Annotated in this window: 51 protein-coding genes and 1 tRNA gene (2 of these 52 running past the window's edge); 18 read left to right on the top strand and 34 right to left on the bottom strand. The window is 33.3% G+C overall.

Going from position 1 to position 57,671, the window contains the following annotated elements; all coding sequences use genetic code 11:
* Positions 1 to 769, bottom strand: partial view of a class 1 fructose-bisphosphatase gene (gene fbp, locus BMZ09_RS05420; protein WP_090838237.1) — the 5' portion only. 239 nt of this gene lie to the left of the window's left edge; 769 of the gene's 1,008 nt are visible here — the first part of the coding sequence; the start codon lies at positions 767 to 769; its stop codon lies off the left edge, out of view.
* Between the two features lie 119 nt (positions 770 to 888).
* On the opposite strand from fbp, the gene BMZ09_RS05415 reads away from it, so the two are divergent.
* The 4 genes from BMZ09_RS05415 to BMZ09_RS05400 are packed head-to-tail and all read left to right on the top strand — an operon-like array spanning position 889 to position 5,511.
* Positions 889 to 1,368, top strand: a complete 480-nt coding sequence (locus BMZ09_RS05415; protein ID WP_090838234.1) for a GNAT family N-acetyltransferase — start codon at positions 889 to 891, stop codon at positions 1,366 to 1,368.
* Positions 1,369 to 2,619 carry an aspartate kinase gene (locus BMZ09_RS05410; protein ID WP_090838232.1) on the top strand — a complete coding sequence of 417 codons (1,251 nt, stop codon included), beginning with the start codon at positions 1,369 to 1,371 and terminating at the stop codon, positions 2,617 to 2,619. It abuts the gene before it with no gap.
* A gap of 44 nt (positions 2,620 to 2,663) precedes the next feature.
* The gene (locus tag BMZ09_RS05405; protein ID WP_090838229.1) at positions 2,664 to 4,481 is read left to right on the top strand and encodes a GNAT family N-acyltransferase; all 1,818 of its coding nucleotides are present in this window, start codon (positions 2,664 to 2,666) and stop codon (positions 4,479 to 4,481) included.
* Positions 4,474 to 5,511, top strand: coding sequence for a carboxypeptidase-like regulatory domain-containing protein (locus tag BMZ09_RS05400; protein WP_090838227.1), 1,038 nt, complete (start codon positions 4,474 to 4,476; stop codon positions 5,509 to 5,511). Before BMZ09_RS05405 ends, BMZ09_RS05400 begins: the two co-directional genes overlap by 8 nt.
* A 3-nt stretch (positions 5,512 to 5,514) precedes the next feature.
* Here the strand turns inward: BMZ09_RS05400 and BMZ09_RS05395 are convergent, their stop codons facing one another.
* From BMZ09_RS05395 to BMZ09_RS05325, 15 genes are all read right to left on the bottom strand, one after another.
* Entirely contained in the window at positions 5,515 to 5,841 is a 327-nt protein-coding gene (locus BMZ09_RS05395) for an ArsR/SmtB family transcription factor (RefSeq protein WP_090838225.1), read from the bottom strand.
* 114 nt (positions 5,842 to 5,955) lie between these two features.
* Positions 5,956 to 6,498 carry a hypothetical protein gene (locus tag BMZ09_RS05390; RefSeq protein ID WP_090838223.1) on the bottom strand — a complete coding sequence of 181 codons (543 nt, stop codon included), beginning with the start codon at positions 6,496 to 6,498 and terminating at the stop codon, positions 5,956 to 5,958.
* A 49-nt stretch (positions 6,499 to 6,547) separates the two neighbouring features.
* Complete coding sequence (locus tag BMZ09_RS05385; RefSeq protein WP_090838221.1) at positions 6,548 to 6,937, bottom strand: VOC family protein; 390 nt, start codon at positions 6,935 to 6,937, stop codon at positions 6,548 to 6,550.
* On the bottom strand, positions 6,934 to 7,395 hold the full coding sequence (locus BMZ09_RS05380) for a DUF1801 domain-containing protein (RefSeq protein WP_090838219.1): 462 nt from the start codon (positions 7,393 to 7,395) through the stop codon (positions 6,934 to 6,936). The genes BMZ09_RS05385 and BMZ09_RS05380 overlap by 4 nt, the downstream gene beginning before the upstream one ends.
* A 25-nt stretch (positions 7,396 to 7,420) precedes the next feature.
* A complete protein-coding gene (locus BMZ09_RS05375) occupies positions 7,421 to 8,359 on the bottom strand; it encodes a 2-hydroxyacid dehydrogenase (RefSeq protein ID WP_090838217.1) in 939 nt (312 codons plus the stop codon).
* A 19-nt stretch (positions 8,360 to 8,378) separates the two neighbouring features.
* Complete coding sequence (locus tag BMZ09_RS05370; protein ID WP_090838215.1) at positions 8,379 to 8,744, bottom strand: cupin domain-containing protein; 366 nt, start codon at positions 8,742 to 8,744, stop codon at positions 8,379 to 8,381.
* 120 nt (positions 8,745 to 8,864) lie between these two features.
* Entirely contained in the window at positions 8,865 to 10,238 is a 1,374-nt protein-coding gene (mgtE, locus tag BMZ09_RS05365; RefSeq protein ID WP_090838213.1) for a magnesium transporter, read from the bottom strand.
* A gap of 4 nt (positions 10,239 to 10,242) precedes the next feature.
* Complete coding sequence (gene rsmA, locus BMZ09_RS05360; protein ID WP_090838212.1) at positions 10,243 to 11,040, bottom strand: 16S rRNA (adenine(1518)-N(6)/adenine(1519)-N(6))-dimethyltransferase RsmA; 798 nt, start codon at positions 11,038 to 11,040, stop codon at positions 10,243 to 10,245.
* 30 nt (positions 11,041 to 11,070) lie between these two features.
* On the bottom strand, positions 11,071 to 11,394 hold the full coding sequence (locus tag BMZ09_RS05355) for a DUF4286 family protein (RefSeq protein ID WP_090838210.1): 324 nt from the start codon (positions 11,392 to 11,394) through the stop codon (positions 11,071 to 11,073).
* Between the two features lie 41 nt (positions 11,395 to 11,435).
* Entirely contained in the window at positions 11,436 to 11,951 is a 516-nt protein-coding gene (locus tag BMZ09_RS05350; RefSeq protein ID WP_090838209.1) for a GNAT family N-acetyltransferase, read from the bottom strand.
* 8 nt (positions 11,952 to 11,959) lie between these two features.
* On the bottom strand, positions 11,960 to 13,744 hold the full coding sequence (locus BMZ09_RS05345; RefSeq protein ID WP_090838208.1) for a tetratricopeptide repeat protein: 1,785 nt from the start codon (positions 13,742 to 13,744) through the stop codon (positions 11,960 to 11,962).
* Between the two features lie 331 nt (positions 13,745 to 14,075).
* The gene (gene serS, locus BMZ09_RS05340) at positions 14,076 to 15,353 is read right to left on the bottom strand and encodes a serine--tRNA ligase (protein WP_090838206.1); all 1,278 of its coding nucleotides are present in this window, start codon (positions 15,351 to 15,353) and stop codon (positions 14,076 to 14,078) included.
* A 165-nt stretch (positions 15,354 to 15,518) separates the two neighbouring features.
* Entirely contained in the window at positions 15,519 to 16,838 is a 1,320-nt protein-coding gene (locus BMZ09_RS05335; RefSeq protein WP_090838204.1) for an HTTM domain-containing protein, read from the bottom strand.
* Positions 16,828 to 17,742 (bottom strand): bifunctional riboflavin kinase/FAD synthetase, encoded by a 915-nt coding sequence (locus tag BMZ09_RS05330; RefSeq protein ID WP_090838202.1) that lies wholly within the window; start codon positions 17,740 to 17,742, stop codon positions 16,828 to 16,830. The genes BMZ09_RS05335 and BMZ09_RS05330 overlap by 11 nt, the downstream gene beginning before the upstream one ends.
* 79 nt (positions 17,743 to 17,821) lie before the next feature.
* Complete coding sequence (locus BMZ09_RS05325; protein ID WP_090838199.1) at positions 17,822 to 20,626, bottom strand: T9SS-dependent choice-of-anchor J family protein; 2,805 nt, start codon at positions 20,624 to 20,626, stop codon at positions 17,822 to 17,824.
* Positions 20,627 to 21,141: 515 nt separating this feature from the next.
* Between BMZ09_RS05325 and BMZ09_RS05320 the strand changes: the two genes are divergently transcribed.
* Positions 21,142 to 24,480 carry a zinc-dependent metalloprotease gene (locus tag BMZ09_RS05320; protein WP_090838197.1) on the top strand — a complete coding sequence of 1,113 codons (3,339 nt, stop codon included), beginning with the start codon at positions 21,142 to 21,144 and terminating at the stop codon, positions 24,478 to 24,480.
* Between the two features lie 52 nt (positions 24,481 to 24,532).
* On the opposite strand, the gene pth is transcribed toward BMZ09_RS05320, so the two are convergent.
* From pth to BMZ09_RS05305, 3 genes are all read right to left on the bottom strand, one after another.
* Positions 24,533 to 25,099, bottom strand: coding sequence for an aminoacyl-tRNA hydrolase (gene pth, locus BMZ09_RS05315; RefSeq protein ID WP_245741091.1), 567 nt, complete (start codon positions 25,097 to 25,099; stop codon positions 24,533 to 24,535).
* Positions 25,100 to 25,242: 143 nt separating this feature from the next.
* Positions 25,243 to 25,863, bottom strand: a complete 621-nt coding sequence (locus BMZ09_RS05310; RefSeq protein WP_090838194.1) for a 50S ribosomal protein L25/general stress protein Ctc — start codon at positions 25,861 to 25,863, stop codon at positions 25,243 to 25,245.
* A gap of 50 nt (positions 25,864 to 25,913) precedes the next feature.
* On the bottom strand, positions 25,914 to 26,855 hold the full coding sequence (locus BMZ09_RS05305) for a ribose-phosphate pyrophosphokinase (RefSeq protein WP_090838193.1): 942 nt from the start codon (positions 26,853 to 26,855) through the stop codon (positions 25,914 to 25,916).
* Between the two features lie 150 nt (positions 26,856 to 27,005).
* On the opposite strand from BMZ09_RS05305, the gene BMZ09_RS05300 reads away from it, so the two are divergent.
* Positions 27,006 to 27,085: transfer RNA gene (locus BMZ09_RS05300), tRNA-Leu, on the top strand.
* Between the two features lie 53 nt (positions 27,086 to 27,138).
* On the opposite strand, the gene BMZ09_RS05295 is transcribed toward BMZ09_RS05300, so the two are convergent.
* Complete coding sequence (locus tag BMZ09_RS05295; RefSeq protein WP_090838344.1) at positions 27,139 to 28,149, bottom strand: LacI family DNA-binding transcriptional regulator; 1,011 nt, start codon at positions 28,147 to 28,149, stop codon at positions 27,139 to 27,141.
* Between the two features lie 8 nt (positions 28,150 to 28,157).
* On the bottom strand, positions 28,158 to 29,129 hold the full coding sequence (locus BMZ09_RS05290) for a type I phosphomannose isomerase catalytic subunit (RefSeq protein WP_090838192.1): 972 nt from the start codon (positions 29,127 to 29,129) through the stop codon (positions 28,158 to 28,160).
* Between the two features lie 153 nt (positions 29,130 to 29,282).
* Here BMZ09_RS05290 and BMZ09_RS05285 point away from each other — a divergent pair, with 153 nt between their 5' ends.
* From BMZ09_RS05285 to BMZ09_RS05275, 3 genes are all read left to right on the top strand, one after another.
* Entirely contained in the window at positions 29,283 to 29,873 is a 591-nt protein-coding gene (locus BMZ09_RS05285; RefSeq protein WP_090838342.1) for a HupE/UreJ family protein, read from the top strand.
* Positions 29,874 to 29,993: 120 nt separating this feature from the next.
* Positions 29,994 to 30,425 (top strand): deoxycytidylate deaminase, encoded by a 432-nt coding sequence (locus tag BMZ09_RS05280; protein WP_090838190.1) that lies wholly within the window; start codon positions 29,994 to 29,996, stop codon positions 30,423 to 30,425.
* Positions 30,425 to 32,020, top strand: coding sequence for a S41 family peptidase (locus BMZ09_RS05275; RefSeq protein WP_090838188.1), 1,596 nt, complete (start codon positions 30,425 to 30,427; stop codon positions 32,018 to 32,020). Before BMZ09_RS05280 ends, BMZ09_RS05275 begins: the two co-directional genes overlap by 1 nt.
* Here the strand turns inward: BMZ09_RS05275 and BMZ09_RS05270 are convergent.
* Genes BMZ09_RS05270 through BMZ09_RS05260 form a run of 3 tightly spaced genes read right to left on the bottom strand, consistent with a single transcriptional unit; the run spans position 32,017 to position 33,436 of the window.
* Complete coding sequence (locus tag BMZ09_RS05270; protein WP_090838186.1) at positions 32,017 to 32,622, bottom strand: FAD-dependent oxidoreductase; 606 nt, start codon at positions 32,620 to 32,622, stop codon at positions 32,017 to 32,019. The two genes, BMZ09_RS05275 and BMZ09_RS05270, sit on opposite strands and share 4 nt — an antisense overlap.
* Positions 32,622 to 32,819, bottom strand: a complete 198-nt coding sequence (locus tag BMZ09_RS05265; protein ID WP_090838184.1) for a hypothetical protein — start codon at positions 32,817 to 32,819, stop codon at positions 32,622 to 32,624. The genes BMZ09_RS05270 and BMZ09_RS05265 overlap by 1 nt, the downstream gene beginning before the upstream one ends.
* 35 nt (positions 32,820 to 32,854) lie before the next feature.
* Positions 32,855 to 33,436 (bottom strand): MarC family protein, encoded by a 582-nt coding sequence (locus BMZ09_RS05260; RefSeq protein WP_090838182.1) that lies wholly within the window; start codon positions 33,434 to 33,436, stop codon positions 32,855 to 32,857.
* A 158-nt stretch (positions 33,437 to 33,594) separates the two neighbouring features.
* Here BMZ09_RS05260 and BMZ09_RS05255 point away from each other — a divergent pair, with 158 nt between their 5' ends.
* From BMZ09_RS05255 to BMZ09_RS05235, 5 genes are all read left to right on the top strand, one after another.
* On the top strand, positions 33,595 to 34,164 hold the full coding sequence (locus tag BMZ09_RS05255; RefSeq protein ID WP_090838180.1) for a DUF3109 family protein: 570 nt from the start codon (positions 33,595 to 33,597) through the stop codon (positions 34,162 to 34,164).
* A 611-nt stretch (positions 34,165 to 34,775) separates the two neighbouring features.
* Complete coding sequence (locus tag BMZ09_RS05250; protein ID WP_090838178.1) at positions 34,776 to 35,756, top strand: ribonucleotide-diphosphate reductase subunit beta; 981 nt, start codon at positions 34,776 to 34,778, stop codon at positions 35,754 to 35,756.
* Positions 35,757 to 35,972: 216 nt separating this feature from the next.
* Positions 35,973 to 38,453 (top strand): ribonucleoside-diphosphate reductase subunit alpha, encoded by a 2,481-nt coding sequence (locus BMZ09_RS05245; protein ID WP_090838176.1) that lies wholly within the window; start codon positions 35,973 to 35,975, stop codon positions 38,451 to 38,453.
* Between the two features lie 132 nt (positions 38,454 to 38,585).
* Positions 38,586 to 39,092, top strand: a complete 507-nt coding sequence (locus BMZ09_RS05240; protein WP_090838174.1) for a zinc ribbon domain-containing protein — start codon at positions 38,586 to 38,588, stop codon at positions 39,090 to 39,092.
* Positions 39,092 to 39,838, top strand: a complete 747-nt coding sequence (locus BMZ09_RS05235) for a CPBP family intramembrane glutamic endopeptidase (RefSeq protein WP_090838172.1) — start codon at positions 39,092 to 39,094, stop codon at positions 39,836 to 39,838. Before BMZ09_RS05240 ends, BMZ09_RS05235 begins: the two co-directional genes overlap by 1 nt.
* Before the next feature lie 57 nt (positions 39,839 to 39,895).
* On the opposite strand, the gene BMZ09_RS05230 is transcribed toward BMZ09_RS05235, so the two are convergent.
* A complete protein-coding gene (locus tag BMZ09_RS05230) occupies positions 39,896 to 40,747 on the bottom strand; it encodes an OmpA/MotB family protein (RefSeq protein WP_090838170.1) in 852 nt (283 codons plus the stop codon).
* 64 nt (positions 40,748 to 40,811) lie between these two features.
* Entirely contained in the window at positions 40,812 to 41,540 is a 729-nt protein-coding gene (locus BMZ09_RS05225) for a DUF6503 family protein (RefSeq protein WP_090838168.1), read from the bottom strand.
* 118 nt (positions 41,541 to 41,658) lie between these two features.
* Between BMZ09_RS05225 and chrA the strand changes: the two genes are divergently transcribed.
* Positions 41,659 to 42,783 carry a chromate efflux transporter gene (chrA, locus tag BMZ09_RS05220; RefSeq protein WP_090838166.1) on the top strand — a complete coding sequence of 375 codons (1,125 nt, stop codon included), beginning with the start codon at positions 41,659 to 41,661 and terminating at the stop codon, positions 42,781 to 42,783.
* Positions 42,784 to 42,839: 56 nt separating this feature from the next.
* Here chrA and BMZ09_RS05215 read toward each other — a convergent pair whose 3' ends face one another.
* The gene (locus tag BMZ09_RS05215) at positions 42,840 to 45,125 is read right to left on the bottom strand and encodes an inorganic phosphate transporter (protein ID WP_090838164.1); all 2,286 of its coding nucleotides are present in this window, start codon (positions 45,123 to 45,125) and stop codon (positions 42,840 to 42,842) included.
* A 77-nt stretch (positions 45,126 to 45,202) separates the two neighbouring features.
* A complete protein-coding gene (locus BMZ09_RS05210; protein WP_090838162.1) occupies positions 45,203 to 46,405 on the bottom strand; it encodes a porin in 1,203 nt (400 codons plus the stop codon).
* A gap of 396 nt (positions 46,406 to 46,801) precedes the next feature.
* On the opposite strand from BMZ09_RS05210, the gene BMZ09_RS05205 reads away from it, so the two are divergent.
* A complete protein-coding gene (locus BMZ09_RS05205) occupies positions 46,802 to 47,161 on the top strand; it encodes a toxin-antitoxin system YwqK family antitoxin (protein WP_090838160.1) in 360 nt (119 codons plus the stop codon).
* A gap of 60 nt (positions 47,162 to 47,221) precedes the next feature.
* Here BMZ09_RS05205 and BMZ09_RS05200 read toward each other — a convergent pair whose 3' ends face one another.
* Together BMZ09_RS05200 and BMZ09_RS05195 are read right to left on the bottom strand one after the other, a co-directional pair.
* The gene (locus tag BMZ09_RS05200; RefSeq protein WP_090838158.1) at positions 47,222 to 48,394 is read right to left on the bottom strand and encodes a multidrug transporter; all 1,173 of its coding nucleotides are present in this window, start codon (positions 48,392 to 48,394) and stop codon (positions 47,222 to 47,224) included.
* 42 nt (positions 48,395 to 48,436) lie between these two features.
* The gene (locus BMZ09_RS05195) at positions 48,437 to 51,241 is read right to left on the bottom strand and encodes a TonB-dependent receptor (protein ID WP_090838156.1); all 2,805 of its coding nucleotides are present in this window, start codon (positions 51,239 to 51,241) and stop codon (positions 48,437 to 48,439) included.
* Positions 51,242 to 51,442: 201 nt separating this feature from the next.
* Here BMZ09_RS05195 and dgt point away from each other — a divergent pair, with 201 nt between their 5' ends.
* Complete coding sequence (gene dgt / locus BMZ09_RS05190; RefSeq protein ID WP_090838153.1) at positions 51,443 to 52,786, top strand: dGTP triphosphohydrolase; 1,344 nt, start codon at positions 51,443 to 51,445, stop codon at positions 52,784 to 52,786.
* On the opposite strand, the gene dxs is transcribed toward dgt, so the two are convergent.
* Together dxs and BMZ09_RS05180 are read right to left on the bottom strand one after the other, a co-directional pair.
* Entirely contained in the window at positions 52,783 to 54,552 is a 1,770-nt protein-coding gene (gene dxs / locus BMZ09_RS05185; protein ID WP_090838151.1) for a 1-deoxy-D-xylulose-5-phosphate synthase, read from the bottom strand. The genes dgt and dxs overlap by 4 nt on opposite strands.
* 22 nt (positions 54,553 to 54,574) lie before the next feature.
* Complete coding sequence (locus BMZ09_RS05180) at positions 54,575 to 55,570, bottom strand: energy transducer TonB (RefSeq protein WP_090838150.1); 996 nt, start codon at positions 55,568 to 55,570, stop codon at positions 54,575 to 54,577.
* A gap of 79 nt (positions 55,571 to 55,649) precedes the next feature.
* On the opposite strand from BMZ09_RS05180, the gene BMZ09_RS05175 reads away from it, so the two are divergent.
* Positions 55,650 to 56,099 (top strand): nucleoside deaminase, encoded by a 450-nt coding sequence (locus BMZ09_RS05175; RefSeq protein WP_090838148.1) that lies wholly within the window; start codon positions 55,650 to 55,652, stop codon positions 56,097 to 56,099.
* A gap of 140 nt (positions 56,100 to 56,239) precedes the next feature.
* Here the strand turns inward: BMZ09_RS05175 and BMZ09_RS05170 are convergent, their stop codons facing one another.
* On the bottom strand, positions 56,240 to 56,479 hold the full coding sequence (locus BMZ09_RS05170; protein ID WP_090838146.1) for a hypothetical protein: 240 nt from the start codon (positions 56,477 to 56,479) through the stop codon (positions 56,240 to 56,242).
* A gap of 43 nt (positions 56,480 to 56,522) precedes the next feature.
* Positions 56,523 to 57,671, bottom strand: partial view of a chloride channel protein gene (locus tag BMZ09_RS05165; RefSeq protein WP_090838144.1) — the 3' portion only. Its footprint extends 633 nt past the window's final position; 1,149 of the gene's 1,782 nt are visible here — the last part of the coding sequence; the start codon falls outside the window, past its right edge; the stop codon is at positions 56,523 to 56,525.

The following is a 57,671-nucleotide window of genomic DNA, read 5'->3' as shown; positions in this document are numbered from 1 at the left end:
TCATATTTCTATGAAAATCTGAAACTAGAGATCCAATATACCTTGAAGTATATGGCCTGTCATTTTCTTCCATTTGGCAATATTTGATGTAATTTTTTACGCCTTGAGGAAAATGTGTGTAGTTACCTTCGTTTACAGAGTAAATGTTTCCGTCTTCTGGAAACTCCATGTCTGGATGTGATAAGTAAAATGTACCAATTGCTGGGTTTAGTGTAAATCCATTAACGCCATGTCCAGTAGTATAAACTAACATTGTTGATGTTCCGTACACAACATAACCTGCTGCTACTTGTTGGTTACCTGGTTGTAAAAAGTCTTCGATAGTTACAGGTGTTCCTACTGGAGTAACACGTCTATAAATAGAAAAAATTGTACCAACTGAAACGTTTACATCAATATTAGAAGACCCATCTAGTGGATCAATTAATACAATATATTTATTTTGGTTGTTGTCATCTTGACTGTTAATTGTAATAAAATCATCCTCTTCTTCACTTGCAATACCACAAACAATGTTACGATTTGTAAGTGTTTGTATAAATTTATCGTTGGCATAAACATCCAGTTTTTGTTGGTCTTCACCTTGGATGTTTGTGTCTCCTGCTGCACCAATTATATCAACTAGACCAGCTTTGTTAACTTCATGGTTTACAACCTTGGCAGCTAAACGAATAGAATTTATTAAACGAGATAATTCTCCAGAAGTAAATTTGAAAGACGCTTGGTTTTCAATAATAAATTCTCCTAAAGTTTGATTTTTCTTAGACATGGGTAGTAGTTGTGTTTATTTGTACAAATATCGCATTTTTTAACAATTATAACGTTGTAGTCTATCAAATTTTGGTTTAAGAAATTTTCTTAAAGTATATTTGAGTAAATTAATGATTTATGGAGTATACTATTCGTTTTGCAGAAAAAAGAGATGTCAGTGCTATTTTAGGCTTAATACAAGAGCTTGCTGTTTTTGAAAAAGAGCCTGATGCGGTTATTGTAACAGAAGCAGATTTGTTAAAATATGGTTTTGGAGACAAGCCATTATTCACTTGTTTTGTGGCAGAAAAAGAAAGTGAAATAGTTGCAATAGCATTAATTTATATTCGTTTTTCTACATGGAAAGGTCAAACGGTGCATTTAGAAGATTTAATTGTTAGTGATGCACACAGAGGTAGTGGATTAGGTACGCTGTTATTAAACGAAGTTATTAAATATGGTTACAGTTTGGGTGTTAAACGTATTTGTTGGGAAGTTTTAGATTGGAATGCCCCAGCAATAAAATTTTACGAAAGTAAAGGCGCAACACTATTAAAAGATTGGTATTTAGTCCAAATGGATGAAACAAGTATAAAAAACTACATCGATAACATATAAATGAGGGTATTTAAATTTGGTGGAGCTTCTGTAAAAGATGCTAATGGGGTTAAAAATCTAATAGCTGTATTAGAGCAAGTTGGTCATGCTAACACGATTATTGTAGTATCTGCAATGGGTAAAACAACAAACGCATTAGAGCTTGTTGTTGGTTGTTATTTTAATGATAAAAGAGAAGTGCAAAGTGCTATTCAGGACGTGGTAGATTATCATAACACCATTATGTTTGCCCTTTTTGAAAACACAAATCATCCTGTTTTTAAAGTTACAAGTGATTTAATTGACGAACTTAAAAACTTTTTGAATACTAATAAGTCTCCTGATTATAACTTTGTTTACGATCAAGTTATTGGATTTGGAGAATTGTTGTCAACAACCATTATTAGTCAGTATTTGTCTTTAATAGAAATAGATAATAATTGGGTAGATGTACGCCAAGTTATTAAAACAGATGATTATTATAGAAATGCCAATGTAAATTGGGAAACCACACAACAATTGGTCTCTAAAAACATAGATTCTAAAAAGTTAAATGTGACGCAAGGGTTTTTAGGAAGCGATAAAAATAATTTTACAACAACTTTAGGAAGAGAAGGTAGTGATTATACTGCAGCGATTTTAGCATACTGTTTAAATGCAAATGATGTTACTATCTGGAAAGATGTGCCTGGTGTTTTAAATGCTGACCCAAGACATTTTAAGCAGACCCAGCTGCTTAATTCTATATCCTATACGGAAGCGATTGAGTTAGCCTTTTATGGCGCATCAGTCATACATCCTAAAACTTTACAACCATTACAACGTAAAGAAATACCATTATATGTTAAGTCGTTTTTAAATCCAAAAGCGCCAGGAACAGTAGTTAATAAAACGGAAGGGGTTATACCTTTAGTACCGTGTTTTATTGTCAAGCAAAACCAAGTGCTACTATCGCTTTCAACATTAGATTTTTCCTACATAGTAGAGGATAATATTAGTGAAATTTTTAACCTTTTATCCAAATATAAAATGAAGGTTAGCGTTATTCAGAACTCGGCAATTAGTTTTTCTGTCTGTTTTGATAATAATTACAATAATTTAGAGCATTTATTATTGCATTTAAAAGCAAAATTTAAAGTGACGTGTAATACGGGTGTATCTCTATATACCATAAGACATTACAATGAAAAATCGGTTATTGATTTAGAGGCAGGAAAGACTGTTTTATTAAAACAAATGTTCCAAGAGACATTACAAATAGTAACAAAATAAATCTAATGAATTACATTTGTAAATTCAAATATGATAAAAATTAAATGGGATTAGTCACAGCAAAAGAAGTTTCGAGCGCTATAAACCTTAGTAAATACGGGTTTTTAGGGACATTTGTTGGTTGGATACTAATGAAAGTATTGAAAATTTCCAGCTTAAATAATGTCTATAATCGCAACAAGCATTTGTCAGATATAGAGTTTTTGGATGGTATTTTGGATGAGTTTCAAATTAAATTCGAAATTCCTGAAGAAGATTTAAAACGTTTACCAAAAGATGGTGCTTATATTACTGTTTCTAATCATCCATTAGGTGGGATTGATGGTATTTTGCTTTTAAAATTAATGCTTGAACAAAGGGAAGATTTTAAAATTATTGCTAATTTCTTATTACATCGTATAGAGCCGATGAAGCCATATATAATGCCTGTTAACCCTTTTGAAGATAGAAAAGACGTTAAATCAAGTTTGGCTGGATTTAAAAGTGCTATTTCTCATTTAAGAGATGGACATCCTTTAGGTATTTTTCCTGCAGGTGAAGTATCTACTTACAGAGATGGTAAATTAGTTGTCGATAAACCTTGGGAAGAAGCGGCTATGAAATTGGTAAAAAAAGCTAATGTACCGGTTGTACCTATATATTTTCACGCTCAGAATAGTAAGTTATTTTATAAATTATCTAAGATTAGTGACATTTTTAGAACTGCCAAATTACCATCAGAATTATTTACTCAAAAACGTAGGGTCATTAAGGTTAGAATAGGGAAACCTATTTCTATTAAAGACCAAGCAGAACATGAATCGTTATCTGATTTTTCAGAATTTATTAGAAGAAAAACATACATGTTGTCAAATGCTTTTCAACCTAAAGAAAAGATTATAGATACTATTTCTTCCAGTTTAAAAGCGCCAAAATCTGTAAAAGCGCCAAAGCAAATTGTAACTCCGGTTAGTCAGGAAGCCATTATTAAAGAAGTGGATGCATTGCGTGAACAAGACTGTAAATTATTGACTAGTAAAAATTACGAAGTCTTTTTATCTACAGCTGCAGCTATGCCTAATCTTTTACGTGAGATTGGACGTTTGAGAGAAATCACATTTAGAGAGGTTGGAGAAGGAACTAATGAACCAATAGATTTAGACGAATTTGATAATTATTACCATCATTTATTTTTATGGGATAGTGAAGCTAATGTTTTAGCTGGAGCCTATAGAATGGGATTAGGTTCTCAAATATTTGCTAATTATGGCATAAACGGGTTTTATTTACAAGATTTATTTGGTTTTGAACCTGAGTTATATAAAATGATGAGCGAGTCTATTGAGATGGGTCGTGCATTTATTATCAAAGAATACCAACAAAAACCAATGCCTTTATTTTTACTTTGGAAAGGTATTGTGCATACAACATTACGCCATCCCGAGCATAAGTATTTAATTGGTGGGGTAAGTATTAGTAATCAATTTTCAGAATTCTCTAAGTCATTAATGATTGAGTTTATGAAATCTCATTACTACGATCCTTATGTTGCACAGTATGTACATCCTAAAAAAGAATTTAAGGTTAAGCTTAAGGATGCCGATAAAGACTTTGTTTTTGATGCAACTGAGGCTGATTTAAATAAATTTGATAAGATTATTGATGAGATTGAACCGGGTGCTTTAAGATTGCCAGTGTTGCTTAAAAAATATATCAAACAAAATGCACGTCTAGTTGCTTTTAATGTAGATCCATTATTTAATAATGCGGTTGACGGTTTAATGTATATCAAAATTGAAGACCTTCCAGAAAGTACAGTAAGACCTGTTATGGAAGAGTTTCAAGCAGAGTTAGAGCGTAAGATTTCTGATCAGAATGAGTAACAAATTAGTAATTGTATTTGCTTTTTTTGTAAATTCAATTGGATTTGCGCAGACTTTTACTGGTACAATATTAGCTGCGGATAGTAATCTTCCTTTGCCTAACGTAACGGTTTATTTTGATGGTACTACAATAGGCGTCATTACAGACATGGACGGTTTATTTAGTATAACCTCTAATCAAAACATTAACGTTCCTTTAGTAGCTAGTTTTATAGGGTATGAAAGTCAAATTATAAACAAGGACATCCTTCAAGCCAATCCAATTATTAAATTAAAACCTCAAACTACTAATTTAGAAGAGGTTATTCTGTCTGATGATGATTGGTCAAGATCAAAAAAACTAGGGTATTTTACGCGTGAGTTTTTAGGGCATTCAGTCTATAGTAAAGATTGTAAAATAACTAACCTTGATAATGTTAGGTTTAGATATAGTAAAGTAGATCAAACTATGTACGCCATGGCTGATCAACCAATAATTATAATCAATAAGTATTTGGGATATAAGGTGGAGTATAATCTTATAGATTTTGAAATAGAATTCAAAAGTCCACCTTCTGGTTTAAACTATGTTAGTAAAGTGCTTTATAGCGGTACAAGTGTTTTTTCTGAATTGAGTAAAAAGAAGACTAAAAAACGCTATATCCAAAACCGAAACGTTGTTTATAAAACCTCTTTATTATATTTTATGCGAAGCTTGGCTAAAAACACACTTAAGCAAAATGGTTTTAGATTATTTAAAAGGGAAAGCGCGGATGACTCTGACCCATTGTTTGAAACAACGCAGACTTCTGTTTTTAGAGTGGTTAAATCAGAAAGCGATTTAAAAGAAGTGTCTTTTTTTGATTCAAATAAAGTAGTGGTTAGTTTTGATAATTTGGAACAAGCTTTTCTGTTACCAAATGCGGAAGACAACATATTTTATATAGACGCTTTTGGTATACATTCGCCTGTAAACAGTGTCTTATTTGGCGGTGTTTTTGGTAGTAATAGAATAGTCTCCATGTTACCAATTAATTATAATCTAGAGTAAAGATTATTTATTACAATTTACCTGGGTCTTTACAAAAAAGTCATTGACTACACGTCTGCATTCGTTTAATTGGTCTAAATCTATCGAGTAAAAAAGATTTTTACCTTTTACCTTTTGTTTTAATAACCCTATTTTTCTAATCTCACCTAAATGTTGAGATATGGTTGGTTGCGATAACCCGGTTTTTTCTACTAGTGCATTACAATTACAATCTTTGTTTTCGCTAATATGCTGTATCATTGCTATTCTAGCAGGATGCCCTAAAACTTTAGTGAAACTTGCGACTTGATTTTGAGAAGCATTAAACAATTGTCTTTTTGAAAACCCCATAGTAATATGTATAATTAAATATTATTAAAACGTGATATTGCAATATCACAATGATAAAAATACATAAAAAACCAAAATCAATACCGATTTTGGTTTTAAATTTTTGATTTAAAATTATTTACCAAATAATCTTTGAAAAAAGTTTTTAGTCTTTTTAGTTGTTTCTTCAATCACTTCTTTAGCATCTTCTGCTAAGTCTTCTAATTTATCTCCCGCTTCATCAGCAAACTTAGAGGCTTTATCCTTGGCATCATCTAAAAGCTCTTTTGCGTCTTCATTTATAAACTCAGTCGCTTTTGCTTTTACTTTATCGTAAGTCTCTTTGGCATCATCAGACAGCTCGTCAAATTTATCTCCTGCTTCTTTAGCCATTTTGCTTGCTTTGTCTTTAGCATCGTCCATAAACTCTTTAGCATCTTCATTAATAAACTCTGTCGCCTTAGCTTTTGCTTTTTCAAAAGTTTCTTTTGCTTCCGATTTGATATCGTCAAATTTTGCTTCAGCTTTGTCTAATACTTCAGACGTTTTTTCTTTTGCAGCGTCTAATGTTTCATTACTAGCTTCTTTAGCATTGTTAGCTGTATCTTCCACAGTGTTTTCTATATCTTTAATAGTCTCTTCTGCTTCGCTTTCGATGTTTTTATGGTCTTCGCTCATGTTTATTATGTTAGTTTTCTGATGGCTAATATATTACAATAATAAATGATTATTCTAAAAATGTTTTATCTATGGGCTCCCAAAGTTCTATTTTATTACCATCGTTGTCTAGTATCCAGCCAAATTTTCCATAGCTGTATTCTTCAATTTCTCCTAGAACGGTAACACCTTCTTCTTTTAAGACTTTTATTAACTCTTGTAAATTCTCTACACGATAGTTAAACATGAACTCTTTTTTTGAAGGTTCAAAATGCTTAGTATCCTCTTTAAACGGACTCCATTGTGTAGAACAGTCGTTTCCTTCTTTATCTTTCCACCAAAAGGTAGATCCGTAATCGTCTGTATTAAACCCTAAGTGTTTTTTATACCAATCTTTTGAGGCTTTAGGATCTTTTGTTTTAAAAAATAGACCTCCTATTCCTGTGACGCGTTTTTTCATTTTTTTAAATTTAATGTAGATTCATAAATTGTGATCCACTCTTTAATAGTCATTTTACCTAGTAATTGAGTAATCAAATCATAAGGGATATCATCTATCTTTTTAAACCTGATACAACTTTTGCCCATATCTATTTTGTATTTGCAGTGTTTTGGATATTCTGATACAAACCAGCTATATAGTTCTTTGTTTGCATATAAACCAGAGTGATAAATAGCAATAAAGTTTTTTTGAGAGGCAACGTTTATAAACGGTAAAGGCGGAAATGGTTTACAATGGTAACCTGCCGGGTAAATAGATTTTGGTACAAAATACGCCAGCATACCATAACCCATACCTGATTCAAGCCCTTTTGGCATGTGTTTTAGTATTAGATTATGTAGTTTGCTAATAGCAGTTTTTCTTTCTTCTGGTAGTTGTGCTATATAGTCTTCCGGAGTATTTATTTGAGTACTCATTTTAGTTAGTTGTGGTGGTATAAAACTAAGAAAATTTTGCTTTGATTTTGTCTACAATAGTTTGTGCTAATTTTTCTTTGCTTTCTATGGTCCAACCTGCCACGTGGGGTGATAGTATTACTTGGTCTGATTGAATAAGATATTTAAATGCTTCTGGCATATTGTTGTCACTAAATAAGTTTTCGAAAGATGATTTTTCGTATTCTAAAACGTCTAATCCAGCTCCTAATATTTGTCCTGATTTTAAAGCAGAAACTAAGTCTGAGGTTACTACACTTTTACCACGTGCGGTATTGATAAGCCAGAAAGGTTTTGCAAATCCTTTTATTAAATCTGAATTGATCATTTTTATTGTAGATGGTGTTTCTGGTGTATGTAAGCTTAAAACATCTGCTTTTTCTTGAAGCTCTGCTAAGCTAACTTGAGTAGCATTTTTGTCTCCCATATTTGGTTTAAGATCGTAACACAAAACAGTGACATCAAAACCGCGTAGTTTTTTAGCAAATGCTTTTCCCATGTTACCATAACCAATTAGCCCAACGGTTTTACCGTCTAGTTCTAGACCTCTATTGTCTTCGCGTAGCCATTTGCCTTCTCTAACTTCTTTATCTGCTTTATTTAGCTTGTTAAATAGCGATAGGAGCATGGCTAAGCTGTGTTCTCCAACTGCATTACGATTACCTTCCGGTGCAGCTATTAGTGTTACACCTTTGCGCTCTGCATAGTCGCAGTCAATATTTTCTAATCCTGCACCTACACGTCCTATAAATTTTAGATTTGTTGCAGCATCTAAAAATGAAGCATCTATACTAAATCGGCTTCTGATTATAAAACCATCGTATTGATTTATTTTTTGCTGAATAACGTCTTTAGACGATGTAAAATCTTCATGATTAGTATAACCTAATGCGTTAAGTTGCTCTATAAGTAATGGGTGATTGGCGTCTAGATGAAGTATTTTCATTTTGAAATATAAGTGTTGTTTAAATTTTAGGGTAAGTGGTTTGTGTTAATTCGTGTTTTACTGTTCCGGTATGTGCGGTACTTAGTTTTTCGAATAGTAAGACGTGAACCTCTTCGTTATTTTTTGTACACGGGTTATGTTCTACTCCTTTTGGTACCACAATAATTTGACCAGGATGGACTACTTCTGTACGGTCTCTAAATTGCATGTATAATGTGCCTTTAATTACTTGAAAAAGTTCGTCTTCATTATCATGACTATGCCATACAAATTCGCCTTTAAGTTTAGCTAGTAAGACTTGCATATTATCTACTATAGCAATTTGATGTGGTTGCCAGTTATCTGTAAACTTAGATAGTTTTTGATTAATGTCTAATGTTTTCATAGCTTAAAAGTAGTGTTTTTAAGCGTTAGTGGTAGAAATGGCATCCTTTTTTTTGCTGCCATAAATGGCAAAAAAAAGATATAATGGATGGCACGACCTTTAGGTAACGCCCAAATGATATTAAAACCCTAAGATGGATTTTGCAATTAGAAAGTATAATAATATTCCAAAAACATCATTACTTGTTGTAATAAATGGCCCTGTTGCTACTGCTGGATCGATACCTCTTTTATCTAAAAATATAGGGATAAAAGTACCAATTAAAGCAGCCATTATTATTACCGCAATTAAAGCTATTGCTATAGTTATGGATATTAAATAGGGTGTTTTAAATACAAAATGAGTCACTACTATTGCAACAAGTGCTATAGCTACACCGTTTACCAATCCTAATATAGCCTCTTTAAAAAGACGTTTTATAATGTTGCCATCTATACTGTTATTTGCAAGTCCTTGTACTACAATTGCAGAGGATTGTACCCCTACGTTACCTGCTGTTGCTTGTATTAATGGTACAAAGCTTAAAAGTATAATAAACTCGCCCATGGAGCCATTAAAACCTTCAATAATACTTGCAGCACCAAGTCCACCAAACATACCAATAAGTAACCATGGTAGTCTTGCTTTTGTAAGTTTTAAGATGCTATCATCCGCCTCTACATCCTGAGATATACCTGCTGCCATTTGGTAATCTTTGTCAGCTTCTTCACGGATAACATCTACAATATCATCAATGGTAATACGTCCTAATAGGGTCTTGTTTTGATCTACTACTGGAATGGCTTCTAAATCATACTTTTGCATGATTTTAGCGACCTCTTCAGCGTCTTCTTCTACGTAAACATAGTCTACGTTGGAGTTAGATAGTTCTGCTATTTTTTGTTCGCTTTTTGCAGTTAGTAAATCTTTTAAGGATAGACGTCCTAATAATTTTTCTTGCTTGTCTACGACGTAAATAGAGTGTACGCGACTAACGTGCTGTGCTTGTCCACGTATACGACGTAAACAACCAGCAACGGTCCAAGTCTCGTATACTTTTACTAGTTCTTTTGCCATCAATCCACCAGCGGTATCCTCGTCATAGGCTAGTAATTCTTGAATTTCGGCTTTGTGTTCTTGATCTTCTATTTGAGATATAACCTCCGCTTGACGCGCTTCTGGAAGCTCCGCAATAATATCTGCAGCATCATCGGTATCAAGTTCTTCAATTTCTTCTGCAATCTCTTTAGCAGAAAGATTTTTTAAAACCTTTTCACGATTATCCTCATCCAATTCCATTAGGACATCGGACGTGGTCTCAGAGTCTAGAAGTTTTATAACATACATTGCTTCTTCTAGATTTACTTCGTCTAAAATTTCGGCAATATCGGCGTAGTGAAACTCTTCTAAAAGTAGTTTAAGTGCTATATCGTCTTTTTGTTCGATAAGCAACTCTACCTGCTCTATAAGGGCATCTGTAAGCTGAAATTGTATGTTTTGATTGTCTTCCACCAACTAATTATTTGTCGTTTTCGATAAGGCTTGTTAACTCTAAAAATTGTGCAACGCTAATTTGTTCTGGTCGCTTGTCAAAGATAGGGTTTGCTTTTAGACTATCAGACAATTCCATTGTTTTTAAACTGTTACGCATGGTTTTACGACGTTGTTGAAATGCTTGTTTTACAACTCTGAAAAATAGTTTTTCGTCACATGGTAAACTGTAATCCGCTTTTCTAATTAAACGCAGTACGCCAGACTCTACTCTTGGCGGTGGATTAAATACGGTTGGAGGTACAGTAAATAAATACTCTGCATCATAAAAGGCTTGGGTTAACACGGATAAAATACCGTAAACCTTACTACCTTCTTTAGAGCAAATACGTTGTGCAACTTCTTTTTGAAACATTCCTGAAAATTCTGGAATTTGGTCGCGAAGCTCTAATGTTTTAAATACAATTTGTGTCGAGATATTGTATGGAAAATTTCCAATTATAGCTAATGGCTCTTCACTAAAAGTTGTGCTTAAATCGTATTTTAAAAAATCTTGTTCTATAATTCTAGGCGCTAAATTAAGATAGTTGTTTTGTAGGTATTCTACACTGTCTCTATCTATCTCAATAACGTAAGTTGTAATTGGTTTTTTTAGTAAGTATTTGGTTAAAACACCCATTCCTGGTCCAATCTCTAAGACGTTTTTATAACCATTTAAAGTTAAGGAATCCGCAATAGCCTCTGCAATACTTTCGTCTTCCAAAAAGTGTTGCCCTAAGAATTTTTTTGCTTTAACTTGATGATTGTTATGTTTTTGATGTGCCATAAAATAGGTTGTTTTTCAGCTTAAGCTGAATTATTTAAACGTTACCGAATACTCGTCCACAATTTGAAGCTCTGTTCTAAAGGCTAACATTTTGTCTGCAAACTTTTTTAATCCTTCATTTCTAAGCGCATCTGCGTCTTCTTTATAATACGCATCTAAAGCTTCTCTAGAATATGATTTATACTGAATAGAATAGGTTTGTCCACCCATTTCCTCGTCCACAAGTACTTTTGTTAAGGTTGCTTTTTCAAACTTACCAGTTGCTAAAACTGTTGGAATGTGTTGTTTGATCCAGATTAACCACTCGTCATGAGCGCTATCATCTATATTTACTGTGACGTTGTATATGTACATTTTTTAGATTTAAAGGATTTCTGCTTAAGCAGAAATAGCTATTAGCGTAAAGTTTTTGCAAATAACATAAGTTCTTGGTCGTCCTCAAAGGGTTTTACCTTTTTTTCGTAGGTTAAACCTAATTTTTCTATCAGTTTTATGGATGCAGCGTTATTTGGAGCCGTTATTGCGCCAATTTTTTTGATTTTAAATGTTTCCGTTGCTAATTTTAAAATGGCTTTAGAGGATTCTAACCCAAACCCTTTACCTTCAAATTCCGGTAGCATTGCAAATCCAAGATCAGGTAGCTCTAAATGTTCTCTTTTAGTTAGTCCGCATGTTCCAATAGGTATGTTGTTTTCTGATTTTAGTAACAGTTTGTAAAATCCATAGCCTAACTCGGCATAATTTTTTAAATGCCCTTCTTTTATACGTTGTTGTGCTTTTTGTATTGTGTTAATTTTACGATCGCCAATAAATTTTTTAAACTTTGGGGTGTTAATTAAGTCCATAAAAAACGGTGCATCGTCTACTGTAAATTTAGTTATAATAAGACGTTCTGTTTCTGCTACTATCATAATAGTGGTTAGTTTATAGCATCGCCGCGTAGTGCTCTAAATTTTTTTCTAGCCTCAACAGCATAAATACTATCTGCGTGTTCAAACAATATGGTTTCGTATAATTTTTTAGCTTCCTCTGGTTGTGCTAAATGATTAACTAATAGTTCCGCTAGATTATATAAGGCGTTATCCATTAAAATACTGTCCTTAAAATCTGCAATTATGCGTTGGTAGTTTGTTTTTGCTTTTTGATAGTCCTTTTTTGCCTCAAACAAGGCTGCTTGTTTTAGCAAGGTCTGTGGTATGATAACTTCCGTTTTATGTGCTTCTAGAATAGTGTCTAGTACATTAATAGCGTCGTCGTTTTTATTTTGATAAGCCAGTAAGTCTGCTTTAGCATATTTGGTTAAAGCAATTTGTAAAGAATCCTCCGCTCTGTTATCACTAATTAGTAGTTTTAAATCTAAAGCATCATTAGCTGTTAGTTGAGAGGTAGACGATTTTAGTATTTTTAGCTGAGATTCTGCCCATTTAAAGTCACCTTTATAATAACTAGCTTTTGCTATTCTAAATCTTGCTTCTTGTGCAACTGTACTATTTTTTAAGTTACGCTCAATCTGTGTGTAATATATTAAAGCTTGGTTAAATTTTTCTTCTAATACTAAGATGTCACCTAGTTCTAGTTTTACTGATGCTAAGTCTAATTCTGAAATATTGTATTTTAAAGTGTCTTTTAATAATTTAATAGCGTCTTCCTTTTGATTTAAATAAAAGGCTAAAAAATGAGCATAATTAATCTGTAGTTCTAAGGTTTGTGGTGTTTTGCCATAAGTCTCTAAGATTAAAACATAGCTGTCTTTAATTGCTGGATAATCTTTAGAAACCGCAATTTGTGTTTGTATGTCTAGGACTTTTAAGTGTCCCGCTAACTTCATACTATTGTTTTGTGTGCTTTCAATAATAAAATTGAAGACGTCCAAAGCGACATCATATTGTTTTTGCGTTTGCGCAATTAGACCTAATTCTACCAAACGGCTTAAGCTTTCTAATTCTCTTTTATAAATGGCTTTTTCTTGGACAAAAGCTTTATTGTAGTCTTTTTGTTGAATAAATAACCAACTTAGCATCTCATTCCAGATTAGATCTTGAGATTGCTGACTTTTTTTTAATAGAATTTTTCTTAGAAAAATGTTATTCTCACTGTTACCATCCTCGGATATAAACTCGCTAACATTCCGTTTTATCGTGTTTTGATAGTTGTCACTATCCTCAATAAGATTAATGTAACTAGTAAACATTTTCTGAACATCACCTTGCTCTCCATAAATACGCGCTAATTGCATATTAAAGTTTAATGTTGGTTTTAATTCTGAAGCTTTGTTGTATGCTGTAATAGCATTATCTAAAAGAGATAGTTTCTGGAAAGTAGGTCCTACGCGGTACACATTATTTGGGTTTTCATCCAAAGTTGCTAAGGCTTGTTTGTAATAGATGTTAGCATTTATAGTATCGTTTTGTAATTGATAGTTATATCCTAAATGCACTATTAGGTCAGGCTGAGCTTTGGTTTGAATGGCGTCAATTAATCTGTTTTCAACATCTTTATACAGCTCTAATTGTTGCTCTATTTTTATTATCTGTATTAGGTAATTGGTGTTTCTATTGTTTTTAGAGTATAATTTTTTATAGCTGATTAAAGCTTTTTCAAATTCACCAGTATTAAAATACTCACGCGCAACAAGGTCTTCCTGAGCGTTAACTGCAAAGGATAGTGTTAATAGTAATAGTATTAGTACGCGTTTAATAATCATGATTGTAAATATAACAAATACCAAAGTCAGTCATTGTAAATATTATGCAAAAAAAATGCCCGAACAGTGTTCAGGCATTAAGCCAATCTCATAAATGTGCTATTAATCATATATATTCAATATAAGATTCAATTACTTTGATTGGTATTTATCTATGTAATTTAATTTTTTTATTGTTTTCTAGTTGTGTTAACTAGTCTCATGTCAATCAAAGAAAAGTTATTTTTAGCTAAAGACAAAAGAAAAAAGGTTAAAACTAACGTAACAACGCTTGTTTTAACCTTTCGTCGATTTTTTTTAACACAAAAGTAATCTTAATCTTACTTTGTTTTTAGTTAATGTATTCAAAACCAGTGTACGGGATTAATACTTCAGGGATTTTTATTCCATCTTCGGTTTGATAGTTTTCTAAGATTCCAGCTAATACTCTAGGTAACGCAAGAGAACTTCCGTTTAAAGTGTGTGCCAGTTCGTTTTTACCATCACTGTTTTTAAATCGCAGTTTTAAACGGTTAGCTTGGAAGGTTTCAAAATTTGAAACACTTGAGATTTCTAACCAACGGTCTTGCGCAGTAGAAAATACTTCAAAGTCAAAAGTTAAAGCAGACGTAAACCCAGTATCACCACCACAAAGTCTTAATATTCTGAAAGGTAATTTTAGTTCGTTAAGTATTGCTTTAACATGATCAACCATACCGTCTAATGCTTTGTAAGAATTGTCAGGATGTTCTACGCGTAAAATTTCTACTTTATCAAATTGATGTAAACGATTTAATCCACGCACGTGTGCACCATAACTACCAGCTTCTACTCTAAAGCACGGTGTGTATGTTGTCAAACACTTAGGTAGGTCTTTTTCGTCTATTAAGTCATTTCTAAAAATGTTTGTAGCCGGTACTTCTCCTGTCGGAATTAAATATAAACTAGGCGTAACATTAGTTGCGTGATACATTTGTCCATCTTTATCTGGTAATTGACCAGTAGCAAAAGCTGATGCTTCATTAACTAAATGTGGTACTTGTACCTCTTGGTAACCCGCAGCGGTATTTTTGTCTAAAAAGTAAGCAATTAAAGCACGTTGTAGTCTAGCGCCTTTACCTTTGTAAACAGGAAAACCTGCACCAGCAATTTTGGTACCTAACTCAAAATCTATAATGTCATATTTTTTAGCCAATTCCCAGTGTGGTAATGCGCCATCATGTAATTTAGGGATCTCACCTTCAGAAAACACTTCTTCGTTATCTTCTTCGCTGTTACCCTTAGGTACAGACGCATGTGGGATATTTGGTATTTTGTAAAGTGCTTGGTTTAAAGCTTCGGCAGTCGTTGTTAACTGGTCGTTTAATTCCTTAGATTCTTCCTTAAAATCAGCTGTTTTACTTTTTAAAGCATTTGCTTTTTCGGCTTGACCGGATTTATATAAAATACCAATTTCTTTAGAGATAGCATTGGATTCTGCTAGTATTGCATCCAATTTAGTTTGCAAAGCACGACGGGCTTCATCTAAATTTATCACCTCTTCAATCATTGCAGTAGCATCAATATTTCTGACTGCAAGTCTATTGATTACTAAGTCTTTGTTTTCTCTAATAAATGGTACTTGTAACATGTTTTTTTGTTTTTTGGCGTTACCTAAAGGTCAGGCTTTCCGTTATATCTTTTTTTTGCCATTTATGGCAGCAAAAAAAAGGATGCCACTTCAATCCTTAACGCAGTCTATTGACTACAACTTTAAGCTGTAAAAGTAATAAGATTTTGGTTGCTTTAAAATAAATTATTTATCTAATTGAGACGGTAATATCCAATTGTTGTGTTTAAAGACTTCCCAACGGGCATTTGCCATGTCAACCTTAGGATTAATTAGTGTTTTAAACGGTCTGCCATTTACACTAGTTTTGGCAGTTACATAAACCTCAATATCTTGACCTTTGCTTTTATAATCCTGTTTTAAATGCTGTGCAAATTGCCAGATAACATCGGGTTTGGTGGCAATCATACGTTTTTGCTTTTTAGAAAGGTAGTTGTTTAGGTTTACAATGGTTGTTTTTTTTGTGTCTTTATCCACCACTTTAAAATTAGCATAGCCAGATTTTGATCTTAGCATCATGCGCCAAGATAATCTATGTCCTTCCTCTGTCCATAACACGTTATCTTCAATAAAATGATGTCTTATAGGTAGTACAATTTGAATCACAAAGTAAATAGTTGCTAATGTAACTAAATACGGTTTGTAGTTTAGTATTTTGATTTCTGCTTGATTGTAGTATTGTTTTCTTTTTAAAAAGATATTTTTGATTGTCTCTGAGTTAAAAAAGAACAATGAAAAGGCCAGTGCTAAGTATGGAAAAATACCAACGCCAAAGACTATTGAGTTAAATAAATGAAAAAATATTGAACCCCAAAAAGCAAATTTTCGTGTAGGTTTATAAAGTAGTAGCGGGATAATTAAACCATCATATAATATACCTCCGTAACCAACTAGATAAGTGAAAAATTGGTGTTGTAAAAGACTGCCAATAATTGGGTAGTCCATTTTACCTTTCATTAATTGTGCTGGCACGGTTAAATTAAGCCAGTCTGGATATAGCTTAGCAATAGCAGCGTAAGTGTACATTATAAAAAGCTGTATCACAAAAATCCATTTGCACCAACTAGGCATACTTATTTGTTTTATGCTAGGCTTTAGTTTGACATCTATAGACGCGTATTTGTTAGCAGGAAGACAGCACATTATAATGCTTAATAGGCATAGTAAATAATAATGATTGTTATAAGATGCTTTTTGCATTAGATAGGTGCTTGTCCACATAAGTGTAAAAGCAATTATACTAAGTCTGTATTTGTAACCTACCATTATTAGTAGTCCAAAAACACCCATTATAAAGTAGTAGGCATACATCCAATTACCCGGTAATGGCTGTAAAATATCTAAACCTATAAAGTTAAACGTGAATTTTGGATCTATTAAAGTGTATTTGACCCAGCCCGTAAATATGGCACCAACAGATTCTAGAAAACAAAGTAGTCCAAAAATAATTCTGAAAACTATTAATGCACTATTATCAATTTGTTTAAAAAGAAATCTATTTAGCATATTGGCTTAAAAAGGCTTTTGCCTTAATCTTATCTAAATCTAATTGTTTGGTTAATTCTTCTAAATTTTCGAATTTTTGTTCGTCTCTAAGACGCTCCAATAATTCGATGCTTATTTTTTTGCCATAAAGCGATTGGTCATAATTAAAAAAGTGTGTCTCGATAGTTTCTGACTGACCATTTACTGTTGGATTATTACCAATATTCATCATACCAAATTCAGTTTTGTCGTCAATTAAAGCTTTGACGACATAAACACCTTGTTTTGGTATTAGTTTGTAGGACTCTTCTATATTTAAATTAGCAGTAGGGTAGTGGATTGTTTTTCCTAAACCTTTACCTTTTATTATGGTTCCGGTTAGCATAAAATTATACCCTAAGTAAGTGTTGGCTGTTTTTATATCTCCTTCGAGTAATGCGCTTCTAATTTTTGTAGAGGATATGGCAACATCATTAATGTCTTGCATTGAAATTTCTTCAACTTCAAAGTTAAATTGCGTTCCAAATTGTTTTAAATCTTCAATATTTGCATTTCTGTTACGACCAAAATGATGGTCATAACCAATAATTACATATTTAGATTTTAGTTGATTTACCAATATATCTTCTACATAAACTTCAGCGGTTAATCTAGAGAAGTCTTTTGTAAACTTTTTAACCACTAGGTTAGTAATACCAAAACGTTTTAAAAGTTGCTCTTTTTCGCTTATTGTATTAATTAACTTAATGTTAGCGTCTTTTTGTAGCACCATTCTAGGATGCGGAAAAAACGTTAGTAGTGAGGGTTGTAAATCTTTTATGTTAGCAACTTCAACTAATCTTTTAATGATCTTTTGATGGCCTATATGTACACCGTCAAATGTGCCAATAGTTAGTACTGTATGTTGCTTTTGATTTGTTTTCAATGTGTAATTGTTATTCTACAAAAGTAAAAAAGCCAATTGAATAAAATCAATTGGCTTTTAAGTTATTTAAAATTAGTTTTTATTTTTTAATAAAAGGTAATGTAATAGTGTTACCTGCTTTAGATATTTTAATAAAGTACATTCCATTACTAAACGGAGTAGTATCGATAGTTAAGTCTTGAGCATTGTTAATTTGACTTTTAGTAATTAACTGTCCTAACATGTTGTATACCTGGTAAGCAGTAGGTAAATCACTGTTGTTTACCTTAATAGTTAAGGCAGAAACTGTAGGATTAGGATAAATTGAAATAGTACTTGCTAATTCAAAATCTCCGACAGATAAAGTAGATGAAAGACCAAAGTAATACGTTCCGGTTAATCCACTTGTAAATGTTGCAGTTAATTTAGAATCTGATCCAAAAGCAGTGATTGTTACTGGTTGTACTTCACTTGTTGTATCATTTTTAGCACTTATTGATGCTCTGTCTTGTCCAGTCATAGTTTCCCAGTTAGCAAGTTCTGCTTCTGTAAAATAGAAGCTTACAGTTGCTGTTCCAGTTACTGCATTTGTTGCTGTTACGTCAAACGTTTTAGCGGTTACAAATCCTGTAGCGTCAGTAGCACCGTTATAGCCTACTGCTGCAGCTCCTGCAGTTATAGCATCTCTTGATACAGCCACTGTAGTACAACCATAGTCATCACCACCTGTGTTATCAATATCTAACATGATGTTATTTGTAGTAGCATCTGTTGCGTAAGATTGTCCAACTCCAGTAAGATTAATTTGGTCTGCTGAAGTTGTATTTACTTCCGTTTGAACTAATGTCGTTACATCTGCTGTTACTGAGATATCATCTAAGAAAAAGACAAACTCATCGGCAGATATTACATGAATAGCCACGTATATATCTTGCCCATCATAACTTGATAGGTCATACGTATATTCTGTCCAAGTTAAAGGCGGTACAGTGTATGGCGCAGGGCTTATAGTTGTAAAACTTGAAGCGTTTGTGTTTGTAGTTGAAATTTCTACTTTAAAACGTTCTCCACCATTATAATTATCTGTTAGTGATTTTGCCCAAAATTTTAACTCACTATTCGTTCCGTTTAATGCAATTTGAGGAGTAATAGCGTAATCATCATTTACAGGTGTCCCGCTTACAGATCCTGTCGCGTTAAAGCAATAGTATCCTTTGCTTCCTGAGTGTGCATCCCAACCTGCGTTTGATACAGGTGTTGTTGCAGATGGATTAAAAACGATAAAAGACCCAGTATAAGATTCATTTGGAAAGTCAGATGCATCAGAAGAGTATGTTGAGTCTCCATCATTATCAATTAAAGTCCAACCTCCAACAGGTGTTATTGTAAAATCAGGATAAGTTTCAAACCCATCGCTAAAAAGTACTGCGTTACCTTCGTCTACTAAAACATTATCATCGTTTTCAATAGTGTAGGCATATATGTCATTTTCGGCTAATGCATCTCCTGTCGTGTTTACGTTAATTGATAATGTAATTGTTTCGTCATTTTCAATACTACTATCATTAAAAACTCTTAACGTTATTGGGTTACTTGGTGTAGTTGATCCAGTTGTAAATGTTACCGCGTTATTTAATAATGTAAAATCTACGTTTTCTGTTGCTGTACCAGAATTAGTCAATGAAGCTGTAGCATTAGCATTTGCAGGAATGTTCATACTTAGATCAATCATATAGTCTGTATAATTACAATCACTACCTTCTGCTACTTGACCAGGAGATATTGATCCTGGAGCAAAATTAATATACGGAGTTGTTGGCGAGTTACATGCATTTGAAGAGGTTAAAGAAGCTCTATTAGTTGCTGTAGCCAAAACTGCTTGGACTCTTGCTTTTTGATCTAAAGTAAAGGTATCCATACATGCATCTGTACTGTAGTCCATATAGTTTTCAACCATATCTAAACCAGGGTCTGATGGGCATGAGTCATTTCCAGTATTACAAATACTACCATTTGATGTGTCGCTTGCTACCGCAGGAGTGTCTGCGCAAAAATCTCCAGCATTGGCACCTGTGCCAGTACATCCCCCTTGAAAAGTATGTAGTAACCCTAAAAAGTGTCCCACTTCATGAGTCATTGTTCTTCCTAAATTAAAGTCTCCAGATATATTAACACCGGTAGCATCATTACTTCCAAAAGAATCGTGTCTAGATACTACTCCGTCGGTATTTGCAGCTCCTCCTGGAAATTGTGCATAACCCAAAAGACCTCCATTATTAAACTTTACTGACCACATATTCATATAAAGTGAAGCATCCCAAATACTACTTGGCTTTAAAGCTTCAACTTGGTTTACTAAATCATTAGTTATTTCGTTGGCAGTAGTCCCAGAACCTGTTAGTCCATTTTGACCAATGTTAATTCTGTTAATTCCACTTGTTGGGCTACCGTCAGGAGCCGTTTGAGCCATGCAGAATTGAACTTCTACATCGGCACCAATAGGGTTGGTGTTGTAACCTCTAGTTCCTAACATTCTTCTAAAATCTTCGTTTAACACTTCAATTTGAGATAAAACTTGTGCATCAGAGATGTTAGAGTTTACACCGATAGCTTCTCCGTTATTAAGGACGTGGACCACTACAGGGATTGTTAAAACAACCATTTGTTCAGCACTTCTTTGCTGACTTAATTCGTGTATTTTTGCTTTTAGTTTGTCTTCAAAAGCATCACTACCCATCATATTAGGGTTGCTTTTTAAATTTTCGGCATTTATTTCATCGGCATGACATCTAATAATGTCATCGGTATTAGACGAGATGTCTATTATTTTTTTTGATGTTTGAGCAGTGGATGTAAATGCGCACGCAAATAAAACAGTAAAAAAATAAAATGTAATTTTTTTCATTAAACGGGATTTTTGAATTTATGCGATGAAATTATGTAAATTTTTAGAAGTAGTCTGTTAAAATTGGTAAGTTATCTGTATTTTTTTAAAATTTTAACAGTAATTTTCTTGTTTTAGTAGGAAATTTTACACGCTGAGATTCTGAAATTGTATAATTCTAGTTTATTCTTGAAGAATTATAAAAAACAAAAATTATGGTATTGTATTTTTAGTTTGTTTTCCTTTAAAATTTAAAATAATCCTTACCAGCAGTTTTTTGCAAAATGGATATAAATAAGTTTGTTGTTAGGTCTTGTTTTTTAGTAGTTTGTATTTTTTTTTTGATGCATTTTCATCTGTATTTTTATCTAAGCATTTGCGATTGCAATTGGTTGATTTAAAAAGGAGCAATGGTTTATTTAAACTTTTTTTAGTAAAAGCGGCTATTTAATTATGCATGCATTAAAGTTGTTGTTAAATTTTTATTAATTAAACAATAGTTTCTTTAGATTTGAGTATTCAAAAATCTCTCACTTATGAAAACAAAAATACATTATGTTTTTTTACTAACTTTTTTGCTCTTTGCTAATATTGTTTTAGCTCAAGATGGAGTATGGTCAAAAACAACATTTAATGAGAATGCCACTGGTATTTCTCTAAAAAATTTAGACAAGGATAACTCTGAAATTTTTCAATTTAATATTCAAAATTTTAGACAACAATTATTAGGAGCGCCATTAAGAAGAACATCTCATGGAAAATCTAATACTATAGTTAGTTTTCCAAGTATTAATGGACAAAAGCAGGAATTTAGAGTTGTAGAAACTCAAATTTTCTCGTCCAATGATAATATTGCACAGCATCCTAATATTAAAACATATCTAGGTTCAAGAACTGATAATTCAGGAACTAGAGTAAGATTTAGTGTAACACCTTTGGGTTTGAAAGGGATGATTTCAGAGCCAGGTAAAGAAACTGTTTACATTCAACCTATTACTAAAGTGTCTAATGGGCAGTATATTATTTATAATAGAACGGCTCAATTAAATTCTTCTGAAACATTTGAGTGTTTAACAGAGGATGTCGATATTTCTAAAAGAATTATTAGCAGCGAGGTGTCTCGCGATGCTAATGACCAATTATTAAGGACTTTTAGAATGGCAATGTCAGTAACTCAGGAGTATACTTCTTTTTGGGATGATGGAAATGCAGCAAATGGAGATGCTAGAGCAGATGCATTGGCCCAAATGATTTCTACTTTAGATAGAAATAATGAAGTTTTTGAAGTTGACATGGCTATTACATTTGTTTTAGTTGATACTGCGGATGACCCTGCGTTGGATTTAATTTATTCTACAGCAGTTCCAGATCCTTATGGGAGTAACTTAAACTCAGATTTACAATCTAATTTAACAGCAACTGTAGGAGAAACTGATTATGATATAGGTCATCTTTTGACTTTTGCAGCAAATAATGGTAATGCAGGATGTATAGGTTGTGTTTGTCAGAGTGGTAAGGGGAGTGGTTTTTCAGCTCACCAATTTACGGATAATGATGGAGGCCCTTTTATGGCTGATTTTTTTGATATTGACTATGTACCGCATGAAATTGGTCACCAAATGGGAGCAAATCATACATGGTCAAATAGTTCTGAAGGAACAGGAGTAAATGCAGAACCAGGTAGTGGAACAACTATTATGGGGTATGCAGGTATTACCGGAGGTAATGATGTGCAGGATCATAGTGATCCTTATTTTCACTATTACAGTATTACTCAAATTTTGGATAATGTAACGACTGCTCCTAATAATTGTGCAGTAACTACTGCTATTACTAATAATCCTCCAGTTGCAGATGCTGGTGCAGATTATACGATCCCAATGGGTACAGCTTTTATTTTAAAAGGAGCTGCTACAGATGCTGATGCTACTGATACTTTAACGTATACTTGGGAGCAAACAGATGACGGGGTAACATCGTTTACAAATTTTGCGCCTACAAAAACAACAGGAGCAGTTTGGAGGTCAAGACCGCCAAGTACATCTCCTAACAGATATATGCCAATTTTAAGCAGAGTTTTAGATGGACAGTTGACTGAGTCTAATCCAGTAGAAACTGTAGATAATACTTCTTGGGAAACTGTTTCAACCGTAGGAAGAAATTTAAATTTTGCATTAACTGTAAGGGATCGATCTGAAGGTGGTGGTGTTGGCCAAATGCCTCAAACAGATTTTGATGAAATGTTAGTAACAGTCGATGGTGCCTCTGGGCCTTTTGCTGTCACTTCTCAAACTACAAATGTTACTTGGGATGCAGGTTCGACTCAAATAGTAAATTGGGATGTTTCGGGAACAGATGGAGGAGCTGTAAATACGCCTACAGTTAATATTTTATTATCTACGGATGGTGGATTAACATTTCCTTTGACTATTGCATCCAATGTGCCTAATGATGGATCTCATGATGTTGTTGTGCCAATTGGAGCAGTGACTTCTATGGCAAGAGTAATAGTAGAAGGGAATAATAATATATTTTATGCTGTTAACTCAACTAATTTTACAATTCAAGAGTCTGAGTTTGTTGTTAGTGTAACAAATCCAGAAATGGATGTTTGTGAACCGGCAAATGCAGTTTATAACTTTACATACAATACATTTTTAGGTTTTACTGGTACTACTAATTTTTCAGTATTAGGTTTGCCTGCAGGAGCATCTGCAGTTATTAGTCCTGCATCTGCTACTGCTGATGGAACAACAGGTACTGTAACGGTATCTGGGACAGGATCATTACTTATTGGTTCTTATCCTTTTTCTTTAGAAGCTGTATCTGGTACGATTACTAAATCAGTGCCATTAACGCTTAATGTGTATAATGGTACTTTAGCAAGTGTTGTTTTGGCATCACCTTTAGATGGAGCTATAGATGTTGCTTCTGATGTAGAATTGTCTTGGGATTTAGATCCTAATGCAGTAGATTATTTAGTTGAAATAGCAACAGATGCTAGTTTTGGAACTATTTTAGAGTCTGCAACAATACAAACAAATATGTATACAGCGTCAATGTTAGATGTAAATACTGATTATTTTTGGAGAGTAACTAGTTCTAATCAGTGTGCTTCTTCCAATCCATCAGCGGTATTTACTTTTAAAACTGCTAATTTGACTTGTGGAATATATACGGATAATGTAGCACAAAATATCTCTGCAAGTGGAGCAGGAAATACGGTTGTTTCTACTGTCAATATCCCTGAAGATTTTCCAATTACAGATGTTAATGTAACTGTTGATATTACACATACGTGGTCTGCTGATTTAGATATAACTTTAACTAGTCCAAATGGGACAGTGGTTGAGTTAACGTCGGATAATGGAAGTAGTGGAGATAACTATACAGGTACTATTTTTGATCAAGAGGGAACTGATGGATTAATTACAGCAGGTGCTGCTCCGTTTACAGGTAGTTTTATTCCGGAAGGAGATTTATCTACTTTATATGGTGAGATGTCTGCTGGAGACTGGGTGTTAACTATTGTTGATGATGCTAATTTTGACGGAGGTACTTTCAATAGTTTTGATTTAGAAGTTTGTGTAATGCGTACGTTATCAGCATCAGATTTTAATACTTCAATCTCAGATTTTACAGTATATCCTAACCCAAACAATGGGTCCTTTAATGTTAAGTTAAATAGCATTTCATCTAAAAATGTTGTTTTAGCGGTTTATGATATTAGAGGAAGAAGTGTATTTTATAAAACATACGAAAGTTCTCCTACTTTTAACGAAACAGTTAACTTAGAAAATGTACAATCAGGAATGTACATGCTACAAGTTAGTGATGGGGTTAATAAACAAACTAAAAAAGTTATTGTCAAGTAGTAGTAATACAATTATTAAATAAAAAAAAGGAAGCTATTTAGCTTCCTTTTTTTTATTTACCATTATATGTATTCATGGTATTATTTATTCCTGCTGTTCCAAATGATTTTACAACCTCTGCTGATTTTTCTAAGCGTTCTGGTAGTTTTTTGTTTTCTTCATCCTCCCATTCGCCTAAAACATAATCAACTTGTCTTCCTGTGCTAAAGGCATCACTAATTCCGAATCTAAACCTATTGTATTTACTAGTGTTTAATTTTTCTTGTGTGTCTTTTAGTCCATTGTGACCACCATCACTTCCTTTGGTCTTTATTCTTAAACTTCCAAAAGGTAGATTTAAATCGTCGGTAATGACTAATAAGTTTTCTAAAGGAATCTTTTCTTTAGTCATCCAGTATAGGATTGATTTCCCGCTTAAATTCATGTATGTGCTAGGCTTAAGGAGTATAAACGTACGTCCTTTAAATCTAAAAGTAGCAACATCACCTAGTTTTTGAGTTTCAAAGGTTGTGCTTTCTTTTTCAGCTAAAAAATCTAAGACCTTAAAACCAATATTGTGACGCGTATTTTCGTACTTAGCACCAATATTTCCTAGGCCAACAATTAAGAATTTTTTCATAGGATCTTGTTCTTCAATGGTGTTTGATATTTTTTTTGTTTTAAAGCGTGTAATAATCCAATCAAACATGATACTTTTTTTGTAAAAATAAAAAAGCATCCTGAATTAACAGAATGCTTTTTTTAAATATTTAACTAAAGATGTTATTCTTGAGTCGCTTCTGGTGCATCTGCTCCTTCTGCTTCTCCTTCATCATCATCTTCGTCTACTGTAATAGCAGCTCTAGAACGTCTTACTAAACATACAACAGTGTTGTCTGGGTGCATGAAAGTGTAGTCTTCGTTTACTAAAGAAGTAATATAAAGTTTATTACCAATTTTAAGATCTTCGATGTTTGCATCGATAAAATCAGGTAAATTTCCTGGTACCGCTTTAACTCTTAAGCTACGTTTGTTTTTACGTAAAACACCACCATTTCTAACTCCACGAGGGTTTCCAATGTAGTTAAGTGGAATGTCCATTGTTACTTCTTTATCTGCAAATGTTTGGTAGAAATCTACGTGTAAGATTCTATCTGTTACAGGGTGAAATTGGATATCTTGTAAGATAGCGTCAAATTTCTCACCACTTTCTAACTCAATAACAACTGTATGCGCATTTGGTGTGTATACAAGTTTTGAGAAGGCTAATTCTGGTGCAGAGAAATGCACTTGGTTGTCTCCTCCGTATAATACGCAAGGAACCTGACCAGCATTACGTAAGGCTTTTGTTACTTTCTTGCCCACGCTTTCTCTTTTGGATCCGTTGATTGTAATTGATTTCATTTGTGTTTATTTATATTTAATTATTTGTATTCTTTTTTTTGAGCTCGTTTTTACATTAAAAACTTAGAGCTAATAGACTTATTATAATGTACATTTTGCATTACTTCAGCAAATAAATCTGCACAACTTAATACTTTTATTTTTTTACTTTCTTGTCTAAGTGGAATGGAATCCGTTACTATCAGTTCTTCTAATTTTGAATTTTCTATACGATTGTATGCATCCCCTGATAAAATTGGATGTGTACAGATTGCTCTTACGCTAAGGGCGCCACGTTCCATCATTAAATCGGCAGCTTTTGTCAATGTTCCGGCTGTATCTACCATATCATCAACTAATACCACGTTTTTCCCTGTTACATCTCCAATTAACTCCATGTGAGAAATAACATTAGCTTTAGCACGTTGCTTGTAGCATATTACAACATCACTTTGTAGCGCTTTTGAATAAGCATAAGCACGTTTTGATCCTCCCATATCTGGAGAAGCAATGGTTAAGTTGTCAAGATTTAACTCTTTTAAATAGGGTAAGAAAATTGTTGAAGCAAATAAATGGTCTACTGGTTTCTCGAAAAAACCTTGTATTTGATCAGCATGTAAATCCATTGTTACAATTCTAGTTGCACCAGCTGTTTCCAACATTTTAGCTACTAATTTAGCAGCAATTGGTACTCTAGGTTTGTCTTTACGATCTTGTCTAGCCCAACCAAAATAAGGTAATACTGCAGTGATGTGTCTTGCTGACGCACGTTTTGCAGCATCAATCATTAACAACATTTCCATCAAATTTTCAGAACTAGGATTTGTTGATCCTATAATAAAAATACGTGTTCCTCTAATAGATTCTTCGTAAGATGGTTGAAATTCACCATCGCTATAAGTAGAGGTAATTACTTTACCTAAATCAGTTCCGTAAGCAGCTGCAATTTTCTCTGCTAAAGCTTTACTTTGCGTAATTGAAAATATTTTAGCTTCGGGCTTTGTATTCGGCATTGTTAATCTGTTGTTGTGTAGGTTTTTAGCCTGCGTGATTTTTAATAAGGTGCAAATTTACTATAATTTTTCAGCTTTAAAAGATATTAGACGCTATTTTTAAAGGATTTGTCTAAAATATATTTATTTTTGCCAAATCAAATTCAGATTGCTCAAGTGGCGGAATTGGTAGACGCGTCGGATTCAAAATCCGATTCTTCGGAGTGCGGGTTCGATTCCCGCCTTGAGTACTAAGTAAAACCTTCAGCTTTATAAGTTGAAGGTTTTTTATTTTTAGAACTGCTTATTTTGAAGAATCTCTAATAACTATATCTGTTTCTACAGTCTCAATACTAGTTGTAGTGATATTGTTTTGAAGTTTGTTAATTAAAAGGGTAGCTGCTTTTTCTCCTATAATTTCACCGTGCTGACTAATAGTAGTAAGTCTTGGATTGGAGTGTCTTGCTAAAATACCGTTTGAAAAGGCTAAGATGGAAAGGTCTTCTGGTATTTTTATTCCTTTTTCTTGAGCTATTTTCATAGCTGCAATCGCAACAGATTCGTTTGAGGCTATTAAGGCATCAAATGTGTGATCAAACAATGGTCTTACAACTGCATCATGATTTCTGTAATACATCTCATGAGTAGTAATTATAATGTCTTTGTCTTCTTCTATATTGTTGTTCTTTAATCCTGCTAAATACCCTTCATGACGTAGTTTTCCAACACTTAAATCCATGTTTGCGCCAGCAAAAGCTATTTTTTTACTGCCTTTGTTTTTAAAATAGTTTACAGCATTTACAGAAGCCATAAAATCGTTAGTAATAACTTTGTCACAATTAATGTCTTCTACAACACGGTCAAACATGACTAACGGAATTTCTTTTTCGATGCAAGAATTAAAATGTTGATACTCTTTTTGAGCTTCTGTTTCTTCAGCAACAGATAAAATAAATCCGTCTACAACACCTGTAGACAACATCTGTATTGTTTCAATTTCTTTTTGAAGAGACTCGTTAGATATACAGGTTATTATTTTATATCCTTTTTGTGTAGCTACTTTTTCTATTCCTTTTAATACTTGTGCAAAGTAATAGTTAAGCATGTTTGGGATAATTATCCCAATAGTTTTTGTGCGTTGGTTTTTTAAACTTAACGCGTTAAAATTTGGTGTGTAGTTTATTTCTTTGGCGTAAGCTTTAATTTCTTCAGATGTAGCTTTACTTATTTCAGGACTGTCGTTTAGTGCTTTAGAAACGGTAGAAATTGAAACACTAAAATGAATAGCGATATCTTTTAAAGTAATTTTTTTCATAGCTTGTATTATAAATAAACTTCTAACAATTGGCAATAGTCGGAAGATAATAAAATGTTTTCAATAGCAGCGGGAAGTAATATGGTTTCGCCTCTTTTTAGACTAAATACATTATTATTCCACTGTAATGTCGTGCTTCCGTCTACACAGATGTATATTACAAAAGAATCTAAAGTTGAATAATCTTTTTGTAAATCACCTTCTACTTGTATAAAATTAGTTTTAAAGTAAGGCGAATGTATTAACGTGTTAGATTTGTTAGGTGCTTTGCTATAGGTTGTTTTATAGTTTTCGTGTACTTCAAAATCAATAACATGTTTTGCTAGCTCTGTATGAAGCTCTCTTTTTAGTCCAGTAGCTTCTTCTATTCTGTCGTAATCATAAATACGGTAGGTTATATCTGATGTTTGCTGTATTTCTGCCAATAATACACCTGCTCCAATAGCGTGTACGTAACCAGTTGGAATGTAAAAAGCGTCTCCTTTTTTTACAACTTCGTTATGCATTACATTTAAGAGTGTGTTGTTTTCTAGGCTTGATTCAAATTGATTTAAAGTAATTTGTTCTTTAAAGCCAACAATTAATTCTGCTTCTTTTTCAGCTTGCATGACATACCACATTTCATTTTTTCCAAACGAATTATGGCGTTCTATTGCTATTTCGTTACTTGGGTGTACTTGAATAGAAAGCGGTGTTTTTGCGTCAATAAACTTAATTAGTAATGGAAAGTCGTTGCCAAAAGTATTGTAAACTGATGTGCCTAAAAAGGCGCCTTTATATTTTTTTATTAATTGTTTTAATGTAAAACCTTTTAATTCGCCCTCTAAAACTTCGTTTTCGTCATTTTTAACATCAGAGATTTCCCAAGATTCACCAATGTTTTCTTCGGTAAAGCTTTTGCCTAATTCTGTTCTCAGTTTGTTGCCACCCCAAATTTTATATTTGTAAAGCGGTTTAAATTTTAGTGGGTATAATGTCATTGATTGCGTAATAGTCTGGGTCAAATTTACCAAACTATCAGTATATTTTATAGTTTTTTAGCAAATCCTTTTTTTTATGGTGTTATAATCACAGAATTTGGAAAGCATTTTTGTTTTTATGTATCTTTACAGCAACCCTAAAACTCAATGTTTATGCTCCAAGACTTTTGGCTACACGTACAATACGGTATTAATCACGTGCTAGATATTAATGCTTATGATCACGTTTTATTTTTAATAGTTTTAGCTGTTCCGTATTTGTTTAGAGATTGGAAACGAGTGCTTTGGCTGGTTACTATGTTTACTGTTGGTCATACTATTTCGTTAGTGTTGGCTAGTTATGGAATGGTTAAAATTGATGGTAATTTAATAGAGTTTTTAATACCTGTTACCATCATGATTGTGGCTATATATAATGTGTTTACAGCAGGAAAACAGTCCAAAAGTCAAAAAATGGGTCTGTTATTTGTTTCTACTCTGTTTTTTGGATTGGTCCATGGATTTGGATTTGCTAGAGAGTTTAGGATGAGTTTAGATAAAGGAGACAGTAAGTTATTAAGGCTTTTTGAGTTTGCTTTAGGTATTGAAATTGCTCAAATTATTATTGTGTTTGTAATTCTGTTTTTGGGATACATTTTTCAAACCGTATTTAGATTTTCTAAACGTGATTGGGTAATGGTTATATCTGCAATAGTTATTGGTCTTGTTATCCCGATGCTTTTAAATAGCCCTATGCTAGACTAGTTTTCATTAAAGTTTTCATAAAACTTATTGTTTAGAATTGTAATTGAAATATGAAGCGAGTATCTTCGTTAGTATTCAAACACGTCTTTGTGCGCGTTTTCATTTGTATATTACCAAATTATGTCAAAACAAAAACAACTTAAATACGATAAAGCTTATCTTAGAATTGCTACAGAATGGGGAAAATTATCTTCATGTAAACGTAAGCAAGTAGGAGCCTTAATAGTTAAAGACCGAATGATAATTTCAGATGGTTACAACGGTACGCCAAGTGGTTTTGAAAACTATTGTGAAGATGACGAAGGTTATACAAAATGGTATGTTTTACATGCGGAAGCTAATGCTATTTTAAAAGTAGCATCTTCTACCCAATCTTGTAAAGGGGCGACGTTATATATAACCATGTCGCCTTGTAAAGAGTGTAGTAAGTTAATACACCAAGCAGGAATTATTCGTGTGGTTTACAATCAAGGATATAAAGACGATTCTGGGCTTAAATTTTTAGAAAAGGCTGGTATCGATTTGCAATTAATAGAACAATTAGAAGAATAATGTCTAAAGCCAAAATATATTTTCCTTTAATAATAGGTGTTGCAATTGCGGCAGGTATTTTTATTGGCGGAAAACTAAATTTTGGAGATACATCAGATAAGTTATTTACTGCTAATAGTAAAAAGGATAAGCTTAATAGGCTTATTGATTATATAGACTATGAGTATGTAGAAGATGTTAATACGGATAGCATCGTAGATGTTACGGTAAATGGTATTCTAAATAACTTAGATCCGCATTCTGTTTATATTCCTAAAGAAGACATGCAGAAAGTTACCGAAAACATGAAAGGTAATTTTGTTGGTATTGGTATAAACTTCTACACCTTTAAAGATACAATTACAGTCATTAAAACGATCGAGAATGGTCCTAGTGCTAAAGCGGGAATTGTTGGTGGTGATAGGATTGTGTCTGCTAATGGAGAGTCGCTTTTAGGTGGTGGTTATGATAATGATACCTTAGTAGATAAGTTAAAAGGGGAGCGGTATTCTAATTTAATATTAGAGGTCTTTAGAAAAGGAACGCCAGACCTATTGTCGTTTGACGTCACAAGGGATGAGGTGTCTATTAAAAGTGTTGATGCTGCTTACATGTTAACGGAAACATTAGGTTATATAAAAATAAACCGTTTTGCAGAAAGTACTTATAAAGAGTTTAGTAAAGCATTAAAAAATTTAAAGAAGCAAGGTGCTACTGGTTTAGCTTTAGATTTAAGAGGAAACCCAGGTGGTTTCTTAGAGATTGCAGTAAGTATTGTAGATGAGTTTTTGGAAGATGACAAACTTGTGGTCTATACTAGAAATAAAAAAGGAAAAGAAGATAGGAGTTACGCAACAAGTAGAGGCGAGTTTGAGGAAGGTCATGTTTATGTTATGATTGACGAGAACTCTGCTTCTGCATCCGAGATTATTGCTGGTGCTTTACAAGATAACGATAAAGGGACTATTGTTGGAAGACGATCTTATGGTAAAGGTTTAGTGCAACGCGAAATGAAATTAGGTGATGGTAGTGCGGTCCGTTTAACGGTTTCAAAGTATTATACACCAACAGGTCGGTCAATCCAACGTTCTTATGAAAACGGGAACAGAGATTATTACGATGATTTTGCAGATCGTTTAAATAGAGGGGAGCTTTTAGATGAAAAGAAAATAGAGGTAGCAGACTCATTAAAATTTAAAACACCTAAAGGAAACATTGTATATGGAGGCGGTGGTATAATACCAGATGTATTTGTGCCTTACGATACTAGCATGCAAAACGAAACCCTTACGTTTTTAGAAAAAAGAGGGTATTTAAATAATTTTATTTTTGAACAGTTGGATAAAGATAGAGCTACCTATGCAGCTATTTCTAAATCAGATTTTTTCGAGAACTTTACAATTAGTGATACTATGGTGCATGCTTTAGAGGATTATTTAAAACTAAAAACACGATCAAATATTGTTTTTGTAGCTTATAAAGAAGAGGTTAAACACTACTTAAAAGCTACTTTAGCAGAACAGTTATTTGGTTTTGGTGCTTACTTTAAAATTTTAAACAAGCATGATATTATGATAGATAAAGTCATTGATTTAAATCAAACGTCTAGTAACTAGGCTTTATCATGCACTTTAGTGTGCTTTCCATTATTCCATAACGTTAAAATATCCGTAGCAACATGTGCACCGCTTCCTGAAGCGATAGCAAACTGACTTCTCCAACCCGCCAATGTGCCAGCAACATATAAATTGTCTTTGATTAGGTGGTCTGTGTTCTCTAACCAGATTCTATCTTTTTCAATAGCGGCTTTTGGATGTGGTTTAATGTAGTTTTCTAAACCTTTAATGTTTAGTAGATTGGTGTAGCCAACTGCAATTACAACACGTTTTGCGGTGTAAGTTGTTTTGTTGGTTATAATGCTAAAAGCATGTTCGGATTCAGTTATTTGTTCTACTTTTTCTTTATCGATTTGTACAACTTGTGGGTATAAATTTGCTAATTGTTGCGCACCTTCCTCAAGTATGTCTTTACCTAAACTACCAGGTTGTAAACCTAAAACATTATTGAATAAAGCATTTTGTAGATGCGATGTTTTTTGATGCATAACAATAGCAACCGTTTTGCCTTCCGCAAAGGGTTTGCTTAAACCAGAGCCTAAAACTAAAGCACAAGATAAGCCTGCGGCACCGCCACCTATTATTATAGTATCAAATTGCATTAGCCTTTGGTTTTTGCTTCTATTTTTTTAGAAACACGTAAAATTTGTACTAAAGCAATAGCGCAAAGCGAAGCTAAAATGGTAATCATAGCAACAATACTTTCGCCTTGAAATAAAGCAGAAAAATCAAGTTTGCCAGCGTTGTAAATTATTAACGCAATAGCTAAAATAGTTGTGATATAGGTAAATAGTTTCATTGAAAAAATTTTTACAAAAATACAATAATTACGGATTAAGCTAATAGTATTTTGATGTTATCAGTAAACAACTTGACTGCTATGGCTAATAAAATCACTCCAAATACTTTTCTAATTATGTTTATCCCATTTTGTCCAATAAAGCGTTCTATACGTCTTGAAGTTTTTAATACAATGTAAATAACAATAACGTTTAAAATAACCGCTATTATAATGTTTTTTATGTCGTATTCTGCGCGTAATGATAATAGGGTTGTTAAGCTTCCTGGTCCTGCAATCAGAGGGAATGCCAAAGGAAACACAGAAGCTGTTATAGGATTTGTGTCTTCTTCTTTATATAAGGTTATACCTAAAATCATTTCTAAAGCAATAAAGAATAAAATAAAGGATCCTGCTACCGCAAAAGAGCTCACGTTAATACCAATTAGATTTAGGATACTTTTTCCTAAAAATAGAAATGCAATTAGGATAACTCCAGCTATAATTGCTGCTTTTTCACTTTGAATATGTCCAACTTTTTTACGTAAATCTATGATAATCGGGATGTTTCCAACAATATCGATTACTGCAAATAGCACCATAAAGACCGTGAATATTTCTTTAAAATTGATAGGCATGATTTTATAATTTAAATTATCCTGAAATTTTCGGCAAAAATAGTGGTAATTCATTGAAATACAATAGTAAACTAACTAGAAGTTTTACTTTTTAGATAAACACCTTATACTTTAATTAGATATTTTATATTTGCTAAAAAAACAATTAAGACGTAATTATGTTTCAATTAGGTAAAACAATAGTGTCTGAGTCTATAATCGAAAATGATTTTGTGTGTAACCTGTCTGCTTGTAAAGGGGCATGTTGTGTAGAAGGGGATGCGGGAGCACCTTTGAGCGAAGAAGAAGCACGGATTTTAAAAGAAATTTATCCTAAGGTTAAGCCGTATTTACGTGAAGAAGGTATTGCGTCTATTGAGGCTCAAGGAACATCAATAATTACTGGTTTTGGAGATCTTGAAACACCTCTAGTTGGTGGTGCAGAATGTGCTTATGTTACTTTTGATGACAAAAAAACAGCGATGTGCGGTATTGAACAAGCCTATAATGCTGGTGAAGTAGAGTGGAAGAAGCCTGTGTCATGTCATTTATACCCGATTAGAGTTAAGGATTATACTGAGTTTTCTGCCGTAAATTATGATAAATGGGATATTTGTGATGATGCCTGTTCTTTAGGTAAGGAGTTGCAAGTGCCAGTTTATAAATTTGTAAAAGAAGCTTTGGTAAGAAAATTTGGTGAAGATTGGTATACTGAATTAGAGAAAGTGGCAAGTAAAATGTCAAGATAATAATAGAACTCTTTTCTTTATTGTTTTTTGTAAAAATCAGAGCTGCTTATTGTTCGATTTGATGTCTAATTCTTGTTTTGTAAAGCAAATCTGACACGCTAATTGATGTCAATTATTTTCTCAAATAATAATTGTGTTTGTTAAGGCTGTTAATCAATAAATATTTTACGATTAAATTCATAAAAAACAATCATTTTAATATTTTTAGGAGGGTCAAAACGACGCTTTTTTAGATTTTGTTTTTGTGTATTTTGTTGACTTTCAGTGTTGTGATCGCTTGTTTTTTCTGTAAAAAGTTGTTTCTATTTAAGCGTCAGTATATTGCGGATTTCTGAAAATTATCATGAAAAAGGAGTTATAAAGTAGTGATTTTTTTTGTTATTTCAGACTTTTTTCGGTTTAATTTTCGGAATAAAAACTTATTAAAAACTAAATAATTCCGCAACATCAGTAACAGCCACTTGTAGCCCCACATTTCAACAATCAATGTTAAAAACTTTGAGAAAATTTAGCACAAACCACCTTTTAAAATCATAGATTATTTCCAATCTTTGTTAGTCCCAAGTCAAGGCAGATAATCGCAATTTAAAATCACAGAAAAACCCAATACAATGTCGCAAGAAATAGAGCCAATTTTAGCAGAAAACAAAGATAGATTCGTTATTTTCCCTATTCAACATCATGATTTATGGGAATGGTATAAAAAATCTATGGCTAGCATTTGGACAGCAGAGGAGATTGATTTACATCAAGACATTACGGATTGGACAGAAAAATTAACTGACGACGAGCGTTACTTTATCAAACACGTGTTAGCATTTTTTGCTGCTAGTGATGGGATTGTTAACGAAAATTTAGCTGAAAACTTTGTAAACGAAGTACAGTATAGTGAAGCAAAATTCTTTTATGGTTTCCAAATTATGATGGAAAACATACACAGTGAAACGTATTCATTATTAATTGATACATATGTTAAAGACGAAACTGAGAAAAATGGTTTATTTAACGCTATTGAAACGTTTCCAGCTATTAAGAAAAAAGCAGATTGGGCACTTAAATGGATTGATTCTCCAAGTTTTGCAGAACGTTTAATTGCGTTTGCAGCAGTAGAAGGGATTTTCTTTTCAGGTTCGTTTTGTGCTATATTTTGGTTGAAAAAACGTGGTATTATGCCAGGTTTAACGTTTTCTAACGAATTGATTTCTCGTGACGAAGGAATGCATTGTGATTTTGCAGTACACCTTCATGAAAATCATTTAGTTAATAAAGTACCAAAAGAACGTATTAAAGAAATTATAGTAGATGCCTTAAACATTGAAAGAGAATTTATAACAGAATCTCTTCCTGTAAGTTTAATTGGTATGAATTCTAAATTAATGACTCAGTATCTTGAGTTTGTAACCGATAGTTTATTAGATGACTTAGGTTGCGATAAGGTATATAATACCGCTAATCCATTTGACTTTATGGAAATGATATCACTACAAGGTAAAACTAACTTTTTTGAAAAAAGAGTGGGAGATTACCAAAAAGCTGGTGTTATGAACAAAGAAGTTGATGAGGATAAATACAATATGGATTTCGATTTTTAATATCGACGTCAAATCGTAAATAATTTTATTTGGAGACATAAATAATATAGGCATTACGTATGTAAGGCTAAGTACTAATTTTTGCTCCAATGCTAGGAATATAATTAATCACTAAACAAGTAGGTTGCTGGAATACAGCTTATTGTAAGTTTAGGTTAGGATGTTAACCCCTTTTCTGAAAGGCGAATCAGGAAAGCATTAAAAAATGTGTAAAGTATGTATGTAATTAAAAGAGACGGAAGAAAAGAACAAATAATGTTCGACAAAATTACTGCCAGAGTGCGTAAGTTGTGCTATGGCTTAAACGAACTTGTAGATCCACTAAAAGTGGCCATGCGTGTAATTGAAGGATTATATGATGGTGTAACTACTAGTGAGTTAGATAATTTAGCTGCAGAGGTTGCAGCAACAATGACGACGTCTCACCCAGATTATGCACGTTTAGCTGCTCGTATATCAGTATCTAACTTACACAAAAACACTAAAAAGACATTTAGTGAAGTAATGCATGATTTGTATGTATACGTAAACCCAAGAACAGGTAAGGAAGCTCCTTTATTATCTGATGAGGTGTACAAAGTTATCATGGATAATAAAGAAAAATTAGACTCAACAATTATCTATAATCGTGATTTTAGTTATGATTATTTTGGGTTTAAAACTTTAGAGCGTTCATACTTATTAAAACTTAATGGACAAATTGCCGAAAGACCACAGCATATGTTAATGCGTGTCTCTATCGGAATCCATTTAAACGATTTAGATTCAGCTATCGAAACATACGAGCTGATGTCTAAAAAATTCTTTACACACGCAACGCCAACACTTTTCAATTCCGGAACGCCAAAACCACAAATGTCTTCATGCTTTTTATTAGCAATGCAAGACGATAGTATTGATGGTATATATGACACATTAAAACAAACTGCTAAAATATCGCAATCTGCAGGAGGTATTGGATTATCTATCCATAATGTACGTGCTACAGGTAGTTATATTGCAGGAACAAATGGTACTAGTAACGGTATTGTGCCTATGTTAAAGGTTTTTAATGATACAGCACGTTACGTAGATCAAGGTGGTGGAAAACGTAAAGGAAGTTTTGCAATGTATATCGAACCTTGGCATGCTGATATTTTTAGCTTTTTAGATTTAAAGAAAAATACAGGAGCAGAAGAGTTACGTGCACGTGATTTATTTTACGCAATGTGGATGCCTGATTTATTTATGGCTCGTGTGCAAGACAATGCAGAGTGGACGTTAATGTGTCCAAATGAATGTCCTGGATTATCTGATGTGCATAGTGAAGAGTTTGAAGCATTATATACTAAGTATGAAGCAGAAGGAAAAGGACGAAAGTCTATAAAAGCACGTGAGCTTTGGGAGAAAATTTTAGAGTCTCAAATCGAAACAGGAACACCTTACATGTTGTATAAAGATGCAGCAAACCGTAAGTCAAACCAGAAAAATTTAGGGACTATTAAGTCGTCTAACTTATGTACGGAAATTATGGAGTATACTTCTAAAGATGAAGTTGCTGTTTGTAATCTAGCGTCTATAGCGTTACCAATGTTTATTAAAAATGGAGAATTTGACCATAAAGAGTTATTCCGTATTACTAAGCGTGTCACTAAAAACTTAAACAGAGTAATTGATCGTAATTACTACCCTGTTAAAGAAGCAGAAAACTCTAACTTCCGTCATAGACCAGTTGGTTTAGGTGTGCAAGGATTAGCAGATGCATTTATTAAATTGCGTATGCCTTTTACTAGTGATGAAGCAAAAGCATTAAATCAAGATATTTTTGAAACACTTTACTATGCTGCATTAACAGCTAGTATGGAAGAAGCAAAAGTAGACGGACCATACCAAACGTATGAAGGATCTCCAATAAGTCAAGGACAATTCCAACATAACTTATGGAATATTCAAGAAGATACTTTAAGCGGTCGTTGGGACTGGGATAAATTAAGAAAAGATGTTAAAAAACATGGTGTACGTAACTCGTTATTAGTTGCGCCAATGCCAACAGCATCTACAAGTCAAATATTAGGTAATAACGAGTGTTTTGAGCCTTACACGTCTAACATTTATACGCGTCGTGTATTATCAGGAGAGTTTATTGTAGTAAATAAGCATTTATTAGAAGATTTAGTAGACTTAGGATTATGGAATGATGATCTTAAAAACGAAATCATGAGAGCTAACGGTTCTGTTCAAGATGTAGATATTATTCCTCAAGACATAAAGGATTTATACAAAACAGTTTGGGAGTTAAGCATGAAAGACATTATTGATATGTCTAGACAACGTGGTTATTTTATAGATCAATCACAATCGCTTAACTTATTCTTAGAAGGTGCAACTATGGCTAAACTAACATCTATGCATTTTTACGCATGGAAAAGTGGTTTAAAAACAGGAATGTACTACTTAAGATCTAAGAGTGCAGTGGACGCTAAGAAAATGACAGTTACTAAACAAAAGAAAGCTGAGCCAGTAGAAGTTAAAGCTACGATTGAGGTTGCGAATAATGATGGTGTTGCACAAAAGCAGCAAGCAGCAGCAGATGCAGCAGCTAAATTTGCAAATACTTCTAGTGTTAAAGGAGAAGCAATGTCGCCGGAAGAAATGAAAGCATTAATTGCTCAGGCTAAAGAAGCAGAAGGTGATGATTGCCTTATGTGTGGGTCTTAAAAAGAATAGATAAGATTGCTGAGCTTATCTAAATTAAAGTGTTATAATCTAAAAAAGCATCCAGAAATGGATGCTTTTTTTATTTGAAAACTACAATATTATAGTATCTTTCTATTTCAAAACTAACCCTTAATGGAAGCTCCTAAAATTATCACATCCGCATTAGAATGCAATAACTGCGATTCGGTTATACGAGAAGAAGATTCATTTTGTGAAGAATGTGGGTATCCAATAAAAGGAACAGAACAGGATGTTGCTAAGTTTTATGCTAAACGCGTGATGAATAAGCGTAAAAACAATAATGCAGCTGAAAAAATAAAATCAGCTAGAAATACGCTGTATGTTATAGCGGGTATTGTTCTTGTTTTTGGCTTGTTTTTATACTTTCAAGATAGTGATGTTGGTGCCTTACTTATAAATGTTATTGTCGGTTTTATTTATGTAATATTAGGATCGTGGTCCAACAGAAAACCTTTAGTAGCGCTACTTTTAGGTTTGCTATTATATTTAACTGTTATAGTTATATCAGCTATTGCTGATCCGTTAACATTGGTTGCAGGTATAATTTGGAAAGTCTTAATTATTGTGTTTTTAGCTAAAGGAATCTATTCTGCGTCTTCAATAACCAAATCAGCTTAATGGAGTTATCTTGTAAGCATTGTCATGCAGCTTTTGAAACTGAAGTAAAATTCTGTTCTCAATGCGGAACCGCTGTTGGTAAAATGACAACCACAACAAAAATTAAAAATGTAAATACTATTATTGGCTTTTATATAGCAATGTTGGTATTTATCGTATTAGTGTATTATGTAGAGCTCACATTTCCGTTTAATCTAGAAGCTGATATTCTTGTCGAAATTGGTTTTGCTTGCATCGTCGTTGGTTTTGCTTCTTTAAATTTAAAACCGCTTTTAAAGCTGTATAGTTTTGATAATGTGAATTTAAAACTGATTGGGTTTTCAATCATAACGCCCATTATTACTAGTTTTTTTGTTTACTTTTTTATCGAATTTGTTAATTACCTATTTTCTGCAGGAGATGTTGCAAACTATTATGAGAGTTACTTATACTTAGATCACCCTTTATTCTGGGCGATATTATTTACAGCTATTACACCTCCAATTATTGAAGAATTGGCTTTTAGAGGTGTTCTTTTTAATCAATTAAAACAAGTTACTACGGACAAGTTAACCATTGTTGCAACTGCCTTTTTATTTGCTTTAATACATTTTTCTGTGCTATCCTTTCTTTGGATTTTCCCTTTTGGTTTATTGCTAGGGTATTTAAGAAGTCGATACAATACACTGTGGTTAGGAATGATTATTCATTTTTTACACAACTTGATTGTTTTGATGCTAGATTACTATAATTTTTATTCGTTTTGAAACAAAAAAAGCACCCATTTATGGATGCTCCTTTTACCTTTTTTTACTGTATTTTATTTAGTTAGACGCCATTAAAGCAAAAAACTTATCAATGTTTGGTAATATAACAATACGTGTACGTCTGTTTCTAGAGCGTCCTTCTTTAGTATCGTTTTCTGTTATCGGTTGGTAGCTACTTCTTCCAGATGCAATTAATTTTTCTGGCGCAACACCAAAGTCTTTTTGAAGTTTTCTAACCACAGAAGTGGCACGTAAAACACTTAAATCCCAGTTGTCTGCTACTTTACTTGTGCTAATACTTCTAGAGTCTGTATGCCCTTCTATCATAACATCTAAACTTGGCTCAGAATTTATGACATCAGCTAACTTTTGTAAAATTTTATCTGCTTTTTTGTTAATTCTGTAACTTCCGCTGTTAAATAACATTTTGTCAGATATAGATATCATTACTACAGTTTGGTCTATGCTTATTGAGATATCATCGCTTTCGTCTAAATCTGTTGTATCCACAAAACGCTTAAGGTTTAATGATAAGGCAAGATTCATAGAGTCTTCCACCGTTGTGTAATATTTCATTACATCAGGACTTACTTTGCTTAACGTTTCGCGCATTCCAATTTTTGCTTTTTCAGAAATAACAGCTTTATTGCCAACTGCATCAAATTTAGTCTGATTCTCTTCAGTTAATACGCCAACCTCATTAGTAAGGTTGTTAATCTTAGAGTTATAATCATTTACTCTAGATTCTATTTTCGCGAATTTAGCTTCTAAATCTTCTTTTTCAACTTGAGTTTTTTGTAATTGGCTAGTAATTTCGCCATTTTGCTGTTCTAGTGCGACATATTTCTTTTTAGATACACATGATGCTAATACTATTAATGCTAGTAGTGAGATTGCTGTTTTTTTCATATTTTGTTTTAACTAATTAATTATAGTATTTACGCACAGCATCACTTTTTAGATGTTTTAAAGTCTATTTTTTTAAGATATCTGTTCCTAAATACTTGTCATCCTTGTTATAGTACCAAGCACGTACTTTTGGAATTTTTATTTGATTTACCTCTAATTGCTCTGTTAGCAAAATATATTCTCCAGTATCTAATTTTAGTTTTCCTTGGTCATCTGTTTTAAAAAATTGATATACTTTCATTGCAAAGGTTTCAGGGTTAAAATAGAAAAACCAAACATCGCTTCCAACAGCTTTATCATAAGATGCTTTTAAGACTAAGTAGTCTTTTCCTTTAAATGTTTTTTGTTGTACTGTTTGGTCTATTATTGTTCCTGGATCTTTTAACTTCATAGGTAAACCGTATAGATAAGTGTAGTAATTTTTAAACATTTTGGCTCTTTCACAACTTAAATTATGTGTCTTAGCAAAGGCTGCTGTTATTTTAGAATTACCGTTATACGTTATGTTACAGGTGTCTTTTCTAACAGTATATTCTGTAGCTATGGTATCTCTTACAGCTTTTAAATAGAAAGTTTCTTGTGGTAGGTTTATTATAATTTGACTATCTCTACTTGAACTTTTAGGCAGTTCCATTGTTACATTTAAAGTGTCATTAAAGTTGGTCCATTGATTATTTGGATCGTGATATTTTATAGCGTTCTCTAGTAATTGTTGACCAGTCAGAGTTTGACCAAAAGAGTAGGTTAAGCTTAAGCTGAACACTAATATAAATGCGACTTGTGATAATTTCATATTATAATTTATTTACTAAAATACAAAATATAGGTAAGGTTAAACTAATCCGTAGTATTCTTGTTGTCTTTTGAAGATCTTTGTAATTAATTAACTTAGCATTAAATATTGATTTTTGATGAATACAAAGCTTAAAGAAGTAGCAATTGTTTTTTTTAGATTAGGGTGTTTTGCTTTTGGTGGTCCAGCAGCACATATTGCTATGATGGAAGAGGAGGTAGTAACCAAAAGAAAATGGATGACTAGATCGTATTTTTTGGATTTAATTGGGACTACTAATTTAATACCAGGACCAAACTCTACCGAAATGACCATGCATTGCGGTTATGAGCGTGCTGGTAAAAAAGGGTTGTTTGTAGCAGGATTGGCTTTTATCTTTCCGGCCATTATTATAACTGCTATTTTGGCTTATTTTTATGTTAAGTATGGTGATTTGCCAAAAGTTAAACCTTTTGTAATTGGTATAAAACCTGCAGTTTTGGCTATTATTGCGTCTGCGGTTATCAAATTAGGTAAAAAAGCGGTCAAAACAATAGAACTTACTGTAATTGGTGTTTTGGTTTTGGTAGCTAGTTTATTAGGTGTCAACGAGATTTTTGCATTGCTAACAGCGGGTGTAGTTGGGATGCTTTATTTTTATTTAAAAGCGCGCAAGGTTAATAGTCTAAATTCTATAATGCCCTTTTTTCTGGTGTCTGGTGTTAGTGCTTCTATTTTAAAAATAACAGCTATTAATGTGTTTTGGACTTTTTTAAAAGTCGGTGCTATTTTATATGGTAGTGGATACGTCTTATTTGCGTATTTAGATGCCGAATTAGTAACTAAAGGCTGGTTAACTAGGGTAGAACTGTTAGACGCTATTGCAGTGGGACAATTTACGCCTGGTCCAGTTTTATCTACTTCTACTTTTATAGGGTATCAATTGTCTGGATTATCGGGAGCATTAGCTGCTACGACTGGTATTTTTTTACCTTCCTTTTTATTTGTGCTTATTTTAAACCCTTATATCTCAAGAATGCAACAATCTAAAGTATTGCGTTACTTTTTGGATGCTGTAAATGTTGCTGCAGTTGCTATAATGCTAGCGGTTTTAATTATTATGACTAAAGAAACATTAGTAGATTGGAAAACAATAGTTATAGCCTTGACTGCTGTGTTTTTAGTGTTTAAAACCAAGGTTAGCACTATTTGGGTTATTATAATTGGAACAGCCTTAGGTTATATATTATTTGGTTTGTTTTAAATAAAAAAAGCCACCTTAATAAAAGGTGGCTTTATAAATTATAAGTTAACTGTAGTTTATTCTTCTTCTATTTTTGCAGGAGTAACAGACGCATCGTGTGCATTGTGATACTCTTCTAAAAGATTCATAGTTGCACTAAGTAAATCTTTAGTTTCTGATAGTAAGTTAAAATATAAAGTTGTGTTTTTTGGACTAGACTCTTCCGTTCTAGTACGTTCTACTTGCTTTAATATTTTAGAAGTCACTAGTTCCATGATTTCTTTCTTTCTACCTAGAATATCTCCTATTTCTTCGAAAGATCCTGAATTAAAAGCGTTTTGCGTGTTATTGAAAAACAAATCAAAACGACCATCAATTTCTTTTAACTCTTTAATTTGACTGAATTTCAATTTTTTATGATTGTTATTCACATGCTTATGACTCATTTTAGTAATGTAGTCTAAAGACTGTGTCATATCTTGTAAGTATCCTAATATGTTAATATAAAAGTTACTTGCATTTAAACTAGATTCATCTAAATTTTTAATAAAATAGAATATGTTATCTCTTAGAGAATCTACTTCGTCAGATAATTTAATGACCTGTTTTTTGTTTTTCTTAAGTAAAACACTGTCTTGTTTAGCTAAACCATTAATAGCGTTAGTGTAAATTTTGTTTCCTCTTTTTACAACGTTAGCAATGTTTTTTGCACTTTCGTGAATAACACCTTGTACAGAACTACTTTCTGAGTCTGTTAAGCTATCTTCAGGAATTGTTTTGTTAGATGTTTCTTTGTGTGCTAAATAGTTTCTTACTAGTAATATTGCTGTCAGTAACAATAATATTGGCGCCATTACTTTAGGATTCCAATTGATTAAGAATACTACAGTTCCAGCCGCAAAAAAGGCTCCAAATGCAGTTCCAAACCAACCACCAATAACATTTAATACGCCAGCTACTCTGTAAACAGCGCTCTCACGTCCCCAAGCGCGGTCAGCAAAAGAAGTACCCATGGCAACCATAAACGTCACGTAAGTTGTAGATAAAGGTAATTTCATAGAGGTTGCTAATGCAATTAATACTCCAGCCACCATTAAGTTTACTGCTGCTCTAATCATATCAAAAGCAGGTAAGTCTTTACTTTGTGCTTTAGTTAAAGCTTTTGCACTTGGTTTTTCAAAGCTTCTTCCTATTTTTTCCTGTGTAGATTTTGGTATTATTACACTTAGGTAATCAGATAAAGCAGAGGTTCCTTTTACAATACCTCTTGATAATATGTTTGGCTCAAATTTTTCATGTGTATCACCTTGACTAGATAAGCTAATTTCCGTCTCAGCAACTGTTTTTGCTTTTTTAGAAAACCATAACGTTAATACCATGATACCACCAGCTATAAATAATAATAATGGCTCTGCAGGTACTTTTTTCTCTAAGACTGCCATAGAGAAATCTGCTGGTAATGTCCCTGATGTTAAAAAAGCATTTTGCATGGCTTCAAAAGAGTGGAATGCTGCCATAGGTACACCAATAAAGTTTACTAAGTCATTTCCTGAAAAGGCTAATGCAAGACCAAATGTACCAACAGCAATTACTATAATTAAAACACTTTTTTTAGTTAACTTTTGAAAAGCATAAGAGAACAAAGTCCATACTACAATACTTCCAAGTATGATGTATAGCTCGTTTCCTTCTATTGATCCTTTGATGCTTTTATAAAAAGGTGTTCCTTTTAATCCTTTTAAGAAAATAAAATATGTGATTGCAGCTAATGATACTCCTCCAAATATTGCACCAAAATGTTTAGATTTTTTCTCATATTGAAACGTGAATATTAAACGAGAAACCCATTGTACTAATGCACCAACAGAAAAGGCTATAAACACGGACATGACTATTCCTGTTATAATTTCTATAGCTTTCTTGGTATTAATGTAGTTTCCTAAATCTGCAAAAGTTTGCGTGTCTGACCCGCTAATTTTAATTAAAGACATAACAACCGCAGCCCCTAACAAATTAAATACAATCGAAACTGTAGTAGATGTAGGTAATCCTAAGGTGTTAAAAAAGTCTAATAGTAAAATGTCGGTAATCATAACAGCCATGAAGATGTACATGATTTCTTCAAAGCTAAACATGGCAGGTACAAAAATACCTTTTCGTGCTACCTCCATCATTCCGCTTGAAAACACAGCTCCAATAAATATACCTAAACTAGCAACTATCATTATAGTACGCATAGAAATGGCTTTAGAACCAATAGCAGAATTTAAAAAGTTGATCGCATCATTACTTACACCAACAACAATATCAACTACCGCCAACACTATGATGGCAATCAACATAAATAAATAAATATTATCCATAATTTTTAATTAAAATAAGTTTGCAAATATCTTTACTGTTTTCCATTGCAATGTTACGACAATGTTATGTTTTGACTTTAAAAATGAATGTCAAATCCTAGTCTAAAAGTAATGTTATCCTCGTTACCATCAACTGTTGTGTAACTTAAGTCCGTTTGTACTTTTAGTTTATGTCCAACAAGATATCTAGAACCTCCCAGTGTATATTGTTTTGTTGGAAGACTTCCTGTAACGCTGTCGTATGTTAATGATGTAAAACGACCTGCAAGTTCATAATTAGTTTTAAATAAGTAACCCGCTTGTAGGTTTATTGCATTTCCAACCAATACAACATCTCCAGTTGGCGTTGTACCATCTGTGTCTAAAGCAATTGGGTTGTCGGTATCGCGATTAGCATATTCTGCCATAAAAGAGAACCCTTGGTATTTAAACATGGCATCAGCAAAAAGCGTTGTCACATTAGTTTCGTATAAACTACCATCACTTTTAAACATATAGTCTCCTAGACCACTACGTTCTCTAACAGCATTTTGGTTGTAGTTATATGTGAATCCTACCATTAATTTTGGTGTTTCTTCACGTTTTAAATCTGCTTGAACATAATCTCCTTTTGATTTAAATGTTCCGAAAGGTAAAAGTTCTAAACGAGCAGTGTATTGCAAACCACCTTCGTTTCCTTCTGAAACATTACGACCTTCTCCTTGAGAAATTGCTAATTTTTCACGCATTAAAAACCCACCACCTAAGTCTGATTTATGTCTAAGTTGAAGTCCTAAATCACGGTCAATATTAAAACGACTGTTTAACATAGAACGATCAATAAGTTGAAGATTGGCTGAAGATACCACACGCTCTACGTTACCAGGTAATTTTGTTTGACCTGCCCAAAGCTCCCAGTTTTCTGCAAAATGCCACATAATAACAGCATCTAAGATATATCTAGGTGTGTTACGGTTAAATTGATTAGCTCCAGAGATGTCTCTGTTAGATAATCCTAATTCTAGTTTGTATTTTAATTTTGGGCTGTAAGCAAAACCATCAAATTTTAAACGTGCACGACGTACAATAAAATTGTGTTCTGGACTTGTGTATTGTGATCCATCATGGTCCCATGATGACATTGACCTTACTTGGAAGCGAGGCGCAAACTTTACGCTAAAAGAACTGTCCTTTGCAGTAAAATTGATTAACCCTTTTCCAAAAGAGGTGTCACTTATTTCTTGTGCGTTTACAGATAATGTAAAGCACATAAAAAGTGCTAAGTATAGAATACGTGTCATGTTAAGTTATTAGTTTTTGTCGCTGCAAATAACCAACACTAATGTTAATTTAACGTTTCCTAAGTATTACTATTTTATGTTTTTTTTAACAAATAAAGGCTGCTTTGGCCTAAAGCAGCCTTATTAGAAATCATAATAATGTAGTCGACAAAAACTAATAGATTATATGACGTACTAATTGTGTTGTCTTAAGACACTAACAAATATCACTAAGTAAGGTGATATTAATGTAACCCTAATATTATCTAATTATTAAGGATTATTGTGTTAAATAATTTAATTAAACAATTGTAAATCAGGCTATTGTGTTTCTTATGTTAATTTAATGTTACGTAAATGTTGTATAAATGTTATGTAATGTGTATATTTGGTATATAATATTAAAAACCCATAATTATGAAGAAATCAATTTTAGTTTCAATTGCTTTTTTATTTACTGTGGTTTCTTTTGCTCAAGACAAAAGAGATTTAAAGCTAAATGCAAACACTAACTTAATAGATGTTGTTTATTATCATGACAATGGAGTTGTAAGCCAAACAGGTGCTTATACTACAGATGGTAAATTACAAGGTGAGTGGTTGAGTTTTGACACGGAAGGCAAGAAACAAGTTTCAGCAAATTATGATAATGGTAAAAAAGTCGGCAAGTGGTTTTATTGGAATGATGCCACTCTTAAAGAAGTAGATTATACGAATAACAAAATTGCTAACGTTAGCGAATGGAAAGTAAAAAATCCAGTAGCAACAAGTAATTAAGTTACAATACAAAAAAAAGCCTTGCATTCGCAAGGCTTTTTTTTTGATAATAATTTAGATTTAGTTGATTGTCCAACCTGCTCCCCAAGTTGTGTAATCTGTACCTGTTGCAGTATCTTCTCCAGTTGCAAAGTCAGCATCTGTAAATGTTACAGTTGTATCATTTTTTACTTTATCTGTTACGTCTACAAAAGTAACACCTGTTACTTGAAGATCATCACTAACAACACCGTTTCCAGTTTCTAAATCATCTAAGTCAAAACCTTCAGCATATCCAGTAATCATTATGTTACTAAATAAACCTTGTGTTCCTGCTCTTAATCTTACTGCTTCAGAAGAGTTAGCAGAACCTTCTCCAACTATAGTTACATTGTTTACTGTTGGTTTAGAGAATATTCCAGTAGCATTGCTAAAGTCCGTGTTGTAACCATCTGCTTCGATAGCTTTGTCGTCAGACGCTCTGTTAGAAATGTATACATGTTCTAATGTTCCAGAAAAACCTTCTGTCCAGTCTACAGAATCGTCTTCTGCATTAATTACAGAGATGTAGCTAGCATTAACTGTTCCTCCAAAAAACTCGATACCATCATCTTTTCCTGCGTATGCTTGGATGTAGTTTACAGAAGTTGCATTACCAACACCGTAAAAAGAGAATCCGTTGTTTTCAGATTGTCCATCTGCAGCACCACCAGAATACTCTACACGTACATAGTTTAAAGATCCAGAATTGTCATTTGCTACATTTCCTCCGTAAGGTAAACTTGCAATTTCTGATGTAGCAGTGTTTGTTCCTGTTACAGAATTGATAGGTGCTTTTCCTAATATGATTAATCCTCCCCAATCTCCAGCAGCTGGACTTGCAGCGTCAGAAGTAAATACAATAGGACAATCTGCAGTACCGTTTGCTATAATTTTTGCACCCTGAGATATTGCAATGTAGACATCTGCTCCGGAAGCTAATGCTTGAATTGTCATACAAGCAGGGATAGTTAATGTTGTACCACTTGTCATTATTAAAGATCCATTTAACTTGTAAGTGTTGTTTGCATCTAAAGTTAAGTCTTCAGTATAAGTTCCAGATAAGAAAATAGTTGCAGGGTCTGTTGTTCCGTCTCCTCCAGAGTTGTTGTTTGTAACACTATTGTCATTAATTACAATATCAGAAGTGTCATCTGTTGAACAAGAGAATACCATTGATGCTAATGCTAAGCCTAAAATTATTTGTTTTTTCATTGTTTTTGGTTTTAGTTGTATTTTGTGTTTAAGTTTATTTTGTTAAAATTTATATTTAAGTTGAAGTCCTACATTTAGTCCTCTTTTGTAATCTGTTACTCCTTTACCGTTAGCAGATACTACTAGTACATCGCCTTGATTTTGGTCTTCTCTTACGTATTGAATGGTTGGGTTTAATAAGTTTTTAGCGCTAAGGTTGATTTCAAAATTGTCGTTGATTGTGTTTTTCCAGATAAAGTCTAATGTTGGAACACTTTTCTCAACAATATTTCCTAAGTCTCCAGATCCTAAAGCGTCTATTCTGTCAGAGAAATATGAAAAGACTAGGTTGGCAACAGGCTTGTAGTTTTCGAAAGTAGGCGAGTAGCTAACATCTGCATTTAAGATAAAAGGGGATGCGCCTTGTAATTGATCTTCAGTTTTATTGAATGCTAAATCAAATGTGCCATCTATATTTTCGTATAAATCTTGATTTGTTTTCATGTAAGTTGCGTTAACTCCGAAGGATAAATTAGTATTATCATCTTCGTCCACTAAAATGTCTTTTCTTAATTCGACTTCAATACCATAAACGGTTGCTTTGTCTCCTGTTCTAACATATCGTTGTGTTCCGGTAGCATCTCCAACAACAACAAGGTTGATAGGATCTTCAATTTGTTTTGTAAAAGCACCGATAGATACTATTTCACTTCTACTAAAAAACCATTCGTATTTAAGATCTATGTTTAAAACATTTGAATAACCAAGGACATCAGGATTACCACCAATACGTGTCGATACGTCTTCATATACAAACGGTGCTATTTCTTTAAATTCTGGTGTCGACACCGTTTTACTAGCAGATAATCTAAGATTTTGATCATCGCTTAAACTGTATTTAATATTTAAACTTGGTAGTATAAATGTTTCTTTAGAGGTTTTAGAATCTACCCCGTTGTTACCTAGGTTTATTACATTGTAATCTATACTTTGTTCAAAGTTTTCTAATCTTACACCTGGTACAAATAACCACTTGTCTCCGGCTTTGATTTCTGCGTCAGCATAACCTGCATATACATTTAGTTTACCATTATATGTATTTTCAAAAAGCCCAGGTCTGTTAGTATTTGATAATGTAGGATATGGTTTTAAAACCTTGATTTGATATAATCCAGAATCTCCAGTATTTAAGTTTAGGTTGTCTAAGTTAAAAACAGCATTAAGGTTATTTACATCTGCAATTTGGTAACCTCCATCAATGATGTCATATCCATATCTGATGTTATTAAATTGTCTTGTTTTGTGTCTACCGTTGTATCCAAAATTGAATTTAAGATTATCGTTAACGTTATAAGCAAGGTTAACACGACCGTTATATTCGTCGTCTTCAATTTTTTGGAAGTAACGCTGGTTATCGAACACGACATTACTATAAAATGTTGGATTTGTTGTTGGGTCGTTATCCAATGCGTAATCGTAATTTTCTACACTAAAACGCTTACGGTCTGGTTGGTCAGAGAATACTTTGTTGTATCCAAAACCCCAGTCTAATTCAAAATCACCTGATTTGTGATTTCCTATTAATTGATTGACAAACATTTTAGTTTGGTCAAATTGTATGTTTTGTTGGTAAAACCCTTTGTCTGTGTTTAATATGGCATCTCTGTTGCGTCCCTGTCCGTCAATACCAAAGTAGCCAACCTCGTCAGAAGAACTGTTTATGAATACCGAATTAAAGCTAATTCTGTTATCACTATTTATTTTATAGTTTACATTAGCCATAGCAGTTGTAGTCGTAGAATATTCAAACTCCTCTGAGGCTTCAAATGCTTTTTTCTCTACAGTAGAGAAATCTACAGACTTTCCTTTTCTGTACTCGTAGTTGTTTTCGAATCCACCCGTTAAAAAGAAACTTAATCTAGAACCATTTTCAAAATTGAAAGAACTTCCTCCAGAAGCGCCATAGGCAACATTAATAGGTGTGTCCACAGCAACTGCATCTACACCATGAGATAATACAATCGCAAACGGATTATGCTCGCCACGTCCATAATATCCAAAGTATCCAGTCCCTTCGCTTCTTACAAAATTTTTATCTATTGCATTGGTATTAAAACCTGTTCCAGAAAAGGCTTCTACAAAACTACCGCCTTTATGTTCTTTAGAAGTAATGTCTACATTACCGGCAGCAAAATCGCCATAAAACTGAGACGCATAAGCCTTACTTATTGAAACGTTTTGAATAACGTCCGAAGAGAATAAGTTTAAGTCAATGTTTTTCTTGTTAACATCATTAGATGGTAATGATAAACCATTCATTGTTGTGTTAAGGTATCTATCACCAAGCCCTCTTACATACACATTGCTTGAGCCTTCTTGTTTAGACACACCAGATATTTTGGCAACAGCACCAGCCGCATCGCTGACTCCTTTTCTAGATAATTCTTCAGCACCAATAATTTGTTTTATTTCGACTGCTTTTTTCTGTTCTAATAATAAAGCTGTTTCACTTTCTCTTTTAGTAGTAACAGTTTCTAGTACAACTTCGTCTAATGTTGCAGCGCTTGCGCCCATCGCAACATTGATTTCTGTGTTTTTACCAGCTTCAACCGTTGCTGGTATAGTTTGCGTTTCATATCCAACAAAACTAAACTCTATATTATAGGTTCCCGGTTTAAGATCAGAAAAGGTATAGCTTCCATCCATATCAGATGTTGTTCCGGTTGTAGTTCCTTTAATAAGGATGTTTGCAAAAGATAACGGTTCGTTATTAAACTCCTTATCTGTTAGTGTTCCAGAAACAGATCCGTTTTGTGCGTAAGTTGCAATGCTAAGCAAAGCAAAAAGTAAGTATGTAAAATTTTTCATTTTGACTATTAAATTCTTCATGCAAAGAAACTTCGAACTTGTAAAGTCAAGGTTAACTAGAGATTAATAGTTGATGACCAAAAAGTTAGGATAATGTTATGTAATTAATCTATCTGTAATTTTCTCCAAACGTTAAGTTAACATTGGAAAGTGCTTTACTTTATTTATCAAATAGTTATCTTGCATTTCAAAATATGGACTATGATTTGGGAACAGTTACTCTCTTTAAAACGCTTTGGCGATACCAATAAAAGATTACGAAAAGAACAAGACGAGACCCGTTTAGGGTTTGAGGTAGATTATGACCGTGTCATATTTTCTTCAGAGTTTAGAAGTCTTCAAGACAAAACACAAGTAATCCCTTTATCCAATACAGATTTTGTGCATACACGCTTAACACATAGTTTAGAGGTTAGTGTCGTAGGACGATCTTTAGGTAGAAAGGTAGGGCAGAAAATTTTAGAGAAACACCCACATCTTCAAAATATACATGGTTACCTTCCAAACGATTTTGGAGCCATAGTCGCTTCTGCTGCTTTAGCGCACGATATAGGAAATCCACCTTTTGGGCATTCTGGTGAAAAGGCAATAGGAGAATATTTTATTTCTGGCGAAGGACAACAATACAAAGACCAATTAACAGATAAAGAATATCAAGACCTTTGTGATTTTGAAGGAAATGCTAATGGTTTTAAAATTGTAACACAGAGTAGGGTTGGACGTGAAGGTGGTTTAAGATTAAGTTATGCTATTTTAGGTGCTTTTACAAAATATCCAAAAGAATCATTACCAAAAAAACCAACCAAGCATATAGCCGATAAAAAGTACGGTTTTTTTCAAACTGAAAAAGAAGCGTTTATTGATGTTGCTAATGAGCTAGGTTTAGCTAGTAGAGGTCAAGACGGAGATATTAGTTACTCACGTCATCCATTGGCCTTTTTAGTAGAAGCAGCAGATGATATTTGTTACACTATAATTGATTTTGAAGATGGTATTAATTTAGGATTAATCCCAGAGGAATACGCTTTAGAATACCTTATTAATTTAGTAAGAGACTCCATAAATACTAAAAAATACCACCAACTTACAAATACTAAAGACCGAGTAAGTTATTTAAGAGCATTAGCGATTAATACTTTAATAAACGAAGCAGTTACCATTTTTATGGATAATGAAGACGCGATTTTAAATGGTGATTTTAATATTAGCTTGTTAGATAAAAGTAAGTACGAGGCGCAGATTAATGATATTATTAAATTAAGTATTGATAAAGTCTATCAGTCGGAAGAGGTCGTAGATAAAGAGATTGCTGGCTATCAAGTTTTAAATACCTTATTGCATACGTACAGTAAAGCTATTAATAATAACTATGCTGGGACTGGTTCTAATTACGATAAGTTGATATTAAAAGGCTTACCTTCTACCTTAGATTTAAATACAGAAAGTTTATATGTTAGATTATTAGACGTGTGTCATTTTGTGTCTAGTTTATCGGATAGTCAGGCCATCCTTCAATATAAAAAATTAAGAGGGTTTAGTTTCTAAGCTAAACGTGTTAAAAATAGGCTTAGGCTTTTAGAGTCAAGCTGAATAGATTGCTGTAATTCTAAAACGGTTCCGTGTTCAATAAACTGATCTGGGATTCCTTTTAGAATTACCGTATTCTTATAATTATGTTTTGCTGAAAATTCGGCTATTGCACTACCAAATCCACCTATAACTGAAGCATCTTCAATAGTAACAATAGTCTTGTGTGTTTTAAATACCTCATGAAGCATGTCTACATCCAATGGTTTTACAAAGCGCATATCATAATGAGAAAATGCTGAGGTATCTTCCATTAAATCTAGCGCTTCCGTAACGTTTTTTGCGATACTTCCAATAGAAAGAATTGCGGTTGTTGTCCCTTGTTTTAGACAGTGTCCTTTACCAATTTCAATTTTAGAAAACGGTTGTTGCCAATCTAAGTTTTCGCCACGTCCTCTAGGATATCTAATAGCAACAGGTTGTTTTAGTCCCAACTGCGCAGTGTACATAATATTACGTAGTTCAATTTCGTTTCTAGGCGCAAATAGTATTAGGTTAGGGATGCAACGTAAGTAGGCTATATCATAAACACCATGGTGTGTTGCGCCATCTTCGCCCACCAAACCAGCACGATCTAAACAGAAAATTACAGGTAAGTTTTGTAGTGCCACGTCATGTATTACTTGGTCGTAAGCACGTTGTAAAAAGGTCGAGTATATGTTGCAAAACGGGACCATACCTTGTGTAGCAAGTCCTGCAGCAAAGGTAACAGCATGCTGTTCTGCAATTCCAACATCAAAAGCACGTTCTGGGATTTGCTCCATCATGTATTTTAAAGAGCTTCCTGTTGGCATTGCTGGTGTAATCCCAATTATATTTTCGTTTTGTTTTGCTAATTCAACAATAGTATGCCCAAAAACATCTTGGTATTTAGGCGCTTGCTTAGTGTTTGATTTTGGATTTAATTCTCCCGTATCTTTATTAAACTTTCCTGGTGCATGATAGGTGACTTGGTTTTCTTCTGCCTGACGTAGTCCTTTCCCTTTTGTGGTTATAACATGTAAAAACTTTGGGCCTTTTACGTTTTTTAAACGCTTTAATTCTTCAATTAACAGCGGTAAATTATGCCCATCTATTGGTCCAGAATAGTCAAAGTTTAAAGCTTCAAAAATATTGTCTTGTTTTTCTGTGCCTTTTTTGACGTTGGTTAGGTATTGTTTTAACGCACCAACACTTGGGTCAATACCAATAGCATTGTCGTTTAAGATAACTAATAGGTTAGCGTCAGTAACGCCTGCGTGATTTAGGCCTTCAAAAGCCATTCCGCTTGCAATTGAGGCATCTCCAATTACTGCAATATGTTGCGTGTCTAAATCACCTTTTAATCTAGAGGCAATTGCCATACCCAAAGCTGCTGATATAGAAGTAGAGGAGTGTCCAACGCCAAACGTGTCAAAGTTGCTTTCTGATCTGTTTGGAAAACCACTTAAACCATTTAGTTGCCTGTTGGTTTCAAAACTGTCACGTCTACCGGTTAATATTTTATGTCCATAGGCTTGGTGTCCAACATCCCAAACTAGTTGGTCTTTTGGTGTATTAAATACATAATGAAGCGCTATGGTCAACTCTATTACACCAAGGCTTGCACCAAGATGTCCTTCTTTTGTAGCTACGATATTGATAATAAAATCGCGTAACTGTTTAGCAATAACAGGTAAGTCGTCTTGTTTTAAAAGACGTAGCTGTTCTGGGTTGTCAATGGTATGTAATAGATTGTTTTGCACTTAGCAAAAATACGAGATTTTATTAATCTTCTGCATCAAAAATTATGGGTAAAGTATGTATAATCGAAACGTTTTTACCATGATTTACAGCAGGGATAAGTTTTGGTAATTTTTTTATAACACGTTCTGCTTCTTTTTTTAATCCAAGATGAGGTGCTTTAATATCAATAAGTGTTATGTCACCATTGTTTTCAATTTTAAAATTTACGAAAACACGTTGTATGCCTTTTAGGTCTAAATTTATATCTGAATCTTTAGAGAAATTGGCTTTTATAAAGGTGCTTAATTGTGATTGGAAGTATTTTAGTTCTTCTTTTTTTGATAAATTTTTAGGCGTATTTTTAAACTTTGGTAATATTTCTACGTTGTAAATAGAAAAGGGTTCTGTTGTTGGATATTCTATAAATTCCATATCTCCCATAATATCTATTATAGGAGGTTCTATTTTTAGCGAATCTATTTTTACAGGATCGGGTTTCATTATTATTTCGCCAGTTGAAACATTTTCCACGATTAAAACACCATCAATAGGAGGGATTACTGCGTTAATGATTTTTGGAGGTTTAGGGGCTTTCTTTTTAGTAACAACACTATCTGTCTCAATAGGTTTCTCGATTAATCCTAAAATATCAATAACTTTATTTTTAGTCGAATCAATAACTTCTATCGTGTCAATTTTTTTTGGTGTTCCGTTTTTTGAAGAGCAGTTAAATAAAGTTGTTCCCATAATAATCATGGCTGCTAAAAAGAACGATTTATAAACACTATGTTTTTGCTGAATTAAGCTTAACGGAATTATTAAGTTTATAGAATCCAGTTGTGTTTGCTTAATATGTCCACAAATGCGTTTGTCTTTATTTTCTTGTAAAAAATCTTGAATTTGATAAGCGTCCATTTTAGTAAAATCGACAACCGTTTTGTTGCAAGATCCGCAAAAACGACCTTTGTCCTTTGGTGTCATGGTATCCCAACCTTCATGACAAGGCTCTGGTATTTTAATAGAATAATAGTTAGCCATATTATTGATATTTTTTTAATAGGCATCAAAAGTCTTGCCGATTACACTTTATTTTATCAGAAATTGTATTTTTACTGATATGATAAACCCATACGACGACACTTATTTTATGAAAAAAGCACTTCAGGAAGCTGAAGAAGCTTTTGATAAAGGCGAAATTCCGGTTGGTGCTGTAATTGTTATTAAAGACCGTATTATTGCCAGAGCCCATAATTTAACTGAGCTTTTAAACGACGTTACAGCGCATGCCGAAATGCAAGCAATTACTGCTGCTGCTAACTTTTTAGGTGGTAAGTATTTAAAAGATTGTACGCTGTATGTGACTTTGGAGCCTTGCCAAATGTGTGCTGGTGCTTTGTATTGGAGTCAGATTTCTAGAATTGTATATGGCGCAAGAGATGACGACCGCGGTTGTATTGCGCTAAACACAAAGCTACATCCTAAAACTAAAATGGAAGGTGGTGTGTTAGCTGAAGAAGCATCAGCTTTATTAAAACGCTTTTTTGTCGAAAAACGAAACTTAAATTAATAGACTGTGTTTGCGGTTTAGTGCATTAGCGATAGTAACGACATCCTTTTTGTTTTACTAAAAAAAAACAAAAAGATACAGTGGATAGCGCGACGCTTTGTAGCTTTTTGCGGAAAAGGGTAATGCCCAAATAACGGGTATTAAAGTTTACGCCTGTCGCCTTCTTTTTTACGCATGTCTTCTATTTTTTCTTTAGTTAACATATACTCTTTGGCGTCTCTGTCTTTCCATCTGTGGTACGTAAATAATGGGATAACTACAAAAAACAAGCCTAAAACACCAAAGCCTATTAACTTTTGTGCATAGTCTACTTCTAGCCAATAGCCACAAATAATACTAGCAACTGAGGCGATAAAAGATAATGCGATGATGTATTTCATGTTTTAAAAGACGTTATTTTTTGTAAAGATATAAAATGCTTTACTAAGTGGTGGTATAGTTAATTAATTGGCGTCTGTAAGCGGTTAGTAATTTTGATTTTGAAACAAATCCGAGATACTTGCCATCTTTGATTACGGGCAAATTCCATGCGTTTGAGTCTTGAAATTTGACCATTACGGCTTTCATGGAATCGGTTTTGTAGTCTATAATATCGGGTGGATTATGCATCAAGTCTTCGACTAAAGTGGTATCGTACAGTGCTTGATTAAACATGATTTCTCGGACATCATCCAAAAGGATTATACCTACTAAGGCTTTGTTTTTATTGACTACTGGAAATAGGTTTCGTGTAGATTTTGCAACGCCTTTATGTAGCATATCTCCAAGCGTCATGTTGGGGTTTAGTTTTACAAAATTAGTTTCTATCACACTATCTAAAGACATTAGGGTTAGCACGCTTTGATCTTTATCGTGGGTTAGTAATTCGCCTTTTAAGGCTAATTCTTTGGTGTAAATGGTAAAATCTATGGCGTTTTTTTTAATAATAAAGGACATGGATACCGCAATCATTAATGGGATAAATAACTCGTAACCACCCGTAATTTCTGCAATTAAGAAAATAGCAGTTAGTGGTGCATGTAGCACACCTGCAATTAATCCAGCCATACCAATTAAGGTAAAATTGGTTTCCGACACATTAAATCCTAAACCTAAATTGTTGATTATTTTGGCAACCACATTACCTAATGCGCTACCCATTACCATGGTTGGAATAAAGATTCCTCCAGCTCCACCAGCCGCAAATGTGGTGGTCATGGCTATGGCTTTAAATACTGTTATACCAATTAGTAATGCAATGACGACCCATATATTATCGTTTAGACTATCAAAAGGTGTTGTGCCTAATGCTGCCAAATGGTTTCCGGCTAATAGGTTGTTTATAAAACCAAACCCTTCTCCGTAAAGTGGAGGGATAAAATATAACATGACACCAATAGCTAATCCGCCAATAGTTAATTTGACAAGTCTAGATTTAAAACGCTCGAAGAATTTTAAAATATAGAAATACATTTTAGTGAAATAAATTGAGGCAAAACCAGTTCCGATACCTAAAGCGACGTAAAACAGAGTGTCTTTGATTTCGAATTTATCAGCAAAATTAAAGTTGAATAATAAGTCGTCACCCAAAAA

It is taken from the genome of Olleya namhaensis, assembly GCF_900114005.1.
Taxonomy (GTDB): domain Bacteria; phylum Bacteroidota; class Bacteroidia; order Flavobacteriales; family Flavobacteriaceae; genus Olleya; species Olleya namhaensis.
The sequence above is the reverse complement of the archived record's forward strand: the minus strand, read 5'-3'. Positions and strand labels throughout refer to the sequence as shown.

Coding starts and splice junctions, on each gene's coding strand:
- BMZ09_RS05400 (WP_090838227.1), top strand. CDS start 4,474: ATGAGTAACAAATTAGTAATTGTATTTGCTTTTTTTGTAAATTCAATT.
- BMZ09_RS05405 (WP_090838229.1), top strand. CDS start 2,664: ATGGGATTAGTCACAGCAAAAGAAGTTTCGAGCGCTATAAACCTTAGT.
- BMZ09_RS05390 (WP_090838223.1), bottom strand. CDS start 6,498: ATGAGCGAAGACCATAAAAACATCGAAAGCGAAGCAGAAGAGACTATT.
- serS (WP_090838206.1), bottom strand. CDS start 15,353: ATGTTACAAGTACCATTTATTAGAGAAAACAAAGACTTAGTAATCAAT.
- BMZ09_RS05175 (WP_090838148.1), top strand. CDS start 55,650: ATGATAAACCCATACGACGACACTTATTTTATGAAAAAAGCACTTCAG.
- BMZ09_RS05195 (WP_090838156.1), bottom strand. CDS start 51,241: ATGAAAAATTTTACATACTTACTTTTTGCTTTGCTTAGCATTGCAACT.
- BMZ09_RS05370 (WP_090838215.1), bottom strand. CDS start 8,744: ATGAAAACATTAGACATTAATCAAAAACTATCTAAGTTTACAGATAAC.
- BMZ09_RS05355 (WP_090838210.1), bottom strand. CDS start 11,394: ATGTACATATACAACGTCACAGTAAATATAGATGATAGCGCTCATGAC.
- BMZ09_RS05180 (WP_090838150.1), bottom strand. CDS start 55,570: ATGGCTAACTATTATTCTATTAAAATACCAGAGCCTTGTCATGAAGGT.
- BMZ09_RS05335 (WP_090838204.1), bottom strand. CDS start 16,838: ATGCTAAATAGATTTCTTTTTAAACAAATTGATAATAGTGCATTAATA.
- BMZ09_RS05310 (WP_090838194.1), bottom strand. CDS start 25,863: ATGAAATCAATTACAATCAACGGATCCAAAAGAGAAAGCGTGGGCAAG.
- BMZ09_RS05215 (WP_090838164.1), bottom strand. CDS start 45,125: ATGGATAATATTTATTTATTTATGTTGATTGCCATCATAGTGTTGGCG.
- BMZ09_RS05210 (WP_090838162.1), bottom strand. CDS start 46,405: ATGACACGTATTCTATACTTAGCACTTTTTATGTGCTTTACATTATCT.
- BMZ09_RS05225 (WP_090838168.1), bottom strand. CDS start 41,540: ATGAAATTATCACAAGTCGCATTTATATTAGTGTTCAGCTTAAGCTTA.
- BMZ09_RS05345 (WP_090838208.1), bottom strand. CDS start 13,744: ATGATTATTAAACGCGTACTAATACTATTACTATTAACACTATCCTTT.
- dgt (WP_090838153.1), top strand. CDS start 51,443: ATGATTTGGGAACAGTTACTCTCTTTAAAACGCTTTGGCGATACCAAT.
- BMZ09_RS05295 (WP_090838344.1), bottom strand. CDS start 28,149: ATGAAAAAAATTACTTTAAAAGATATCGCTATTCATTTTAGTGTTTCA.
- BMZ09_RS05325 (WP_090838199.1), bottom strand. CDS start 20,626: ATGAAAAAAATTACATTTTATTTTTTTACTGTTTTATTTGCGTGCGCA.
- BMZ09_RS05415 (WP_090838234.1), top strand. CDS start 889: ATGGAGTATACTATTCGTTTTGCAGAAAAAAGAGATGTCAGTGCTATT.
- BMZ09_RS05280 (WP_090838190.1), top strand. CDS start 29,994: ATGTCAAAACAAAAACAACTTAAATACGATAAAGCTTATCTTAGAATT.
- BMZ09_RS05245 (WP_090838176.1), top strand. CDS start 35,973: ATGTATGTAATTAAAAGAGACGGAAGAAAAGAACAAATAATGTTCGAC.
- BMZ09_RS05230 (WP_090838170.1), bottom strand. CDS start 40,747: ATGAAAAAAACAGCAATCTCACTACTAGCATTAATAGTATTAGCATCA.
- BMZ09_RS05205 (WP_090838160.1), top strand. CDS start 46,802: ATGAAGAAATCAATTTTAGTTTCAATTGCTTTTTTATTTACTGTGGTT.
- BMZ09_RS05240 (WP_090838174.1), top strand. CDS start 38,586: ATGGAAGCTCCTAAAATTATCACATCCGCATTAGAATGCAATAACTGC.
- BMZ09_RS05285 (WP_090838342.1), top strand. CDS start 29,283: ATGCTCCAAGACTTTTGGCTACACGTACAATACGGTATTAATCACGTG.
- BMZ09_RS05350 (WP_090838209.1), bottom strand. CDS start 11,951: ATGATAGTAGCAGAAACAGAACGTCTTATTATAACTAAATTTACAGTA.
- BMZ09_RS05305 (WP_090838193.1), bottom strand. CDS start 26,855: ATGCCGAATACAAAGCCCGAAGCTAAAATATTTTCAATTACGCAAAGT.
- BMZ09_RS05395 (WP_090838225.1), bottom strand. CDS start 5,841: ATGGGGTTTTCAAAAAGACAATTGTTTAATGCTTCTCAAAATCAAGTC.
- BMZ09_RS05380 (WP_090838219.1), bottom strand. CDS start 7,395: ATGAGTACTCAAATAAATACTCCGGAAGACTATATAGCACAACTACCA.
- BMZ09_RS05170 (WP_090838146.1), bottom strand. CDS start 56,479: ATGAAATACATCATCGCATTATCTTTTATCGCCTCAGTTGCTAGTATT.
- BMZ09_RS05260 (WP_090838182.1), bottom strand. CDS start 33,436: ATGCCTATCAATTTTAAAGAAATATTCACGGTCTTTATGGTGCTATTT.
- BMZ09_RS05320 (WP_090838197.1), top strand. CDS start 21,142: ATGAAAACAAAAATACATTATGTTTTTTTACTAACTTTTTTGCTCTTT.
- chrA (WP_090838166.1), top strand. CDS start 41,659: ATGAATACAAAGCTTAAAGAAGTAGCAATTGTTTTTTTTAGATTAGGG.
- pth (WP_245741091.1), bottom strand. CDS start 25,099: ATGAAAAAATTCTTAATTGTTGGCCTAGGAAATATTGGTGCTAAGTAC.
- BMZ09_RS05270 (WP_090838186.1), bottom strand. CDS start 32,622: ATGCAATTTGATACTATAATAATAGGTGGCGGTGCCGCAGGCTTATCT.
- BMZ09_RS05235 (WP_090838172.1), top strand. CDS start 39,092: ATGGAGTTATCTTGTAAGCATTGTCATGCAGCTTTTGAAACTGAAGTA.
- BMZ09_RS05410 (WP_090838232.1), top strand. CDS start 1,369: ATGAGGGTATTTAAATTTGGTGGAGCTTCTGTAAAAGATGCTAATGGG.
- rsmA (WP_090838212.1), bottom strand. CDS start 11,040: ATGGCACATCAAAAACATAACAATCATCAAGTTAAAGCAAAAAAATTC.
- BMZ09_RS05275 (WP_090838188.1), top strand. CDS start 30,425: ATGTCTAAAGCCAAAATATATTTTCCTTTAATAATAGGTGTTGCAATT.
- BMZ09_RS05375 (WP_090838217.1), bottom strand. CDS start 8,359: ATGAAAATACTTCATCTAGACGCCAATCACCCATTACTTATAGAGCAA.
- BMZ09_RS05385 (WP_090838221.1), bottom strand. CDS start 6,937: ATGAAAAAACGCGTCACAGGAATAGGAGGTCTATTTTTTAAAACAAAA.
- BMZ09_RS05290 (WP_090838192.1), bottom strand. CDS start 29,129: ATGACATTATACCCACTAAAATTTAAACCGCTTTACAAATATAAAATT.
- BMZ09_RS05200 (WP_090838158.1), bottom strand. CDS start 48,394: ATGAAAAAACAAATAATTTTAGGCTTAGCATTAGCATCAATGGTATTC.
- BMZ09_RS05265 (WP_090838184.1), bottom strand. CDS start 32,819: ATGAAACTATTTACCTATATCACAACTATTTTAGCTATTGCGTTAATA.
- BMZ09_RS05250 (WP_090838178.1), top strand. CDS start 34,776: ATGTCGCAAGAAATAGAGCCAATTTTAGCAGAAAACAAAGATAGATTC.
- BMZ09_RS05255 (WP_090838180.1), top strand. CDS start 33,595: ATGTTTCAATTAGGTAAAACAATAGTGTCTGAGTCTATAATCGAAAAT.